At 66.5% G+C, this 54615-nt stretch carries 54 protein-coding genes (2 of these 54 only partly in view); 23 read left to right on the top strand and 31 right to left on the bottom strand.

What is annotated here, in order from left to right; genetic code table 11:
• Positions 1-1133 carry the 5' portion of a molybdopterin-containing oxidoreductase family protein gene (locus AE618_RS04365; protein WP_054207825.1) on the bottom strand. It extends 955 nt beyond the left edge of the window, so the window shows 1133 of its 2088 coding nt (coding positions 1-1133); its start codon is at positions 1131-1133; its stop codon lies beyond the left edge, outside the window.
• A 184-nt stretch (positions 1134-1317) separates the two neighbouring features.
• On the opposite strand from AE618_RS04365, the gene AE618_RS04360 reads away from it, so the two are divergent.
• Positions 1318-2142: a MipA/OmpV family protein gene (locus tag AE618_RS04360; RefSeq protein ID WP_054207824.1), complete on the top strand. Its 825-nt coding sequence runs from the start codon at positions 1318-1320 to the stop codon at positions 2140-2142.
• 228 nt (positions 2143-2370) lie between these two features.
• Here AE618_RS04360 and ndk read toward each other — a convergent pair whose 3' ends face one another.
• Together ndk and AE618_RS04350 are read right to left on the bottom strand one after the other, a co-directional pair.
• Positions 2371-2793, bottom strand: a complete 423-nt coding sequence (ndk, locus tag AE618_RS04355; RefSeq protein WP_054207823.1) for a nucleoside-diphosphate kinase — start codon at positions 2791-2793, stop codon at positions 2371-2373.
• 106 nt (positions 2794-2899) lie between these two features.
• Positions 2900-3169: an SEL1-like repeat protein gene (locus AE618_RS04350; RefSeq protein ID WP_082364985.1), complete on the bottom strand. Its 270-nt coding sequence runs from the start codon at positions 3167-3169 to the stop codon at positions 2900-2902.
• A 453-nt stretch (positions 3170-3622) separates the two neighbouring features.
• Between AE618_RS04350 and AE618_RS04345 the strand changes: the two genes are divergently transcribed.
• The gene (locus AE618_RS04345) at positions 3623-3985 is read left to right on the top strand and encodes a DUF2147 domain-containing protein (protein ID WP_054208003.1); all 363 of its coding nucleotides are present in this window, start codon (positions 3623-3625) and stop codon (positions 3983-3985) included.
• Between the two features lie 139 nt (positions 3986-4124).
• Here the strand turns inward: AE618_RS04345 and AE618_RS04340 are convergent, their stop codons facing one another.
• Positions 4125-4832, bottom strand: a complete 708-nt coding sequence (locus AE618_RS04340) for a glutathione S-transferase N-terminal domain-containing protein (RefSeq protein WP_054207821.1) — start codon at positions 4830-4832, stop codon at positions 4125-4127.
• 313 nt (positions 4833-5145) lie between these two features.
• On the opposite strand from AE618_RS04340, the gene AE618_RS27800 reads away from it, so the two are divergent.
• The gene (locus tag AE618_RS27800; protein ID WP_156330091.1) at positions 5146-5322 is read left to right on the top strand and encodes a hypothetical protein; all 177 of its coding nucleotides are present in this window, start codon (positions 5146-5148) and stop codon (positions 5320-5322) included.
• Here the strand turns inward: AE618_RS27800 and AE618_RS04335 are convergent, their stop codons facing one another.
• The 3 genes from AE618_RS04335 to gatB all read right to left on the bottom strand — a co-directional run bounded on the left by AE618_RS04335 (position 5323) and on the right by gatB (position 8147).
• A complete protein-coding gene (locus AE618_RS04335) occupies positions 5323-5811 on the bottom strand; it encodes a GNAT family N-acetyltransferase (protein ID WP_054207820.1) in 489 nt (162 codons plus the stop codon). It abuts the gene before it with no gap.
• 210 nt (positions 5812-6021) lie between these two features.
• The gene (locus tag AE618_RS04330) at positions 6022-6528 is read right to left on the bottom strand and encodes a GNAT family N-acetyltransferase (RefSeq protein ID WP_054207819.1); all 507 of its coding nucleotides are present in this window, start codon (positions 6526-6528) and stop codon (positions 6022-6024) included.
• A 137-nt stretch (positions 6529-6665) separates the two neighbouring features.
• Positions 6666-8147: an Asp-tRNA(Asn)/Glu-tRNA(Gln) amidotransferase subunit GatB gene (gatB, locus tag AE618_RS04325; protein WP_054208002.1), complete on the bottom strand. Its 1482-nt coding sequence runs from the start codon at positions 8145-8147 to the stop codon at positions 6666-6668.
• Between the two features lie 229 nt (positions 8148-8376).
• Here gatB and AE618_RS04320 point away from each other — a divergent pair, with 229 nt between their 5' ends.
• The 3 genes from AE618_RS04320 to AE618_RS04310 all read left to right on the top strand — a co-directional run bounded on the left by AE618_RS04320 (position 8377) and on the right by AE618_RS04310 (position 13578).
• Positions 8377-9549 carry an efflux RND transporter periplasmic adaptor subunit gene (locus tag AE618_RS04320; RefSeq protein WP_054207818.1) on the top strand — a complete coding sequence of 391 codons (1173 nt, stop codon included), beginning with the start codon at positions 8377-8379 and terminating at the stop codon, positions 9547-9549.
• A gap of 72 nt (positions 9550-9621) precedes the next feature.
• A complete protein-coding gene (locus AE618_RS04315) occupies positions 9622-12819 on the top strand; it encodes an efflux RND transporter permease subunit (protein ID WP_054207817.1) in 3198 nt (1065 codons plus the stop codon).
• A gap of 42 nt (positions 12820-12861) precedes the next feature.
• The gene (locus AE618_RS04310; RefSeq protein WP_197280671.1) at positions 12862-13578 is read left to right on the top strand and encodes a glycine-rich domain-containing protein; all 717 of its coding nucleotides are present in this window, start codon (positions 12862-12864) and stop codon (positions 13576-13578) included.
• A gap of 154 nt (positions 13579-13732) precedes the next feature.
• Here AE618_RS04310 and gatA read toward each other — a convergent pair whose 3' ends face one another.
• From gatA to AE618_RS04280, 6 genes are all read right to left on the bottom strand, one after another.
• Entirely contained in the window at positions 13733-15244 is a 1512-nt protein-coding gene (gatA, locus tag AE618_RS04305) for an Asp-tRNA(Asn)/Glu-tRNA(Gln) amidotransferase subunit GatA (RefSeq protein WP_054207815.1), read from the bottom strand.
• A gap of 141 nt (positions 15245-15385) precedes the next feature.
• Positions 15386-15673 carry an Asp-tRNA(Asn)/Glu-tRNA(Gln) amidotransferase subunit GatC gene (gatC, locus tag AE618_RS04300; protein WP_054207814.1) on the bottom strand — a complete coding sequence of 96 codons (288 nt, stop codon included), beginning with the start codon at positions 15671-15673 and terminating at the stop codon, positions 15386-15388.
• Between the two features lie 176 nt (positions 15674-15849).
• A complete protein-coding gene (locus AE618_RS04295) occupies positions 15850-16602 on the bottom strand; it encodes an SDR family oxidoreductase (RefSeq protein ID WP_054207813.1) in 753 nt (250 codons plus the stop codon).
• A gap of 228 nt (positions 16603-16830) precedes the next feature.
• The gene (gene rpsI / locus AE618_RS04290) at positions 16831-17310 is read right to left on the bottom strand and encodes a 30S ribosomal protein S9 (RefSeq protein ID WP_054207812.1); all 480 of its coding nucleotides are present in this window, start codon (positions 17308-17310) and stop codon (positions 16831-16833) included.
• 2 nt (positions 17311-17312) lie between these two features.
• A complete protein-coding gene (rplM, locus tag AE618_RS04285) occupies positions 17313-17774 on the bottom strand; it encodes a 50S ribosomal protein L13 (RefSeq protein WP_054207811.1) in 462 nt (153 codons plus the stop codon).
• Positions 17775-17963: 189 nt separating this feature from the next.
• Positions 17964-18392, bottom strand: coding sequence for a PaaI family thioesterase (locus AE618_RS04280; protein WP_054207810.1), 429 nt, complete (start codon positions 18390-18392; stop codon positions 17964-17966).
• A gap of 120 nt (positions 18393-18512) precedes the next feature.
• On the opposite strand from AE618_RS04280, the gene AE618_RS04275 reads away from it, so the two are divergent.
• Positions 18513-19325: an enoyl-CoA hydratase gene (locus tag AE618_RS04275; protein ID WP_054207809.1), complete on the top strand. Its 813-nt coding sequence runs from the start codon at positions 18513-18515 to the stop codon at positions 19323-19325.
• Positions 19326-19510: 185 nt separating this feature from the next.
• Positions 19511-20041 (top strand): CoA-binding protein, encoded by a 531-nt coding sequence (locus AE618_RS04270; RefSeq protein ID WP_054208001.1) that lies wholly within the window; start codon positions 19511-19513, stop codon positions 20039-20041.
• 6 nt (positions 20042-20047) lie between these two features.
• Here the strand turns inward: AE618_RS04270 and AE618_RS04265 are convergent, their stop codons facing one another.
• Both AE618_RS04265 and AE618_RS04260 read right to left on the bottom strand, forming a co-directional pair.
• Positions 20048-20350, bottom strand: coding sequence for a hypothetical protein (locus AE618_RS04265; RefSeq protein ID WP_054207808.1), 303 nt, complete (start codon positions 20348-20350; stop codon positions 20048-20050).
• A 19-nt stretch (positions 20351-20369) separates the two neighbouring features.
• Positions 20370-23546, bottom strand: coding sequence for a type ISP restriction/modification enzyme (locus AE618_RS04260; protein WP_054207807.1), 3177 nt, complete (start codon positions 23544-23546; stop codon positions 20370-20372).
• Between the two features lie 130 nt (positions 23547-23676).
• Here AE618_RS04260 and AE618_RS04255 point away from each other — a divergent pair, with 130 nt between their 5' ends.
• Complete coding sequence (locus tag AE618_RS04255) at positions 23677-24954, top strand: O-acetylhomoserine aminocarboxypropyltransferase (protein WP_054207806.1); 1278 nt, start codon at positions 23677-23679, stop codon at positions 24952-24954.
• A gap of 89 nt (positions 24955-25043) precedes the next feature.
• Here AE618_RS04255 and AE618_RS04250 read toward each other — a convergent pair whose 3' ends face one another.
• Positions 25044-25742: a metal-dependent hydrolase gene (locus AE618_RS04250; protein ID WP_054207805.1), complete on the bottom strand. Its 699-nt coding sequence runs from the start codon at positions 25740-25742 to the stop codon at positions 25044-25046.
• A gap of 21 nt (positions 25743-25763) precedes the next feature.
• Positions 25764-26048: a GIY-YIG nuclease family protein gene (locus AE618_RS04245; protein WP_054207804.1), complete on the bottom strand. Its 285-nt coding sequence runs from the start codon at positions 26046-26048 to the stop codon at positions 25764-25766.
• Positions 26049-26278: 230 nt separating this feature from the next.
• Between AE618_RS04245 and ade the strand changes: the two genes are divergently transcribed.
• The 3 genes from ade to AE618_RS04230 are packed head-to-tail and all read left to right on the top strand — an operon-like array spanning position 26279 to position 28615.
• Positions 26279-27979 carry an adenine deaminase gene (ade, locus tag AE618_RS04240; protein ID WP_054207803.1) on the top strand — a complete coding sequence of 567 codons (1701 nt, stop codon included), beginning with the start codon at positions 26279-26281 and terminating at the stop codon, positions 27977-27979.
• 56 nt (positions 27980-28035) lie between these two features.
• Positions 28036-28314 carry a ribbon-helix-helix domain-containing protein gene (locus AE618_RS04235; protein ID WP_054207802.1) on the top strand — a complete coding sequence of 93 codons (279 nt, stop codon included), beginning with the start codon at positions 28036-28038 and terminating at the stop codon, positions 28312-28314.
• Entirely contained in the window at positions 28298-28615 is a 318-nt protein-coding gene (locus AE618_RS04230; protein WP_054207801.1) for a type II toxin-antitoxin system RelE/ParE family toxin, read from the top strand. Before AE618_RS04235 ends, AE618_RS04230 begins: the two co-directional genes overlap by 17 nt.
• A 5-nt stretch (positions 28616-28620) precedes the next feature.
• Here AE618_RS04230 and AE618_RS04225 read toward each other — a convergent pair whose 3' ends face one another.
• The 5 genes from AE618_RS04225 to AE618_RS04205 form a co-directional block, all read right to left on the bottom strand.
• Positions 28621-29601, bottom strand: a complete 981-nt coding sequence (locus tag AE618_RS04225) for an Ldh family oxidoreductase (RefSeq protein ID WP_054207800.1) — start codon at positions 29599-29601, stop codon at positions 28621-28623.
• Positions 29598-30527 (bottom strand): hydroxyacid dehydrogenase, encoded by a 930-nt coding sequence (locus tag AE618_RS04220; protein ID WP_054207799.1) that lies wholly within the window; start codon positions 30525-30527, stop codon positions 29598-29600. Before AE618_RS04220 ends, AE618_RS04225 begins: the two co-directional genes overlap by 4 nt.
• Positions 30528-30553: 26 nt before the next feature.
• Positions 30554-31618: a YeiH family protein gene (locus AE618_RS04215; protein WP_248310742.1), complete on the bottom strand. Its 1065-nt coding sequence runs from the start codon at positions 31616-31618 to the stop codon at positions 30554-30556.
• A gap of 86 nt (positions 31619-31704) precedes the next feature.
• A complete protein-coding gene (locus AE618_RS04210; RefSeq protein ID WP_054207999.1) occupies positions 31705-32895 on the bottom strand; it encodes a UxaA family hydrolase in 1191 nt (396 codons plus the stop codon).
• A gap of 175 nt (positions 32896-33070) precedes the next feature.
• On the bottom strand, positions 33071-33358 hold the full coding sequence (locus AE618_RS04205) for a UxaA family hydrolase (protein ID WP_054207798.1): 288 nt from the start codon (positions 33356-33358) through the stop codon (positions 33071-33073).
• 105 nt (positions 33359-33463) lie between these two features.
• On the opposite strand from AE618_RS04205, the gene AE618_RS04200 reads away from it, so the two are divergent.
• The 3 genes from AE618_RS04200 (at position 33464) to ruvX (ending at position 35848) form a co-directional block, all read left to right on the top strand.
• Positions 33464-34228 carry a GntR family transcriptional regulator gene (locus tag AE618_RS04200; RefSeq protein ID WP_054207797.1) on the top strand — a complete coding sequence of 255 codons (765 nt, stop codon included), beginning with the start codon at positions 33464-33466 and terminating at the stop codon, positions 34226-34228.
• A 76-nt stretch (positions 34229-34304) separates the two neighbouring features.
• On the top strand, positions 34305-35297 hold the full coding sequence (locus tag AE618_RS04195; RefSeq protein ID WP_248310741.1) for a tripartite tricarboxylate transporter substrate-binding protein: 993 nt from the start codon (positions 34305-34307) through the stop codon (positions 35295-35297).
• A 59-nt stretch (positions 35298-35356) separates the two neighbouring features.
• On the top strand, positions 35357-35848 hold the full coding sequence (gene ruvX, locus AE618_RS04190; RefSeq protein ID WP_054207997.1) for a Holliday junction resolvase RuvX: 492 nt from the start codon (positions 35357-35359) through the stop codon (positions 35846-35848).
• 139 nt (positions 35849-35987) lie between these two features.
• Here the strand turns inward: ruvX and AE618_RS04185 are convergent, their stop codons facing one another.
• On the bottom strand, positions 35988-36377 hold the full coding sequence (locus tag AE618_RS04185) for a hypothetical protein (protein ID WP_054207796.1): 390 nt from the start codon (positions 36375-36377) through the stop codon (positions 35988-35990).
• A 315-nt stretch (positions 36378-36692) separates the two neighbouring features.
• Here AE618_RS04185 and AE618_RS04180 point away from each other — a divergent pair, with 315 nt between their 5' ends.
• Both AE618_RS04180 and AE618_RS27795 read left to right on the top strand, forming a co-directional pair.
• Positions 36693-37607: an AEC family transporter gene (locus AE618_RS04180; protein WP_054207795.1), complete on the top strand. Its 915-nt coding sequence runs from the start codon at positions 36693-36695 to the stop codon at positions 37605-37607.
• A 297-nt stretch (positions 37608-37904) separates the two neighbouring features.
• A complete protein-coding gene (locus AE618_RS27795) occupies positions 37905-38072 on the top strand; it encodes a hypothetical protein (RefSeq protein ID WP_156330090.1) in 168 nt (55 codons plus the stop codon).
• Positions 38073-38140: 68 nt separating this feature from the next.
• Here AE618_RS27795 and dprA read toward each other — a convergent pair whose 3' ends face one another.
• Together dprA and plsY are read right to left on the bottom strand one after the other, a co-directional pair.
• Positions 38141-39352: a DNA-processing protein DprA gene (dprA, locus tag AE618_RS04175; RefSeq protein ID WP_054207996.1), complete on the bottom strand. Its 1212-nt coding sequence runs from the start codon at positions 39350-39352 to the stop codon at positions 38141-38143.
• A 15-nt stretch (positions 39353-39367) separates the two neighbouring features.
• Entirely contained in the window at positions 39368-39991 is a 624-nt protein-coding gene (gene plsY / locus AE618_RS04170; RefSeq protein ID WP_054207794.1) for a glycerol-3-phosphate 1-O-acyltransferase PlsY, read from the bottom strand.
• A 231-nt stretch (positions 39992-40222) separates the two neighbouring features.
• On the opposite strand from plsY, the gene AE618_RS04165 reads away from it, so the two are divergent.
• Positions 40223-40651, top strand: coding sequence for a translation initiation factor 2 (locus AE618_RS04165; RefSeq protein WP_248310740.1), 429 nt, complete (start codon positions 40223-40225; stop codon positions 40649-40651).
• Positions 40652-40700: 49 nt separating this feature from the next.
• On the opposite strand, the gene pyrC is transcribed toward AE618_RS04165, so the two are convergent.
• Together pyrC and AE618_RS04155 are read right to left on the bottom strand one after the other, a co-directional pair.
• Positions 40701-42005: a dihydroorotase gene (gene pyrC, locus AE618_RS04160; RefSeq protein ID WP_054207792.1), complete on the bottom strand. Its 1305-nt coding sequence runs from the start codon at positions 42003-42005 to the stop codon at positions 40701-40703.
• A 25-nt stretch (positions 42006-42030) separates the two neighbouring features.
• Positions 42031-42975: an aspartate carbamoyltransferase catalytic subunit gene (locus AE618_RS04155; protein ID WP_054207791.1), complete on the bottom strand. Its 945-nt coding sequence runs from the start codon at positions 42973-42975 to the stop codon at positions 42031-42033.
• A gap of 142 nt (positions 42976-43117) precedes the next feature.
• On the opposite strand from AE618_RS04155, the gene AE618_RS04150 reads away from it, so the two are divergent.
• Together AE618_RS04150 and topA are read left to right on the top strand one after the other, a co-directional pair.
• On the top strand, positions 43118-44248 hold the full coding sequence (locus AE618_RS04150) for a serine hydrolase domain-containing protein (protein ID WP_248310739.1): 1131 nt from the start codon (positions 43118-43120) through the stop codon (positions 44246-44248).
• 250 nt (positions 44249-44498) lie between these two features.
• On the top strand, positions 44499-47183 hold the full coding sequence (gene topA, locus AE618_RS04145; RefSeq protein ID WP_054207790.1) for a type I DNA topoisomerase: 2685 nt from the start codon (positions 44499-44501) through the stop codon (positions 47181-47183).
• A 54-nt stretch (positions 47184-47237) separates the two neighbouring features.
• Here topA and AE618_RS04140 read toward each other — a convergent pair whose 3' ends face one another.
• The 4 genes from AE618_RS04140 to AE618_RS04125 all read right to left on the bottom strand — a co-directional run bounded on the left by AE618_RS04140 (position 47238) and on the right by AE618_RS04125 (position 52457).
• Complete coding sequence (locus tag AE618_RS04140; protein WP_054207789.1) at positions 47238-48389, bottom strand: DUF2778 domain-containing protein; 1152 nt, start codon at positions 48387-48389, stop codon at positions 47238-47240.
• A gap of 213 nt (positions 48390-48602) precedes the next feature.
• A complete protein-coding gene (locus tag AE618_RS04135) occupies positions 48603-49550 on the bottom strand; it encodes a ring-cleaving dioxygenase (protein WP_054207788.1) in 948 nt (315 codons plus the stop codon).
• A gap of 135 nt (positions 49551-49685) precedes the next feature.
• Complete coding sequence (locus AE618_RS04130) at positions 49686-50024, bottom strand: hypothetical protein (protein WP_054207787.1); 339 nt, start codon at positions 50022-50024, stop codon at positions 49686-49688.
• Between the two features lie 108 nt (positions 50025-50132).
• Positions 50133-52457: a bifunctional salicylyl-CoA 5-hydroxylase/oxidoreductase gene (locus tag AE618_RS04125; RefSeq protein WP_054207786.1), complete on the bottom strand. Its 2325-nt coding sequence runs from the start codon at positions 52455-52457 to the stop codon at positions 50133-50135.
• A gap of 231 nt (positions 52458-52688) precedes the next feature.
• On the opposite strand from AE618_RS04125, the gene AE618_RS04120 reads away from it, so the two are divergent.
• The 3 genes in view from AE618_RS04120 to AE618_RS04110 are tightly spaced (at most 1 nt apart) and all read left to right on the top strand, a layout consistent with a single transcriptional unit that may run on beyond the window.
• Positions 52689-53444 carry an SDR family NAD(P)-dependent oxidoreductase gene (locus AE618_RS04120; protein ID WP_054207785.1) on the top strand — a complete coding sequence of 252 codons (756 nt, stop codon included), beginning with the start codon at positions 52689-52691 and terminating at the stop codon, positions 53442-53444.
• 1 nt (position 53445) lies between these two features.
• Complete coding sequence (locus AE618_RS04115; RefSeq protein ID WP_054207784.1) at positions 53446-54006, top strand: MarR family winged helix-turn-helix transcriptional regulator; 561 nt, start codon at positions 53446-53448, stop codon at positions 54004-54006.
• Positions 54006-54615, top strand: the 5' portion of a protein-coding gene (locus AE618_RS04110; RefSeq protein ID WP_054207783.1) for an enoyl-CoA hydratase family protein. Its footprint extends 227 nt past the window's final position; the window shows 610 of its 837 coding nt (coding positions 1-610); it begins with the start codon at positions 54006-54008; its stop codon lies off the right edge, out of view. The genes AE618_RS04115 and AE618_RS04110 overlap by 1 nt, the downstream gene beginning before the upstream one ends.

Here is a 54615-nt window from a genome sequence, read left to right as displayed (position 1 = left end):
CGCAGGGCCTGCGCATCGCCGGTCAGGACACGGCCGATCTGCGACTGGTCGAGTTCGCGCACCTTGGGATCGCGCAGGTCGAGACCCTCGATCAGGCCCTTGCGCCATTTGTAGATGCCGCTGTTGCTGTGGAAGGCGCCGCCGCCCTCATGTTGCCAGGCTCCCGTCACGGTTGGCACGGAGAGCGCCGCATGCATCGAGACCGCGCCATTGCGCTGGCGGGCGAAGCCGTAGCCGAGCCGGAAGAAGCTCTTCTTGCGCGTGCCGACGAGCGCAGCGAATTCCTCGATCTGCGCGACCGAAAGCCCAGTGATGGCGGCCGCCCATTCGGGGTTACGGCTCTGCAGATGCGCCTCGAGCTCGTCGGGCGCATCGGTATGGGCTGCGAGATAGGCGCGGTCGGCATGGCCGTCACGGAAGAGGACATGCATGACGGCGCAGGCGAGCGCCGCATCGGTGCCCGGCCGCAGCACCAGCGCGAGATCCGCCTGGGCCAGCGTCGCATTGTGGTAGATATCGATGGCGACGATCTTGGCGCCGCGCGTCTTCCGGGCCTTGATGGCGTGGTGCATCACGTTGACCTGGGTGTGCACGGCGTTGGTGCCCCAGATCACCACGCAGTCGGACTTCGCCATCTCGCGCGGATCGGGTCCGGCGAGGCGGCCGGTCCCGGCGATGAAGCCGGTCCAGGCCATGGTCGTGCAGATCGTCGAATACTGGTCGGAATAGCGCTTGGCATGGCGCAGGCGGTTGATGCCGTCACGCATGACCAGCCCCATCGTGCCCGCATAGTAATAGGGCCAGACGGCATCCGCGCCATGCTGCGCCTCGATCGCCAGGAAACGCTTGGCGATCTCGTCGAGCGCCTCGTCCCAGGAGATGCGTTCGAACTGGCCCGAGCCCCTGGGCCCGGCGCGGCGCATCGGATGGAGCAGCCGATCGGGATGATGGATGCGCTCGGCGTAGCGGGCGACCTTCGCGCAGATCACGCCATCGGTGTAGCTCTGGCGCTTGCTGCCGCGCACGCGGCCGATCGAGCGCCCGTCGATGACCTCGACCTCCAGCGAACAGGCGGAGGGGCAGTCATGCGGGCACACCGAGGGGTGATGGGTGATGCGTGGCAATTCCGTCATAGCCCCTTCGTAACGCATGGCGAAAAAAAGGAAACCGGCCTGGACGGTGGCCTCTCACACCCGCCCCGTGCATCCTCGCCGCATATCGCCGCGCGAGGCGCGGCATCAACCCGGGGTTAATCCTAATGCTTCATTCTGCCGGTCTCTGGTCATGAGTGGCGCCGTCGCGCCGGAGTTGAGTACCATGCGTAGCGTTGCGTTCCTGGCGGGCCTCGTCGCCTGCGTCCTGATGTCCTCGCCCGAGCGGGCGCAGGCCCAGTCCCCCGACTACACCACCCTCACCTCACCCCAGTCGGCCCAGAACTGGACGCTGACGCTGGGTGCCGGCCTGCACCGCCAGCCCGATTATCTCGGCTCCAACGACTACATCTTCCGGCCGAAGCCGATCATCTCGTTGAGCCGCGGACTGAAGAGCACATGGTGGTCGGCGGAGGACGACGCGATCTCGATCGGCTTCTTCTCCGGCACGGCCTGGCGCGTCGGCTTCTCCGGCAATCTGCTGTGGGAACGCAAATCCAGCACCAACCGCGCCCTGATCGGCGTACCGGACGTCAAGTTCGGAGCGGAGGCCGGCGCCTTCGCCGAATTCTACCCCGCGTCCTGGCTGCGTGCCCGCGTCGATCTGCGCCGCGGCATCGTCGCCCATGACGGCCTGGTGGCCGAGTTGAAGCTCGACGCCTTCGCCCGCATCAACGACACCTGGAAGCTCGGCATCGGGCCGCGCGTGGTCGTCACCAGCTCTGACTATGTGCGGACCTATTTCGGCTCGCTTCCCGGAGCGGCCGGCACCGGCGGGCTGCTGCAGCGCTTCAACAGCGGCGTCCTGTCCTACGGCGCCATCGCGCAGGCGACCTACAACTGGACCGAACGGTTCCAGACGACAGCTTATGTCGAGTACAAGCATCTGGTCGGCGACGCGGCGAAGTCGCCGATCGTGAGGACCTTCGGCCAACGGGATTCGATCACCGTCGGCGTCTCCGCGAGCTACGCCTTCGATCTGGGCTTCTGAGACCTAGAGCCGCCGCTACGGATCGACGAAAGCCGCGCCGTCATTCCGGACAAGCCGCGAAAGCGGCGCCGATCGGGAATCCATGCCTGAACCGGTCCGGCATGGATTTGCGGGTCTCCGCTGCGCTGCGCCCGGAATGACAGCGCAGTGGCAATGAACCGACATAGAAAAGGGGGCAGGTCGATCACGACCCGCCCCCTTTTCATTCAACTAAACAAGAGCCGTCGATCAGCCGACGATCTCGTTGCCGGAGAAGAACTGCGCGATCTCGACGGCGGCGGCCTCGGGCGCGTCCGAACCGTGGGCGGTGTTCTCGCCGACCGATTCAGCGAAGAGCTTGCGGATGGTGCCCTCGGCCGCGTTGGCCGGGTTGGTGGCGCCCATCACGTCGCGGTACTTGGCGATCGCGTCCTCGCCCTCGAGCACCTGCACGACCACGGGGCCGGAGGTCATGAATTCGACGAGCTCGCCGAAGAAGGGGCGCGCGGAGTGGACCGCATAGAAGGTCTCGGCCTGAGCCTTGGTCAGGTGGATGCGCTTCTGGGCGACGATGCGCAGGCCAGCCTTCTCGATGACCGCGTTGACCGCGCCGGTGAGATTGCGCCGCGTCGCATCGGGCTTGAGAATGGAAAAGGTACGCTGAACAGCCATCGATGAATCCTCGGGGAAATCTTGGGGGAATGCGGCGCGCTTATAGCTGCGCCCTCCCCGCCCCACAAGGCTCGTCGATGGGAGCTTTGCGCTCCGGCAGGGCGTTTCAGTGGCGGGTGAGGAAGGTCCTGGCCTCGCGCAGCGCCTGTGCGACCTGATCGCGGGTCATCTCCAGCGCCAGTTCCTGGCGGTGTGCGGCGGCCCGGCCGCAGCCGCGGGCCTGGGCGACGTTGAACCATTTCTGCGCCGTGACCAGATCGACCGGGATGCCGCGGCCAGCGGCATACATCAGGCCGAGCTCGTAATAGGCCTCGGCGGATGCCTCGCTGGGGACCACCAGCGCGGCGGGGATCGCGTTCATTTCCATGCGTGCCATGACAACCACCCTCGTTTTATCTTTGTCGTTGCATCCGGGAGTTCGGTTCACGCTTCAGATCAAATGACCCTCGACGACCTTGCTCCCGTCGCCGGCCACCCGTCCAAGGCCCCGGCTTCGTGAGGATGAGATTTGGCCTTCAGCCTTAAAGGCAGCGCTAAAATTCGCGATGAATCGAAGCTCAACGAGAGATGAGCGAGCGGTTAAATCAACGCCTGATTCATGCTTGAATCCCGAAAAGCCCAACCTTTTCAACGGCTCTTAGGGAGAATTCGGGGAAGCGCGTTGACGGAGGATTCACTCTCTCTCGCGGAGGCGCACCTTTTGGCTGCCGCTGCGGCAGCTTGGAAGCCGTTAGCTTCTGGGATATAGTTCATATCTGAACCATGCAGCATAGCGTGGTCTGACAGGGAGGATATCATGCTGAGCGGATCGGGCGCCTGTCGCGCGTCCATGGCCGGAATCGGCCTCTTCATCGGGCTTTCAGCGGGTGGCAACGCACTCGCGCAGGACGTCACAGGAACCTGGCTGCGCGACACCGGCGCCTCGCGCGTGCGCTTCGCCAAATGCGGCGAGGCGATGTGCGGCACCCTGGCCTGGCTGAAGGACACCACCGGGCCGGCCAAGGTCGGCCAGCGCATCTTCTACGACATGAAGCCGTCCGGAGACGGCAAATGGAGCGGCAGCGCCTTCAACCCGGAAGACGGCAAGACCTATTCCGGCACGATGACGCTGGCGGGCGACGCGCTGACGACGTCCGGCTGCGTGCTGGGCGGGCTGATCTGCCGCTCGGTGAAGTGGACGCGGGCGAACTGAAGTGAAGGGCGTCATTCTCGGGCGGAGCGCAGCGCAGACCCGAGAATCTCATTCCGGATGAGGCACCGGCGACGTCTGGTCCCGAGATGCTCGGGTCAAGCCCGAGCATGACGGTGCGAGTGATCGTTACCGCGTCGCTTCAGCGCGCCTTCTGCCCGAACAGGACCGCCTTCTCCTCCGGCGTCGAGATGCCGGCGGGGTTGCGCAGGGCTTCGCCGACCTTGATGCCGCGCTGCACGGCGGGGCGGGCCATCATGGTGTCGAGCCAGCGCGCGACATGAGGGAACTGCTTGAGGTCCTGGCCCTGCTTCTCCCAGCCCCGCGCCCAGCCGATGCAGGCGATGTCGGCAATGGAATAGTCGCCGCAGATATAGTCCCTGCCGTCGAGGCGCTTGTTGAGCACGCCGTAGAGCCTGTTGGTCTCGTTGGTGTAGCGATCGATGGCGTAGGGGATTTTCTCGGGCGCGTAGAGGCGGAAGTGATGGGTCTGGCCGAGCATCGGCCCCAGGCCGCCCATCTGCCAGAACAGCCATTCGTCGACGGCGACGCGGGCGCGCTCGTCGGCCGGATAGAACAGGCCGGTCTTGCGGCCGAGATATTGCAGGATCGCGCCGGATTCGAAGACCGAGATCGGCTCGCCGTCCGGCCCTTCGGGATCGACGATCGCCGGCATGCGGTTGTTGGGCGAGATCGCCAGGAAATCCGGCTTGAACTGGTCGCCCTTGCCGATGTTCACCGGCACGACGTTGTAGGGCAGCCCGCACTCCTCCAGCATGATGCTGATCTTCTGCCCGTTCGGGGTCGGCCAGTAATACAGGTCGATCGGCTTGGTCTGGCTGATGGGCATGGACGTCTTCCTGCGGCGAACAGCGCCAGCCTATGTCGCCTCCGACGATAACGGAAGGCACGCCCCGCCCTCCTCGCCGCCGTCGGCCGCCCGCTTGACTTCGATGCAATCCTTGGTTGTATTTACTAACTTCTGCAATTTAAGATTTTATGGACGACGGGGGGTATGTGATGGCGGAGCGTTCTGCGGATTTGATGGTGTCCAACATCCTCGCCGACGACGATACGAGGGCGGCGTTGCAGGCGGCGCCGGAGGCGACCTTGAAGCGCGCGGGGTCGAGGCAAAGCGCCAGTTGCCACGAGATGGCGATGTCATGGTCTATCGGATGGTGGTGGGGTTCCTGGGCTCGACGGTGCTGATGGTCGCGCTGGGCACGATCGCACTGACCTGGCATGGCGTTGGAAACATGCCGGATGTGTTGACCGCGCTGGGTTCGGCCGCCGTGGGAGCTCTCGCCGGACTGCTCGCACCGACACCCAATGGCGGCTGATCACAGCTCCATCTTGAAGCCCTCATGGCTCTGCGCGAAGCCAAAATTGCGATAGAAGCGGTGCGCGTCGACGCGGTCCTTGTTCGAGGTCAGCTCGACCAGTCCGACGCCGTGCTGCCGGGCGAAATCGACCGCATGGCGCATCATCACGGCGCCGATGCCCTGCCCTCGCCGCTCGGGCGCGACATGGACGCTCTCGATCTTGGCGCGTTTGCGTCCACGGGCGACGAGGCCGGGGATCAGCGTGATCTGGAAGGTGCCGACGACCGTGCCGGCCTGCTCCGCCACGAAGAGCGTGTTGTCGGGGCTCACCAGGACGGCGGCGAAGGCCTCCTCATAGGCGGGATCTGCGGCCTCCGCCGCGATCTCCGCGTCCGTCATCGTCTGCTTCGCGGCGCCCTGCATGATGAGGGCAGCGATGCCGGCGACATCCTCGCGGCGCGCTTGGCGGATGGTGACATCTGTCGGCTCGGGCTTCGCTGTGTCCATCAGACGTCTCACAGTACAATCGCTTGAAGGGAAGCTCATTCCCTCCCCCCGCTTGCGGTGGGGAGGGTTAGGGTGGGGGGCCGGAAAGCCAAAGCTATTGCCTTGCGCCGTTTCACCGAGCGGCACTGCCCCCCACCCCGGCCCTCCCCACCGCAAGCGGGGGGAGGGAGAAAGCGGTGTCACTCGATCAGCTCTTACGGCGACGCACACTCACTCGGCAAAGAGCCGCTTGGCCATCAGCAGGGTGTTGGGTGTGTCGTCGCGGCCGTCGAAGCGGGCCTGGCGCTGCAGGAAGAAGCCCATCCGCTCGTAGAAGGCGATCGCCGGCTCGTTCTGGCTCTCGACCTCGAGGCGCGCCACCGGCGCCTGCGGAAAGCAGGCCAGCGTCACCTGCAGCAGTGTGCGGCCGACGCCGACGCCCTGATAGGTCGGAATGACATAGAGCCTCGTCAGCAGCGCGGCATGATCGCGCTCGATGCGGGCGGATGCGGTCGCGATGATCTCGTCCCCGACCAGGGCGACGAGGAAGGCGCCGTTCTCGCGGCCGAGCTGGGACGAGAGGTTTTCCAGCGAGTGCCAGGCATTGGTGATCTCGGCGACGCGCTGCCAGCCATAGATGCCGTCATAGGTCGCATGCCAGGTCTCGACCAGAAGCGCCCGCACCGCCGGCAGATCGGCGGCCTCGGCATCGCGGACGATGAGACCGTCGGGCGTCATTCCGATCGTCCAGTTCGCGCAGGAAACAACGCCGTCATCCCGGGCTTGACCCGGGATCCATGCCGGAGCGCTTCCGAGGACGGTTCAGGCATGGATCCCGGATCTCCGCTTCGCTGCGTCCGGGATGACGAGGGGGATCACTCGATACCCAACTTTGCTTTCAGGATTTCGTTCAGCGCCTGCGGGTTGGCCTTGCCGCCCGACGCCTTCATCGCCTGGCCGACGAACCAGCCGAGCATGGTGGGCTTGGCCTTGACCTGCTCGACTTTGTCGGGATTGGCGGCGATCAGCTCGTCGACCGCCTTCTCGATGGCGCCGGTGTCGGTGACCTGCTTCATGCCGCGGGTCTCGACGATCACGCGGGGATCGCCGCCTTCCGACCAGAGGATCTCGAAGAGGTCCTTGGCGATGCGGCCGGAGATCACGCCTTCGCCGATCAGATCAACGAGCCCGCCGAGCTGGGCGGCAGAAACCGGCGAGGTCGAGACGTCCTGGCCTTCCTTGTTGAGGCGGCCGAACAGCTCGTTGATGACCCAGTTGGCGGCGGCCTTGCCGTCGCGCCCCTTTGCAACCGCCTCGAAATAGTCCGCCTGCTCGCGCTCGGCGACGAGCACCGAGGCGTCATAGGGCGAGAGGCCATAGTCCGCGATGAAGCGGGCCTTCTTGGCGTCCGGCAGCTCCGGCAGATGCGCCTTCAGCTCGGCGACGAAGGCATCGTCGAATTCGAGCGGCAGCAGATCAGGGTCGGGGAAGTAGCGATAGTCATGCGCCTCTTCCTTGGAGCGCATCGAACGCGTCTCGCCCTTGACCGGATCGTAGAGGCGCGTCTCCTGGTCGATGGTGCCGCCATCCTCGATGATGCCGATCTGGCGGCGAGCCTCGACATCGACGGCCTGGCCGATGAAGCGGATCGAATTGACGTTCTTGATCTCGCAGCGCGTGCCGAGTTCGTCACCGGGCTTGCGGACGGAGACGTTGACGTCGGCGCGCAGATTGCCCTTCTCCATGTCGCCGTCGCAGGTGCCGAGATAGCGCAGGATGGTGCGCAGCTTGGTGACATAGGCGCGCGCCTCGTCGGCCGAGCGCAGATCCGGCCTGGAGACGATCTCCATCAGCGCCACGCCCGAGCGGTTGAGATCGACGAAACTCATCGTCGGATGCTGGTCATGGATCGACTTGCCGGCATCCTGCTCGAGATGCAGCCGCTCGATGCCGATGGTGATCTGCTCGGTCGGCGAGAGATCGACGACGATCTCGCCCTCGCCGATGATCGGGCTCTTGAACTGGCTGATCTGGTAACCCTGCGGCAGATCGGGGTAAAAGTAGTTCTTGCGGTCGAAGACCGAGCGCTTGTTGACCTGCGCATTCAGCCCGAGACCGGTGCGGACGGCCTGGCGCACGCATTCGGCATTGATGACGGGCAGCATGCCGGGCATGGCGGCGTCGACGAGGCTGACATGCGCGTTGGGCTCGGCGCCGAAGCTGGTCGAGGCGCCGGAAAACAGCTTGGCGTTGGAAGTGACCTGTGCATGGATCTCCATGCCCACCACAACCTCCCAATCGCCGGTCGCGCCCTTGATCAGCTTCTTGGGGTCGGCGGGGCGGACATGCGCGTTCATCATCGGTCTTCCGGCTCGAAGGGGTCGCCTCCCGGTTACGATTTCGGCGGGCGTGCGGCAAGCTTCTGTTGCGCTCCCGACACCTCTTGGCGGGATTGTGTCATATTATGGCCCATTCCACTCCCGTGACGGGTGATGGAACTTGACAATCGTCAGTCGTCACCTCTTGTAGCGGCACAGGCCGGAAACCCGTCAGGGTTGCGCCGGCCCAGCCATCCGGAGTTTTAACATGTCAAACCGTCGCTCGGGTCTGATGCTTGTCGCCTTGTCGGCCGCGACGCTGACGACCTCCGCCGCCATGCTTTCGCCCCGCGACGCGCGCGCCCAGGGCGCCCCGCCGGCGCCGCCTGTCCAGATTTCAGCGCCGCTGGCCCAGCGCGTGACCAATTGGGACGAGTTCACCGGCCGTTTCGAGGCGAGCGAACAGGTCGATGTCCGCGCGCGCGTCTCCGGCTTCCTCGACTCGCTGCACTTCAAGGATGGCGATCTCGTCAAGAAGGGCGATCTGCTCTTCACCATCGATCCCCGCCCCTACCGGCTCTCGGTCGATGCCGCCCGGGCCGAGGTCGCACGCGCCAAGGCGCAGGTCGAGCTCGCCCAGAACGAGGTCGAGCGCGCCGAGGGCCTGACGCAGAACCGCACCATCACGGCGCGCGACGTCGATCAGCGCCGGGCCAATCTGAACAGCGCGATCGGCAGCCAGCAGGGCGCCGAGGCCAATCTGAAGACAGCCGAGCTCAATCTCGAATGGACCGAGGTGCGGGCGCCGCTGGCAGGCCGTCTCTCCAACCGCCGCGTCGATCCGGGCAATCTCATCGCCGGCGGCCAGTCGGGCGCAACGCTGCTGACGACGATCGTCGCGGTCGACCCGATCTACTTCACCTTCGACGCCTCCGAGGCCGATTACCTGCGCTATCAGCGCCAGGCCACCAATCTGCGCTCCAGCGCCTCACGCCAGGACGGCACGCCGGCCGAGGTCCGCCTCGCCGACGAGGCGGAGTGGAAGCGCCGCGGCAAGATCGACTTCGTCGACAACGCGCTGAATGCCCGCTCGGGCACCATTCGCGGCCGCGTCGTCTTCGCCAATGCCGACCAGTTCCTGACGCCGGGCACTTTCGGCCGGCTGCGCGTCTATGCCGGCGAGGCCGATGCGCTGCTGGTGCCCGACAGCGTCGTCGTCTCGGACCAGGCGAGCAAGATCGTCCTCACCGTCGGGCCCGAAAACAAGATCGTGCCGAAGCCGGTCGTCCTGGGGCAGATCACGGGGGGTCTGCGCGTCATCCGCAGCGGCCTGACGCCCCAGGACAAGGTCGTGATCGGCGGCTTCGCCAATCCGATGGTTCGCCCCGGCGCGACGGTCACGCCGCAGCCGGGCCAGATCAAGCCGCCCGCAACGAACTGACGGCCGCCTTCGAGATCGCGTTTCGGACGGCCCACGGCCGTCCTCCCTGACGTCAGGCCAGGACACCATTTCATGTTCCGCTTCGCTCATTTCTTCATCGACCGTCCGATCTTCGCGACCGTGCTCTCGGTCCTGCTGACGATCGCCGGCGCCATCGCCCAGCGCGGCCTGCCGATCGCCGAATATCCGGAGATCGCGCCGCCGACCGTCTCGATCACCGCGACCTATCCGGGCGCCTCGGCCGAAGTCGTCGCGGCGACCGTCGCGACGCCGATCGAGCAAGAGGTCAACGGCGTCGACGACATGCTCTACATCCAGTCACAGTCGACCGGCGACGGGCGCGTGACGATCAACGTCGTGTTCAAGGCCGGCGTCGACATCGACCAGGCCCAGGTGCTGGTGCAAAACCGCGTCTCGGCGGCGGAGCCGCGCCTGCCCCAGGAGGTGCGCAGCTTCGGGCTCCAGACCCGCAAGGCGTCGCCCGATCTGATGATGGTCATCAACATGATCTCGCCGGACGGCTCGCGCGACGCCCAATATGTCTCGAACTACGCGACCCTCTATGTGAAGGACGTGCTGACCCGCGTCGAAGGCGTCGGCAATGTGCAGGTCTTCGGCGCGCGCGACTTCTCGATGCGCGTCTGGCTCGATCCCGCCAAGATCTCGTCGCGCAACCTGACGGCCGGCGATGTGGTCGCCGCGCTGCGCGCCGCGAACATCCAGGTCGCGGCGGGCGCGATCAACCAGCCGCCTGCGAAGTCGGACGGCGCTTTCCAGCTCTCGGTCAATACGCTGGGCCGCCTGACCGACATCGCCGAGTTCGAGAACATCGTCGTGCGCTCCGACGCCAATGGCGGCACGATCCGCATCCGCGACATCGCGCGCGTCGAACTCGGCTCGCAGGACTACACCACCAACGCCTACCTCGATAACAAGAACGCGGTCGCCATCGGCATCTTCCAGCGGCCGGGCTCGAACGCGCTCGCCACCGCCGAGACGCTGATCAAGACCATGGACGGCATGGCGCGCGAATTCCCCACCGGGGTCGAGCACCGCATCATCTACAACCCGACCGAGTTCATCGGAGAATCGGTCAGCGCCGTGGTCCACACGCTGATCGAGGCGATCGCGCTCGTCGTCGTCGTGGTGATCCTGTTCCTGCAGACCTGGCGCGCGGCGATCATTCCGATCATCGCGATCCCCGTCTCGCTCGTCGGCACCTTCCTGGTGATGAGCGCGGTCGGCATCTCCTTCAACACGATCTCGCTGCTGGCGCTGGTGCTCGCCATCGGCATCGTCGTCGACGACGCGATCGTCGTCGTCGAAAACGTCGAGCGCTATCTCGCGCAGGGCATGTCGGCGAAGGATGCCGCGCACAAGACCATGGACGAGGTCGGTGGCGCCTTGCTCGCGATCGCGCTCGTGCTCTGTGCCGTGTTCATCCCCACCGCCTTCATCAGCGGGCTGCAGGGCACGTTCTACCAGCAGTTCGCCGTCACCATCGCAGCCTCGACGGCGATCTCCTGCTTCGTCTCGCTGACGCTCTCGCCCGCGCTGGCGGCGTTGCTGCTCAAGCCGCACGGCCATGACGACGGCCAGAAGAAGGGCTTCTTCCACACACTGGGCGCGCCGGTGCGCGGCTTCTTCCATTACTTCAACAAGGGGTTCGACTGGCTCTCGCGCAGCTATGGCTCGGCCACGTCGCGCCTGATCCGCTTCTCGGTGATCCTGCTGATCGCCTATGCCGGGCTGATCGCGCTGACCGCGCAGCGACTCACGGCGACGCCGACCGGACTGGTTCCGCAGCTCGACCGCGGCTACTTCATCGTCGCCTTCCAGCTGCCGCCGGGCTCGTCGCTGACGCGCACCGACGCGGTGATCCGCAAGGCGACCGATGTGGTGCTGTCGCGCCCCGGCGTCGTCCATGCGGTCGCCTTCGCGGGCCTCGACGGCGCCACCTTCACCATCGCGCCGAACACGGGCGTGATCTTCGTGACGCTCGCCCCCTTCGTCGACCGCACGAAGCAGAAGTTGACCTCGGACGGCATCCTCGCCGATCTGCGCCAGCAGATGTTCGCCATCAGCGAGGCCTTCGCGCTGGTGATCCCGCCTCCGGCGGTGCCGGGCATCGGCACGGGCGGCGGTCTCAAGGGCTATGTCCAGGATCGGTCCGGCCGCGGACTCGCCGCGCTCGAGGGCGCGACCTGGGTGGTTGCCGGCTCGGCGGCGCAGGTGCCCGGCATCCAGCAGCCCTTCACCCTGTTCTCGACCAAGACCCCGCAGGTCTTCGCCGATATCGACCGCACCAAGGCCGAGATGCTGGGCGTGCCGATCACGCGCGTCTTCGAGACGCTCTCGGTCTATATGGGCTCGGCCTATATCAACGACTTCAACCTGCTCGGGCGGACCTACCGCGTGACGGCGCAGGCCGACAATCCGTTCCGCCTCGACCTGCGCGACGTCGCCAATCTCAAGACCCGCAATGCCGATGGCGAGATGGTGCCGATCGGCTCGGTCGCCTCCTTCTCGGATACGACCGGCGCCTATCGCGTGCCGCGCTACAACCTCTATCCGGCGGCCGAGGTGCAGCTGTCGATGGCGCGTGGCTTCTCGACCGGACAGGGCATCGCCGCGATCGAGAAGATCGCCGCCGAGCGTCTTCCCTCGGGCTTCGGCTTCGAGTGGACCGAGATCGCGCTGCAGGAGAAGCTCGCCGGCAACACCGCGATCATCGCCTTCGGGCTGGCCGTCGTCTTCGTGTTCCTGCTTCTGGCGGCGCTCTATGAGAGCTGGATGCTGCCGCTGGCGGTCATCCTGATCGTACCGATGTGTATTCTCGCCGCGATGTTCGGGGTGAACTATGCCGGGCTCGACCGCAACATCCTGGTCGATATCGGCCTCGTCGTGCTGGTCGGCCTCGCCGCGAAAAACGCGATCCTGATCGTCGAGTTCGCCAAGCAGGCCGAGGAGGAAGGCATGCACCGGCGCGATGCCGCCATCGCCGCCGCCCGCACGCGCTTGCGGCCGATCCTGATGACCTCGCTCGCCTTCATCCTGGGCGTGCTGCCGCTGACGATCTCGACGGGAGCGGGTGCGGAAATGCGCCAGGCGATGGGCATCGCGGTGTTCTCCGGCATGGTCGGCGTGACCTTCTTCGGCCTGATCTTCACCCCGGTCTTCTATGTGGTGGTGCGCTGGCTGGCCGATCTCGGCAAGACAAAGACGCCGGCTTCGCCGCCGCATGGGGATGCATCCGCCGCCCACTCGTGATTGGATCGCCCCCGTCTCGGATTCGACCAGGCGGGGGCGGCAATGACGACATGGATGATCGGGCTCGTCGCGTTGCCCCTTGCGACGCTGGCGATCGCGGCCGTTCTGTTCGTGCCGACCTATCGCCGGCTGAAGCGGGCCGAGTTCATCCGGACCTATGAATGGCCGCCGGGGCTGCTCGACAAGCTGGCGGGCCACCATCGCGGCTTTACGCGCAAGGAGAGCGCGCTGGTCGCTCAGGGGCTGCGGCAGTTCTTCCTGGCCTATCTCAACAGCGGGCGGGCCTATGTCGCGATGCCCTCGCAGGTCGCCGACGACCTCTGGCACGCCTTCATCCTCTACACCCGTGCCTACCAGGAGTTCTGCCAGAAGGCCTTCGGCGGCTTCCTGCACCACACGCCGGCCGTCGCGCTGAAGGAGGGCCGCAAGAAGGACAATACCGGCCTGCGCCGCGTCTGGCTGCAGTGCTGCAAGCTGGACGGCATCAACCCGGTCAAGCCGACGCGGCTGCCCCTGCTGTTTGCGCTCGACACCAAGCTGAACATCCCCGGCGGCTATCGCTACGAGCCCGACTGCGCGCAGCTGCGCCGCAACGGCGATGCCGGCTCCCAATGCGGCGGCGACTTCTCGAGCTCGTCCTATGACGGCGGCACGGACGGAATGAGCGATGGCGGCCGGTCCGACGGCAGCAGTTCGGATGGCGGCTCGGGGGATGGCGGCGGCGATGGTGGCGGCTGCGGCGGAGGCGGCGGGGATTAACCGTCTTCCTTCTCCCCTCGGGGGAGAAGGTGGCAGCGCGCAGCGCTGACGGATGAGGGCAGAGCCTCAAGCTGAAAAGAAAAAGGGCCGCTCGCGCGACCCTTTCCTCATCCGTCTGCTCCGCAGACACCTTCTCCCCCAAGGGGAGAAGGGTTCACCACCAGCGCTCGCTGACGGGGAAGCGACCCGCCGCATCCTCGATGACCTGCCCGAGCGAGAACAGCGTCTCCTCGTCGAAGGGGCGGCCGATGAGCTGGAGGCCAAGCGGCAGGCCCTGGCGGTCGAGGCCGGCGGGAACGGCGAGGCCCGGCAGGCCGGCCATGTTCACCGTCACCGTGAAGATGTCGTTGAGATACATCTCGACCGGGTCCGACGAGCCCTTCTCGCCGATGCCGAAGGCGGCCGAGGGCGTTGCCGGCGTCAGCACCGCGTCGATGCCGGCGGCATAGGCCTCGTCGAAATCGCGCTTGATCAGGGTGCGGACCTTCTGGGCGCGGACGTAATAGGCGTCGTAATAGCCGGCCGAGAGCACATAGGTGCCGATCATGATGCGGCGCTTGACCTCGGTGCCGAAGCCGGCGGCGCGGGTGTTCTCATACATCTCGGCGATGTCGCGGCCCTGCTCGCGCAGGCCGTAGCGGACGCCGTCATAGCGGGCGAGGTTGGACGAGGCCTCGGCCGGAGCGACGATGTAATAGGCCGGCAGAGCGTATTTCGTATGCGGCAGCGAGATCTCGACGATCTCGGCGCCGGCCGCCTTCAGCCAGTCGATGCCCTGCTGCCAGAGCGCCTCGATCTCGGCATTCAGGCCTTCGAGCCGGTACTCCCGGGGTATGCCGATCTTCATGCCCTTGACGGAGCGGCCCACCGCCTTCTCGTAATCGGGCACAGCCCTGTCGACCGAGGTCGTATCCTTGGGGTCGTGGCCGGCCATGGAGCGCAGCATCACCGCGCAGTCGCGCACCGTCTTGCCGATCGGCCCGGCCTGATCGAGCGAGGAGGCGAAGGCGACGATGCCCCAGCGCGAACAGCGGCCATAGGTCGGCTTGATGCCGACCGTGCCGGTGAAGGCGGCGGGCTGGCGAATCGAGCCGCCGGTGTCGGTGGCGGTGGCAGCGAGGCAGAGATCGGCCGCGACGGCGGAGGCCGAGCCGCCCGACGAGCCGCCGGGCACGAGATGGGCGCCCTCGACGGCACCGGTGGAGCCTGCACCGACATTGGAGCCCTTGCGGCGCCAGGGATTGACGACACTGCCGAAAGCCGAGGTCTCGTTCGACGAGCCCATGGCGAATTCGTCATTGTTGAGCTTGCCGAGCATGACGGCGCCGTCGCGCCAGAGCTGGCCCGACACGGTCGACTCGTAGGGCGGGATGAAATTGCCGAGGATCTTCGAGCAGGCGGTGGTGCGCACACCCTTGGTGGCGAAGAGATCCTTGATGCCGAGCGGAAGGCCCTCGAGTGGACCGGCTTCGCCCTTTGCCAGCTTCGCGTCGGAAGCGGCCGCCTGGGTCAACGCGTGCTCGGGGGTCTCCAGCACATAGGCGTTCAGCGCGCGCGCCTTTTCGACCGCGGCGATATGGGCCGTGGTCAGCTCCGTGGCGGAGAAGGTCTTGGCCTTGAGCCCATCGCGGGCCTCGGTCAGGGTCAGGCGGGTCAGATCGGTCACGGGCAATATCCAGATGAAGTCTGTCGGCAAAACGTCATTGCGAGGAGCGCAGCGACGAAGCAATCCAGGGGCCGCCGCGCTCGACGCCTCCTGGATTGCTTCGCTTCGCTCGCAATGACGGGAGGCACGCGGCAGCGCCGCTCACTCGATGACTTTGGGCACCATGAAATAATTTTCGTCGGAGGCGGGCGCATTCGCGACGATCAGGTCGGCGATCTCGCCATCGGTCACGATGTCCTCGCGCTGCGTCATCGCCATCGGCGTCACCGAGGTCATCGGCTCGACGCCGGAGACGTCGACCTCGTTCAACTGCTCCACGAAACCGAGGATGGCGTTGAGTTCGCCTTGCAGCCTCGGCAGATCGGCCTCCGGCACGGCGATGCGCGCCAGATGCGCGACGCGTTTGACGGTGGCGAGATCGACCGACATGGTGGGCTCCTGAATGGAAGGCGGCGCAGAGCGCCGGATGGTGTCAGGGCTATAAGCGGGCGAGCACCGGCCCGCAAGACGATGGCGGCCCGGCGGCCTCGCGGCCATCGGCTGACTCAACCGACGCGCGTCGTCCGTCTCTCCGTTTCAAACACAATCGGGGAGACTGCAGGCCATCATCGCCCGCCGCCGACGCGCAGGATCGAGCCAACGACATAAGAGGCCGCATCCGAGAGCGCGAACAGCACGACCTCGGCGATTTCCTCCGGCTGCGCGGCGCGCTTCAACGGGATCGACGGCGCGATGCGGGCGACGCGGCCGGGCTCGCCCGACGAGATCGCATGGATGTCGGTCTCGGTCATGCCCGGCGCGACGGCGTTGACCCGAATGCCGGAGGAGGCCAGCTCCCGGGCGAGGCCGAGCGTGAAGGAATCGATGGCGCCTTTCGAGGCCGCATACCAGACGAACTCGTCGGGCGCGCCGAGCCCGGCCGCGATCGAGGAGATATTGACGATCACCCTCTCCTTCGCGGCGCTGTTGGCGAGCAGCGCACGGGCCGCCTCGCGTGCCACGAGGATCGCGCCGGTGACGTTGACGTCGATGCAGGTGCGGATCACCTGCGGATCGGCATCGGCCAGCTTGCTCGCCGGCCCGGTGATGCCGGCATTGTTGACGACATGGGTCAGAGGGCCGAGCGCGGCCTGAGCTTGCGCGAAGACGCGGACGATGTCGGCATCACCAGCCATGTCGCCCTGGATCGCGACCGCCCTGGCGCCTGCGGCCTCGCAGGCCGCGACGACCTTCGCCGCCGCATCGGCATTGGCCTGAAAATTGACCGCGACGTCATAGCCGCGCTGCGCCGCCATGATGCAGGTGGCGGCACCGATGCCCCGGCTGCCGCCGGTGACGAGGAGGACGGGTCGGGACATGGGTCGGCTCCTTGAAGGTCGCTTTGACACTCAAGCCCTCATCCTGAGGAGCGGGCCGAAGGCACGCGTCTCGAAGGATGCTCCCGGAGGCTCTTGAACCATCTGGAACATCCTTCGAGACGACCGCTTCGCGGTCTCCTCAGGATGAGGGCTGAGGAAGAGCAGTGAATACGAAAAGGGCGGCTCTTGCGAGCCGCCCTTTCCACATATCGGACGTTCTGAAAACGATCAGCGCTTCGAGAACTGGAAGCTGCGGCGGGCCTTGGCCTTGCCGAACTTCTTGCGCTCGACGACGCGCGAGTCGCGGGTCAGGAAGCCGCCCTTCTTGAGCGGGCCGCGAAGCTCGGGCTCGTAGAAGGTCAGGGCCTTGGAGATGCCGTGACGGACGGCACCGGCCTGGCCGGAGAGACCGCCGCCCTTGACCGTGACGACGACGTCGTACTGGGTCATGCGCTCGACGAGCTGCAGCGGCTGCTGCAGGACCATGCGGAGCACGGGACGGGCGAAGTAGACCTCCTGATCACGGGTGTTGACCGTGATCTTGCCGGTGCCGGGCTTGATCCAGACGCGGGCGATGGCGTTCTTGCGCTTGCCGGTGGCATAGGCGCGGCCCTGGGCGTCGACCTTCTTGACGTGGACGGGAGCATCCGGCTGCGCGGTCTTGGCGGCGCCGCCGAGATCAGCGAGAGACTGGAGAACTTCAGCCATGGTCAGACCCTCGCATTCTTGCTGTTGAGCGCGGCGACGTCGAGCGCCTCCGGCGACTGGGCGGCGTGGGGATGCTCAGCGCCCTTGTAGACACGCAGGTTGCCGAGGATCTGGCGGAACAGCGGGCCGCGCGGGAGCATGCGCTCGACAGCCTTCTCGACGATCCGCTCCGGGAAGCGACCCTCGAGAATGAACTTGGCGGAGCGCTCCTTGATGCCGCCGGCATAGCCGGTGTGGTGATAGTAGACCTTCTGGTCGCGCTTGCGGCCAGTCAGGACGACCTTGTCGGCATTGATGACGATGATGTTGTCGCCGCAGTCGACATGGGGGGTGTAGGCAGCCTTGTGCTTGCCACGCAGACGCAACGCCACAACTGCGGCGAGACGGCCGACGACGAGCCCGGAGGCGTCGATCACAACCCATTTCTTTTCGACATCGGCGGGCTTGAGCGAGATGGTCTTCATCGCGGGCACCCCTTCGGTGGCTGGAGAAAAATGACAAGCCGCCGGAGACCGGCGGCGATGTGAGGCGGGGGATAGGGGCGGCGCGGCTGGATGTCAAGCATGTCCGCAGGGGCGATATCGCGAAAAACGCATTGTTTTCAGCGAAATGGACAAAACGGTATTTGGATACCGTATCGCGCCTCTGCCCCGTCAGCGTTCCGCGGGAATCGAATAGGTTCCCGTCGCATGGGCGACCATCGCGCTCTCGCCCTGCGAGTACAGCGCGACCTCGCCGACCGCGAGCCGCTTGCCGAGCTTGAGCAGCTTCGCCTCCCCGATCAGCGCGGTCGGGCCCGGCTTGCGCAGGAAATTGAAGTTGAGGCTCGTCGTAACGGCGAGCGCGACCGGGCCGATCTGGCCGAGGATCGCGGCATAGAGTGCGAGGTCGGCGAGCGCCATCATCGTCGGGCCGGAGATCGTGCCGCCCGGCCGCAGATGCTTCTCGTGATAGTCGCAGCGCATCCGGGCCGTCATCGGCCCGACCTCCTCGACGAAATAGGTGCGCCCACCGAGATGGAGCTGCGGGAACACCTCGTCGAGATAGGCTTCGAGCGCGGATGCGGTCATGGCGATGGTCATGTCTGGCAGATGCTCATGTCTTGGCCGGCGCGGGCCGAGGTGGGGCCATGCCCCTTGCAGCATGAGCCGGCGCATCCGACAATACGGCAAAACGCAAAGGGAAACGCTGAAGGTGACGTCATGAATGCCCATCACAGGCACGATGCCGCTCCTGCGCTGCGGCGCGAGGATGCCGACAGCGTCGCGACGCTGACACTCGACCGGCCGCAATCGCGCAACCCGCTGAGCGAGGCGATGCTGGCTGCCCTCAGCGACGCCTTCACCGCGATCGCCACTGACCGCACGATCAAGGCGGTCGTGCTGGCGGCGGAAGGGCCGGTCTTCTCCGCAGGCCACGACCTCAAGGAAATGAGCGCGCACCGCGCCGATTCCGACCGGGGCCGCGCCTACTTCACCGAGATCCTCGGGCGCTGTTCCAAGGTGATGCAGCAGATCAGCGCCCTGCCCCAGCCGGTGATCGCGGCGGTGGAGGGCACGGCGACGGCGGCCGGATGCCAGCTCGTCGCAAGCTGCGATCTCGCGGTCGCGGGCTCGAATGCGAAATTCTGCACGCCCGGCGTCCATATCGGCCTGTTCTGCTCGACGCCGATGGTGGCGCTGACGCGCAATCTCTCGGCCAAACACGCCATGGAGATGCTGCTGCTGGGCGAGATGGTTCCGGCGGAAGAAGCCGCACGGATGGGGCTGATCAACCGGGTGGTGACGGCCGGTGACGCGCTGGCGGAGGCGCGGCGGTTGGCGGCCGTCATTGCCTCGAAATCGCCGGCGACGATCCGCATCGGCAAGCGCGCCTTCTACGAGCAGCGCGAGATGGGGCTGGCCGCAGCCTATGATCACGCCTCGGCCGTGATGGTGGACAACATGTTGGCGCGCGATGCGGAAGAAGGCATTGGGGCGTTTGTCGAGAAGCGCGCGCCGGTGTGGGAGGGGTAGGGCCGCCCACAACCCGCTCGTCATCCCGGGCGACCGACGGGAGACCCGGGATCCATGCCCGAACGCTGATCGGTAAGGCTCAGGCATGGATCCCGGATCTCCGCTTCGCTACGTCCGGGATGACGCCGCGTTTCCATCCGCTCTATAGCCATCTCCCTTCCCATCTCTCCGCAAAGTTCAACCCGATGACCCACGACGCCTACCCCGACAGCCAGATCCGCGACATCCTCAAGAGCGTGAAGCGCATCGCGCTGGTCGGCGCCTCCGCCAACGAGGCCCGGCCATCCTGGATCGTCACGAAATACCTGATCGATCGCGGCTATGACGTCGTGCCCGTCAACCCGGGCCTTGCCGGCCAGACGCTGCTGGGCCGGACGGTCTACGGCACGCTCAAGGACGTCCCCGGCGCGATCGACATGGTCGAGATCTTCCGCAACTCGGACGCTGCGGGGCCGATCACCGATGAGGCGCTGACGCTCGATCCGCTGCCGAAGGTCATCTGGATGCAACTGTCCGTGCGCAATGACGAGGCGGCGGCGAAGGCCGAGGCGAAGGGCGTCACCGTTGTGATGAACCGCTGCCCCAAGATCGAATACGGCCGGTTTTCGGGCGAGATCGGCTGGCAGGGCATCAATTCGCGGCTGCTGTCCTCGAAGAAGCCGACCCTCGCCGGCAAGGGCTTCCAGAAGCTGACGATCCACCGGCCGGGAACGTGAGCGAGCTTAAGCCGCGCGGCTCAACCGCTCCATCTCGCGCGCGAAATCAAAACGAAGCTGATCGGCCTCGTCGGCCGGCAACCAGTTCGCCATGTTGGGAAACACCGTCTGCCACATGCGCGCGTCGCGCTCCGACCACGGCATGGCCTCGGCAGCGCGCGCGCGCGCCAGGAGGGCATGCAGCCGCGAGCGGACGTCCTGCGGATCGGGCAGAACGTCGCGCCGCGGCGCGGCCATCCGCCCTTCTTCCTCGCCAAACAGGCTGCCCTGCATCGGCCTATGGCCGAAGAGATCGGCTGCGTCGCTCATCCGGGGCCTTCACCACACATCACAATCCCAGCGCCTCCCGACTCAACGGGTTGGCGATGGCGTCGGCGAGAACCGTATCGGCCCCTGCGAAGAGTTCAATCAGCTCGGCAATCCGCCCACAGATATCGCGCAGCTCGCGAACGAGAGCGAGATCGGCAGGCAGTCCCTGACGCCCGTCGATCCAGCGCGGCAAGACGCGGTAGCCGCTGACGGAAAACTCCCAGACCTCCCAGGGGATGCCGCTGATGCGGCCGGAACCATCGGCGCAAAGCGTGATGGCGCCATCGACATAGGCGACGGGGGCGACGGGGCCACGCGGCTCACTATCGACGCGCGTAAAGCCCGGCGGCCGTGCAGCCGGCGCACGCACGAATGTCTCTAGCGCTCGTATCTCAGCACCGATCCGGCCCGCCTCGTCGAATGTCGCGCGTGCCGCCGGGAAAGGAACATGGGGAAAGACATCCTCCAGATCCTCGGCGAAGCGCAACGTGTAGGAGGTGGCCGAGAGCAGGCCGAGAATGGCGTCGAACGTCGCCTCGGGCGTCACCGCTGCGCCATAGGCTGCGGCAAGGCCCGCCAAGAGAGCCGGCGACAGATTGGTCCCGGCGCTTTCGGGGCGGCGGTCGTGCAGCGGAAAGGCATAGCCGCCATAGCTGCCGCGAAACGCGTGATAGTCGGGCAGCAGCCCATGACACCAGACGGCAGGACCTGAGCCTACGCCGCCCGGCAGAGCATAAAGTGCGAGATTCTGCTGCCCCCACACGGCTTGAAGTTCAGGTCTTGGGCGGTCAATGAATGCGAAGTCGTTATAGAGCCACCGAACATCGAATGGCCTGTAAGCTGATCGTATTGCATGGCGATCTTCAAAATCGCGCGCCCTCGCGCTGGCCAAGGTGCGCGCGGCTGTGGGATGAAAGAGGTTCGCAGCTTGCTCATCAGGAATGCGCCGGAGCGTATCGATCCGCTCCCGCAAGAGTTGGCGCGACGTTGCATAGGCGAAAGAGTCGCGTTTGGTTTGGACGCCGCTGCGCTGGAAGCCAAAGAGCTCAGACAGTGAGACCCACTCGCCGTTCATGAACGGCTCTGGGCGAAAGTCATCAAGTTCCGGCCGCTCAACCGATACGTCGTTCGCCAGCCGTCCGACCGCCGCCGCATTTTCCAGCCATTCGAGCTTTGCGCGCCGGGAAAACCGCCCTTCCGCCCAGGAGTCGAGGTAACGGACCTCCGCCAAGGCCCCCTCTGCCTTGCTGCCGTCGGCGATCGCGATGGTGATCGCCGTTCCGACCTGGATGTTGAACACGCCCTGGTCGTCTTCGACGCCGGCGCGCTCACCGCGCCGCACATCTCCGCGAAGGTCGATGATCTCGATGCGGTCGAAGCGCCGGCGCATCATCTGGCGCAGACCCGCATAAGGCCAGCCGGTCAGGAATTTGCGGTTGGTGATGAAGGCGACGACGCCGCGCTGCGGCGCATCGTCGGAATCGAACAGCTTCCAGAGGGCCCAGCGCCAGAAGGCGACCGAGAATTCCGGAAAGGTGTTGAGTTGGCCTCCCTGGCCGGCGTCCCTGACCGGGCGCTTGAGGTCATCCCAGAGTCCGTCCATCCAGTCGCCGACGAGGGTCCGGTTTTCTCCCTCCTCGAGCCGTCGGTAGGGCGGATTGCCGATGATCGCCATGATCGGCTGGGCCGCCTTGATGCGGTTCGCCTCGCGCCGCTCCTCGGCGATGCCTTCGCCGACGAAACCAAGATGACCGGCCGCAGCATCCGCGCCCGGCCGCGACAGCGTATCGGCGAGGTAGACGCCCAGCCGCGGGAGTTGCAGCGCCGGCCGGGGCGCTTCGCCCGGCCCGGCTGGACGCTGCAAGGCATGATGCAGACGATAATGCGCCACAGCATAGGGTCCGACCAGAAGCTCGAAACCGAAGAGCCGCCCGGCGAGATTGCGCAGCTCAAGGGCCGCCATGCCAGGCCCGTCGCTGGCCGCGGCCTGCGACCAGACCCGCTCGGCCAGTCCGAGCAGAAAGGTGCCAGTGCCGGTGGCCGGATCGAGGATGGTGACCGCCTCGTCGCGGAGCCCACGCGGCGCCAGCCGCTCCTTCAACGCGCAGTCCAGCGCGCCGCACATGAAGCGCACGACCTCGATCGGTGTGTAATAGACGCCGAAGCGTTCGCGCGCGTCGGGATCGAAGGTTTCGAGGAAATTCTCGTAAAAATACAGGATCGGGTCGCGTCCATCGGCGCCGACTGCGAGGATGTCGGGCGTGAAGCTGTTGATGGTGTCACGCATCGCGTCGAACCCAACGCCGATCTCCGCCACCACCTCGTCGAAGCTCAGCAGGCGCAGCGCGGTCTGCATCAGCGGATGCTCGCCGGGCATATGACGCCAGGCATCGGCCCCGACCGGCTCGTTACGCGCTTCCCTGACAAGCAGGAGACCGAACGCCAGAGTCTGCGCAAATGCCGCCGAGAACAGCACGTCGAAATCGGCCTCGGGGTATCCGCCAGCTTCCGGGTGGGCGTAGAGCTCGTCGCGAAAGACCCGCCGCACATCGAGCAGCGCGTGCTGGTCCACACCCAGCCGCCTGAGTTCGCTCAGGCGATCCTGCACGATGCCGCGCACCAGCCGCGCCGAATGCGCCAGCAACTTCGCCAGATGCGGCGCGTCCCGAGCCGTCGGTTCCTGGCCGGCAGAGAGGCACAGCCGCTCGACCAGACGGATCAGTGGCGCGCTGTCATGCTGCGCGATCAGCCGGTCCGCCCGGGCGTCGTCACGGTCGGGACGCAGCGCGGCCTCAGGTACGACGCTCGCCAGCGCGACCTCCTCGCCGCGGGCGAACAGCCTGATCTCGTGAAAATTACAGCTCGCCCATGAGGCGAGCTCTTGGGCCAAGACGAACTGGCGCCTGTCATTGTCGCGCCAGCGCGTCGGATCGGCAGGCTTGGAGAGTGATTTCAGCTCGACGAAAGCCCGCGCCGGGCTTCCCGCCCGCATGAGCGCGATATCGGGCCGCCCAAATCCGGGATTGTTGAATTCCGGGACGACGGTCAGCCCCTGGCCGGCGAGCGGCCCAGCGGTCAGAGCTTGCAACAGCGTCTGGAATGCGGGAGCCAGCCCGGTCTCAGGCACATCCGCATTGGCGCGACGCAGATCTCGGATGCGGCGCGCATAAGCCTGAAGCAGATTGATGGTCGTCATCCAACGTTGCTAACTCAACCCTGCGGCCACGTCACGGTGCGTCAGGGCGGCAATGGGTTTGACGCCCCCTGGTTCGTTCTTTAAAACGAACGCAACGTCTCGCATTTCAGAAGATCGCAGGGAGTAGGCCATGACCGACCGGGCACCCGGGTTCCATACGCTCGCCATCCATGCCGGCGCCGCGCCCGATGCGGCCACCGGCGCGCGCGCCACGCCGATCTACCAGACCACGTCCTTCGTCTTCGACGATGTCGACCATGCCGCCTCGCTGTTCGGGCTGCAGGCCTTCGGCAACATCTACACCCGCATCGGCAACCCGACGAATGCCGTGCTGGAGGAGCGCGTCGCGGCGCTGGAGGGCGGCACGGCGGCCCTCGCCGTGGCGTCCGGCCATGCGGCCGAATTCCTGTGCTTCCACGCGCTGATGCAGCCAGGCGACGAGTTCGTCGCGGCGCGCAAGCTCTATGGCGGCTCGATCAACCAGTTCAACCATTCCTACAAGAATTTCGGTTGGAACGTGATCTGGGCCGATTCCGACGATCTGGAGTCCTTCGCTGCGGCGGTGACGCCGAAGACCAAGGCGATCTTCATCGAATCCATCGCCAATCCCGGTGGCGTCGTCGTCGACATCGCCGGCATCTCGGCGATCGCCAAAAAGCACAACATCCCGCTGATCGTCGACAACACCATGGCGACGCCCTACCTGATCCGGCCCTTCGAACACGGCGCCGACATCGTCGTGCATTCGCTGACGAAGTTCCTCGGCGGCCACGGCAATTCGATCGGCGGCATCATCGTCGATGGCGGCTCGTTCAACTGGGTCGGCGACGATCGCTACCCGATGCTCTCCAAGCCGCGGCCGGAATATAACGGCATGGTGCTGGGCGAGACCTTCGGCAATTTCGCCTTCGCCATCGCGACCCGCGTGCTCGGCCTGCGCGACATGGGGCCGGCGCTCTCCCCCTTCAACGCCTTCATGATCCTGACCGGCATCGAGACGCTGCCGCTGCGCATGCAGCGCCATTGCGAGAGCGCGCTCGCGGTCGCGACGCATCTCTCGAAGCATCCGGCGGTGGAATGGGTCAGCTATCCCGGCCTGACCGGCGACAAGTATCATGATCTCGCCAAGCGCTATTCGCCCAAGGGCGCCGGCGCGGTCTTCACCTTCGGGCTCAAGGGCGGCTACGAGGCCGGCGTCAAGCTGGTCACCGAGCTGAAGCTGTTCTCGCATCTGGCCAATATCGGCGACACGCGCTCGCTGGTGATCCACCCGGCCTCGACCACGCATCGCCAGCTCAGCGACGAGCAGAAGACGGCGTCCGGCGCCGGCCCGCAAGTCATCCGCCTGTCGATCGGGCTGGAGGATGTGCAGGACCTGACCGACGATCTCGATCAGGCGCTGGCCTGAGCGGAGCCCTGATTCTCGGGCGAGGCCCCCGGGTCCGATCTGCGATCGGCCCGGGGATAGACCGCGCGCCCGGGTCTCTCACGCGGCGATCATAGTTCGACCGTCTCGCCCTTTCCCGGAATCAGCGCCTTCACGTCAGACCCGCTCAGTCCCGCGGCGAACGCATCGGCGTTCTGGTCGATCATCGGAAACGAGCCGTAATGGCAGGGGATCGCCGTCTGCGGCTTGACGAAGCGGGTCATGGCGAGCGCCGCGACCTTGCCGCCCATGGTGAAGCGGTCGCCGATCGGGCAGATGCAGATCTCGACGCCGTGGATCTCGCTGATCAGCGCCATGTCGGCGAAGATGTCGGTGTCGCCCATGTGCCAGAGCGTCTTCTCGCCCTTGGCCTTGATGATCGCGCCATTGGGATTGCCGAGCGGAAAACCGACGCCGGCCTCGACCAGACCGGCCGAATGATCCGCCCGGACCAGGCTCACCGAGAAGGCCCCGCAATCGACCGTGCCGCCCGTGTTCATCGGCTCGAACCGCTTCAGCTCCTTCGAGGCGAGATACATGCACAGGTCATAATTCGTGATCACCGTGGCGTCATTGGCCTCGGCGATCGCGAGCGCATCGCCGATATGGTCGCCATGGCCATGGGTAACGACGATATGACTGACGCCCTTCGTGACAGCCGCGGCATCGCCCTCAAAGGCCGGATTGCCCGTGAAGAACGGGTCGATCAGCAGGGAGGCCCCGGCGAGATCGATGCGGAATGCGGAATGGCCGAACCAGGTGAGTTTCATCGAGGGCTCCAGAATAATCGCTCAGTCGAGATGCGTCGTCGGATATAGATCATTCCAGTCCAGGTTGGCGCGCTCGATCAGCGCAATCTTCCAGGATCGGCGCCAGTGCTTGATCCGCTTTTCCTGGGCGATGGCTTCGTCAGGCGTATCGAAATGCTCGGCATAAACAAGGCGCAGAGCGCCATGGCGGGCGGCGAATTCCGAGCCCCGGCCGTCACGATGCTCCGATACGCGACGCGAGAGTGAGTTGGTGACGCCGACATACAGCGTGCCGCCTTTCTTGCTCGCAAGCAGATAGACCCACATCCCCGTCCCTTAGCGCGCCGTCGTCCCGGGCGAAGCGTAGCGCAGACCCGGGACCCATTCCGGAACGATGCCAGATGAACGCCTTGGCACTCAAGCGTTGCCGTTCCGGAATGGATCCCGGGTCGGCGCGGCTTCGCCGCTTGCCCGGGATGACGCGCGCGCGAACGGATCGACAATCCCAATTGCCCCATGCAGGTTGGCAGCGACGCCACCCGATTGGACACGACCACATGACCGATGCCGCCACACTCGCCCGCCGGATCGCCCAGGGACATGGCGACGAGCCCGCCGATCTCGTCATCAGAGGCGCGAGGCTGTTCGACCTCGTCACCGGCGCCCTCGTCGAGAGCGACATCGCCGTTTGCGGCGACACCATCGTCGGCACGTATGGCCGCTATGAGGGCAAGGTCGAATTCGACGCCGCCGGGCTGATCGCCGTGCCGGGGTTCATCGACACGCATCTCCATGTCGAATCCTCGCTGGTGACGCCGCTGGAGTTCGAGCGCTGCGTCCTGCCGCATGGCGTCACGACCGCGATCTGCGATCCCCATGAGATCGCCAATGTGCTCGGCGTCGAGGGCATCGCCTACTTCCTGGAATGCGCGCAGGCGATGCGGATGGACCTGCGCGTCAACCTGTCGAGCTGCGTTCCGGCGACGCATCTCGAGACGGCCGGGGCGCGGCTGGATGCCGGCGACCTCACGCCGATGATGGACCATCCCAAGGTGATCGGGCTGGCCGAGTTCATGAACTTCCCCGGCGTGATCCATCGCGATCCCGCATGCCTCGCCAAGCTCGAAGCCTTTTCCGAGCGTCATATCGACGGGCACGCGCCGCTGGTCCGAGGGATGGACCTCAACGCCTATCTCGCCGCCGGCATCCGCACCGACCACGAGACGACGACGGCGGACGAGGCCCGCGAGAAGCTCGCCAAGGGCATGGCGATCCTGATCCGCGAGGGTTCCGTCTCGAAGGATCTGCACGCGCTGATCCCGCTGATCTCGCGCGACGCCTCGCCGTTTCTGGCCTTCTGCACCGACGACCGCAACCCGCTCGATATCGCCGAGGAAGGCCATCTCGACTACATGATCCGCTCCGCCATCGCCCATGGCGCGGATGTGCTGGCGACCTATCGCATCGCGACGCTTTCCGCAGCGCGCAATTTCGGCCTGTTCGATCGCGGCTTCATCGGGCCGGGCAAGCGCGCCGACATCGTGCTGGTCGAGGATCTCGCGGCCTGCTCGGTGCAACAGGTCTTTGCGGGCGGCAGGCTGGTCGAACCAGCGCTGTTTGCAGACCGCACCCCAATCAAGCCGGTCGGGCTCGGCAGCGTGACGTGCCGCGCACTGACGCCCGCCGACTTCAAGGCAGTGGCGCGAGGTGGCGAGACGCCGGTGATCGGCGTCGTGCCGGGGCGGATCATCACCGAGCGGCTGAGCATGTCCCTGCCCTCGCGCGATGGCGAGGCCCTGCCCGATCTCGATCAGGACGCCGTCAAGGTCACGGTGATCGAGCGTCACGGCAAGTCGGGGGGCATCGCGACCGGATTCGTCCATGGCTTCGGGATGAAGCATGGGGCGATCGCCTCCTCGGTTGGGCATGACAGCCACAATCTCTGCGTCGTCGGCGTCGACGAGGCCTCGATGGCCGCCGCCGCCAACCGGCTGATCGAGATCGGTGGTGGGTTCGCGGTCGCCGATCGCGGGGTGGTGACGGCGGAACTGGCGCTGCCGGTGGCGGGGCTGATGAGCGACCAGCCTTTCGAGACGGTGCGGCATGGGCTGGAGGATCTACGCGCTGCCGCCAAGGCGCTCGGCGTCGTGCTGGCCGAGCCCTTCCTGCAGGTCGCTTTCCTGACGCTGCCGGTGATCCCGCATCTGAAGATCACCGACAAGGGGTTGGTCGATGTCGACAAGTTCGACTTCGTCTGACTGTCCCGGCTGCGAGACCCGTGTTACATTTTGAGCCTCGCCTATGGAGGTTCGCGATGGATGATCCGAACACGACACTGACGGTGACGCTCGGCGATCTCGCCGAAAAGGTCGAGGAGCGCGTCCGCTCCGGCGAATATGACTCGCCTAGCGAGGTCGTGCGTGCCGGGCTGGAAGCACTGGCACGCGAGGAACGTGCTTTCGACGCCGAATTGAAGGCGAAGGTCGAGGAGGCTATGGCTGACCCGCGGCCGTCAATCCCCGCTGAACAGGTTTTCGAGGAACTGGAGAAGCATCACAGGCAGCGCATGGCTCGCGATGCCGCCAGGCTTTGAGATCACGCTGAGGCCTGCCGCGCGCGAGGATCTCCGCGAAATCTATGACTGGATTGCGGAGAGAGGCAGCGCACATACTGCGATTGGCTACATCCGGCGCATCCAACGGAGCTACCGGTCGCTCGCCTTCTTTCCGGAGCGCGGCACGCGACGTGATGATCTCTACCCTGGCTTGCGAACGTTCGAAGTTGAGCGCCGAGTGACGATCGCGTTTCGGATCGATGCGCAGCAAATCGTGATCATGCGTATCCTCTATGGTGGCCGCGATCTGAAGGGAGCCTTCGATCAAGGCACCTTCTGACACGCTCAGAGTGCCAATAGCTCCTCACCCACCTCGATCCCTTCCGCCCTCGCCTTCGCCCGCAACGCCAGCCGCCTGACGCCCGGCAACCTGGTTCCCTCCTGCGCCTCGATGGCGTGAGTGAGGACGCGCATACGCTCGTCGAACCAGTTGCCGCCCATGGCGTGCGGGTCGATGGCGAGGATGAGCTGGCCCGTGTCGGGCGGCCCGCCCACGGCATCGATGAAGGACGAGGCTTGGAAGCCGAAATGCGCGCCGACCAGCGCCGCCGCAAGGATCTCGACCATCATCGCCAGCGTCGCGCCCTTGGCGTCGCCGAGCGGGACCATGGTGCCGGCGAGCGCGGCGGCCGCATCGGTCGTCGGCTTGCCGTGGACGTCGAGCGCCCAGCCCTCGGGAATCGCTTCGCCCTTCTGCCTGGCCGCGACGATCGGGCCGCGCGCGACCTTCGACAGCGCCATGTCGATGACGACAGGCTCGCGGCCGGCGAGCGGGGCGGCAAAGGCGATCGGGTTCGTGCCGAAGACAGGCTTCGAGCCGCCCCAGGGGGCGATGGCGCCAGGGGTGTTGGCGAAGAGCATGGCGACGAGGCCTTGCTGCGCCAGCCGCTCGACATGCAAGCCGGCGGCGCCGCAATGGCTCGACCGGCGGATCGGGCAGGCGACCACGCCCTGCGCGCGGGTCATATCCGGCAGTTCGATCACGGCAAGGTCGATGGCGGGATAGGCGAAGCCGTGGCAGGCGTCGATCGCCAGAACGCCGGGCTTCGGGCGGCTTTCGATCGGAACCGCCTGACCGTCGATCTTGCCGGATCTGAGCATGGCGAGATAGGTCGGCACCCGCGACAGGCCGTGGCCCTTCAAGCCGTCCGCTTCCGCCATCACCAAAGCCCAGGCGACGGAGGCCGCGTTGGCGGGCGAGGCGCCCGCTTCGGCGAAGATCTCGGTCAGGCGACCTTCAGCCTGCTCGATGGACAGCCGTGTCATGCCCTGCCCTCCAGCGCCGCCATGACGCGCTCGGCGACCAAGCCGGAGACGCGGCCGTTGGACTCGACCGTGTTGCCGGCGATGTGGGGCGTCAGGATCAGATTGGGGACGTCGGCGAACAGCTTGCCGGCCTCGCGCAAGGGCTCCTGCGCGAAGACGTCGATCGCCGCGCCACCGAGCTTGCCTGATGTCAGGGCCGCGACCAGCGCCTCCTCGTTCATGATGCCGCCGCGCGCCGCGTTGATCAGGATCGCGTCGGGCTTCATTTTGGCGAAGGCGTCCTTGCCGATCAGGCCCTTGGTCTCCGGCGTCAGCGGCAGATGGATGCTGATGACATCGGAGGTCGAGAGCACGGTGTCGAGGTCGAGCCGTTCCGTCCCGGCCCAGGCCTTGTCGGCGGCAGGGACGTAAGGATCGTAAGCGACGGTGGTCATGCCCAGCATGCGGCCATGGGCGGCGGCATCGCGGGCGATGGCACCGAAGCCGATGAGGCCGAGCCGCTTGCCGGCGATCTCACGGCCGATCAGCTTCGTCTTGGGAAATTCCCCCGCCACCATCGCGGCATTGGCGAAATAGGCGCCGCGCAGCAGCACCATGGCGCTGCCGATGACGTATTCGACGACCGAGAGGCTGTTGGCTCCCGTCGCAGGGAAGACCTTGATGCCGCGCGCAGTGCAGACATCCATGTCGATGTTGTCGAGGCCGACCCCGAGACGGCCGACCACCTTCAGCGTCTTCGCGGCGGCGAGCACATCCCCCCTCACCTGCGTCTGATTGCGCACGATCAGGGCCGGGACATCAGCGACGAGCCTGGCCAGTTCATCGGTCTTGCCGAAGAGCTCGGGGTCGTGATGGACCTTGTAGCGGGCGCTCAGCGCAGCAACGGCCGCCTCGTCCATGAACTCGGTGATGACGATGTCGGTCATGGCTTGCGCCTTCCAGATTTTGACGGTCAGCCCAGAACGATCAGGCCGCCCGCGACGATGACGAGAATGACGAGGCTCGTGCCCGTGACAAGGACCATATGGCGCCAGCCGAGCCGGGCCATGGCGCCAAGCGAGGTGCCGAGCCCGAGCGCGGCGATGGCGATGAGAAGGCCCCATGTCGAGATTGACAGCAGCAGCGCACGGACCGGCGGATAGATGTCGGCCAGGGCCGGCTGCATGGCGAGCACGCTGTTCACAAGGCACAGCACCAGGAACATGATCGCGAAGACGGGGACCGGCACCTTGGCCTTCTCTGCGACATGGCCGGCGCGCTTCGCATCGTCGTGGACGAGCCACCAGCCGACGATCAGCACGGCCGGCAGCAGCAGGAAGACGCGGAACAGCTTGACGATGATCGCGGCATTCGCCGCCTCGACTGAGACCGACTGGCCGGCGCCGACGACCTGCGCCACGTCATGGATGGTGGCGCCGAGCATGATGCCGGTCTGGGCGGGCGTGAAGCCGAGCCAGACGCAGATCAGCGGATAGGCCAGCATCGCCAGCGTCGAGAGCGCGTTCATGGCGATGACGGTGAAGGCGACGTCGGCGGCCTTGCTCCTGTAGTCGGGCACCACCGTGGCTGTCGCGAGTGCTGCGGAGGCGCCGCAGACGGCGGTCGCGACGCCGCCGAGCGCGCCCATGCCGGTCTCGCGGCCGAGCCAGCGCGCCAGCAGGAAGCCCGAGAGGATCGTGGCCGCCATTGCAACGATGACGAGCAGCGCCGTGGTCGCTCCGAGCGCGATGATGTCACCGAGCGCGACGCGCAGGCCAAGCAGCGCGATTGCCCAGCGCAGCATCTTCTTGACGCAGAAGGTCATGCCCGCCTGGAAGCGGGGCGCGTTGGCGACGGGATGCAGCAGCATGCCGATGATCAGGGCGATGACCACGGCAGGAATGCCGAAACGCCCGCCGGCGGCGGATTTTACCAGCGGTTCCGCGATGTAGGCCGCGACCGCGACCGCTGCCGACAGCGCGATCCCGTCGAGGAGCGGACGCCAGGCACTGAGGCGGGTGGTCGTCGCGATGGACAAGGCTTGCAGGCTCCCGAGGTTCTGGCCGGGGCGGATTTGAAAAGGCCGGAGCGGCAAACGCCGCCGCCCCGGCTGTTAGCAGCGGCTCAGGCCGAGCGGTAGAGCTTGGTCATCGAGAATTCGCGGTGCCCCAATGCTTCCGCCGCAGTCAGCCGGCCATTGGCGGTGCGCACGATGTTCTCGATCAGCGCGTCGCCGGCCTGCGGGATCGTCATGTCGCGGCGCAGGATGCCGGAAACGTCGACGTCGATATGCTCCGGCATGGTCCGCATCGTCTTGGGGTTGCCGGTGATCTTGATCACGGGGACGATCGGGTTGCCGATGACGTTGCCCTGCCCGGTCGGGAAGGTGTGCACGACATAGCCGCCCGCCGCCATCAGGGTGACGCATTCGGCAGCAGCCGAGGAGGTGTCCATGTAGTAGAGGCCCGGGCCCTTGGTCGGTGCCTGTGCCGGCTCGAGGATGTCGATGTATTTGCACTCGCGGCCGATCTTCTCGAGATTGCCGAGCGCCTTTTCCTCGATCGTGGTCAGGCCGCCGGCGATGTTGCCCTTGGTCGGCTGCGAATCCGAGAGGTCGTCGGTCTTGTGGGCCTCGATGACGTCGTCCTGATAGGCCTTCCACATCTTGTACCAGCGCTCGCCGACCTCGGGCGTCGCCGCGCGGGCCTTGCAGAGATGCTCGGCGCCGGTGATCTCGGAGGTCTCGCCGAAGACGCCGTAGACGCCGCGCGGGATCCACTTGTCGTACATGTTGCCGACCGTCGGGCAGGAGGACAGGCCCGTGGTGGTGTCGGATTCGCCGCATTTCGTGGAGACCCAGAGCTCCTCGATGCCGCAGGTCTCGCGCTGCAGCTCGGTCGCCCACTGCACGAACTCCTTGGCGACATAGGAGGCCTTGGCGATGGTGGCGATGTCGCCATGGCCCTCGATCCCGAAGCCGACGACAGGCTTGCCGGTCTTGGCGATGCCGTCGACGACGCGCTTGGTCCAGCCATCCTCGATGCCGATGACCACGACGGCGGCGACGTTGGGGTTCGAGCCCGTGCCGATCAGGGTACGGAAATGGATCTCCAGGTCCTCGCCGAACTGCAGGCGGCCATAGGCATGGGGGATCGCGAGCGTGCCCTTGACGTTGTTGGCGACGGCCTCGCAGGCGGCGTTGGAGAGATCGTCGAGCGGCAGCAGCAGGACATGGTTGCGCACACCGACGCGGCCGTTCTCACGACGCCAGCCCATGAAGGAGTCGAGGCTGGGGCCGGTCGGGCGCTTGACCATGGGCGCCTTGAACGCCGGGGCCTCGATCTGCCGGCCCTTGAAATCCTCGAGCGTCCCTTTGACGAGATCGAAATTCGCGACGATGGACATGGGTGTTTCCTCTTGTGCCTGGCGGGCTCGACCTTGCCGGGAGCCCGTTCTGGTTGAGATCAGTTGGGAATCGACAGAGCCGCGCTCACCAGCGCTTGGTCTTGGCGTTGTGGACGTGCAGGTGCTCGCCCTGCTTCACATCGGCCTTGGCCTGGCCGATGTCCTGGCCGTATTTCCAGATCGTCTCGCCCTTGGCGATGTCCTTGAGCGCGACCTTGTGGCCGATCGGGATGTCCATCTTCGCGGTCAGGTGGAAATCGGAATTGTCGTGCGTGACCACGCACAGCATGTCGGTGCCGGCCTTCAAACCCTCGACGACGACGACGCCGACGGTGTCCTTCTTCTCGTGAACCAGGAGGTGGGGCTTGCTCATCGGTGTCTCCTCACAGCGCTTCTTGTCACAGCGTTCTTGCCGTTCTGGGCAGGCCGCCCTGATTCAGGACTCGACCAGCTCTCGGACAAGTCTTATATAAGACACATGACTGAGCACAAGGTCGAAATTGCGATGCGGCCGGATGGGCCCGCCGGCGCCGAAATTCTTGGGTTTCGGCCGCTCTACCAGCAGGTCAAGGCGAATTTCGTGCGCCGACTCGTCGATGGCAGCTGGGCGCCCGGCATGGCACTGCCGAGCGAAAGCCAGCTGGCCAGCGAGATCGGCGTCAGCCAGGGCACGGTCAGGAAAGCGCTGGACGAACTCGCCGCGGAAAACCTGCTGGTGCGCCGCCAGGGGCGCGGCACCTTCGTCGCGGAGCATGACGAGCAGCGCATCCTGTTCCGGTTCTTCAAGCTGATGTCCGATGACGGCATCGCGCGCTTTCCCGACAGCAAGGTTCTCGACGGCACCTGCGGCCCCGCCGACGCAGCAGAGCGCACGGCGCTGAACCTGCAGGCGCAGGAGGCGGTCATCCGCATCCGCCGCATCCGTTCGCTCGGCGGCAAGCCGCTGGTCCTCGAGACCGTCAGCCTGCCTGCCCATGTCTTTCCGGGGCTGGAAAACGGCCCGGTTCCGAACAATCTCTACAGCCTGTTCGCCACGCGCTACGGCATCACCATCGCCAACGCCCGCGAGCGGCTGAAAGCCGTTGCGCTCACGCCCGATCAGGCCGAGCATTTGCGTGTCGCGGCGGGAACGCCCGCGCTCGAGATCGACCGCATCGCGCTATCGCTCGACGGGTCCGCCGTCGAGCGACGTCTCAGCCTGTGTCTGACCGAGGAGGCTCACTACCAGTCAGATTTGCGCTGATACGTTCGAGGTCTGAGAACTTACCCACCAAAGCCGACACAGAGCGGCCGTTCACCACGACCCAAGGAGGATACGCATGAGCATGACCAAAAGGGCAGCCCTTGCCGGGTTGCTGACACTAGGCCTGTCCGCATCGAACCTGACGGCGCCAGCGCAGGCGCAGGCCTTTCCGACCAAGCCGATCACGGTGATCGTGTCGTTCGCCGCGGGCGGGCCGAGCGACGTGATCGCCCGCCTGCTGGGCGAGCAGATGAGCAAGACGCTCGGCCAGCCAGTCGTGGTCGAGAACGTCGCCGGGGCCGGCGGAACGGCCGGCGCCAAGCGCCTCGCCGCAGCCGACCCCGATGGGCATACGATCCTGATCCATCATCTCGCGCTGGCGGCCGCCCCCGCGCTTTACGCCAATCTCGGCTACGACACCAAGACGGCCTTCGCGCCGATCGGGCTGGTCAATACGGGTCCGATGGTCATCGCCGGCAAGCTCGGCTTGCCGGCGCAGGATGCGAAATCCTTCTTCCCCTATATCAAGGAGAACGCCGACAAGCTGACGGTCGCCCATGCCGGCGTCGGCTCGAACTCGCATCTCTGTGCCGTGCTGATGTCGCAGCAGCTCGGGGCCAAGTTCAACCAGGTCGCCTATCGCGGCACCGGCCCGGCGATGAACGACCTCGTCGGCGGGCAGATCGACATCCTCTGCGACCAGTCGACCTCGGCGATTCCGCAAATCCAGGGCAAGAGCATCCGCGCCTATGCGGTGACCTCGGCGCAGCGGCTCGACGTGCTGCCCGACACGCTAACCATGGCGGAAGCCGGCGCCAAGCTCGACATGACGATCTGGCATGGCCTCTACGCGCCGAAGGGCACGCCTGTGCCCGTGCTCGACAAGCTGAACGCGGCACTGCGGGTCGCGCTCAAGGATCCGGCCGTGGTCGAGAAGTTCAAGGCCTTCGGCACCAGCACCTTCCCGGAGGCCGAATGGACCCGCGAAGCGCATGCCAAGGCATTTGCCGCCGAAGTGGACAAATGGGCCGCATCGCTGGCAGCAGCCGGCGTCAAGCCGCAGGGCTGATTTCCCCCTCGAACCATGCGCCGCTCGCCTCGCGCGACGGCGCATGCTACCGCCGGGCCATGTCCAGCAATGTCGTTGACCTCGAAGCCTTCGTCGCCCTGCCCGATCACGCAAGGCTGCTCGGGCTCGACCTCGGCACCAAGACGATCGGCCTGGCCCTCTCCGATCTCGAGCGGCAGATCGCCACGCCGCTCGAGACGATCAAGCGCGTCAAGTTCAGCCTCGATGCGGTCGCGCTGCTGAAGGTGGCGGATAAATACGCGGTCGCGGGCCTCGTGATCGGGCTGCCGCTCAACATGGACGGAACCGAAGGCCCGCGCGTGCAGTCGACCCGCGCCTTCGTGCGCAATCTCGTTCCCCTCACCAGCCTGCCGATCGTCTTCTGGGACGAACGCATGTCGACGCTGGCGGTGACGCGGACGTTGCTCGACGCCGACGCGTCGCGGGCCAAGCGCGCCGCCGTCGTCGACAAGATGGCCGCCGCCTACATTCTGCAGGGCGCGCTCGACCGCTTGATGCGGATGGAGCCAGACGAGCCGTCGCTGGGTTGACCCGAAAGCGCCGGAGGGTTCAGCCTGCAGCGTCACGCTCGCAAAGAGCAGCGTGAGCGGATTACTACAGAAAACCCGCGCATCTTTTGGACGCGCGGGTCGGAGCTATCGGCTTTTTGATGGTGCCAGGACCGCGCGATCAGCGGTGATCGCGGAAGTCGTAGGTCGGCCGGTAATAGCCGCGACGGTAAGGCGGCGCCGCATAGACCGGCGCAGGCGCGTAGACCGGCTCGTAAGCGTCGTAGCCATCGTCGTAATAATACGGAGCGGCATAGGCGCGACGGCTCGACGCAATCGCCGCCGCGCCAAGAATGCCCAAGCCCACGCCAGCCGCGATCGCCGCGCCGCGATTGCCGCCACGGTGATAGCCGCCACGATAGCCGCGATACTGGGTGTATTCAGCCGGCGCCTTGTCGAGGCGCGCGGAATCGAATGCGCGCGGCGCAGCAAGAGCCGGAGCCACGAACCCGGCGGAAACGACGCTTACCGAGGCCAGTGCGGCAATGGCGATTGTCCTGAAAGACGTCATGATCGGTCTCCTTCTATCGGCTTGTCGCCGACCTGCCGGGAGTTTCGTCCCGAGCCATTGAATGGCGCGTGAACCAATCGCGGCTGGATTGCGGCAGGCGCAATGCCGCCCCAGCCTTCCGCCATTGCTCAACGCCGACCGCCGTGGAAGGAGTGGCTTTCCGGCCTCTCAAACCAACCATGGCCGTCTCGTGAAGGATCAACGGCCGCAAACGTCCGTTGTTCCATTCGGCGCCCTGCGGGGGCGATCGGCCGCGTTCCCTTCAACTCCCCTGCCTCCTCGTCCGTTTGTGTCCTCCTTGCCTGCGCAGAAGCCATGCTCACCAGCCTGATCGCCGTCTTCCTCGTCATCGCGACGGGCTGGGTCCTCAAGGCACGTGGCTTTGTTTCGCCGGCGCACTGGCTCGGTGTCGAGCGCCTGACCTATCTGGTGCTGTTCCCAGCGGTGGTGATCCATACGCTCGCCGTGGCCGACCTCGGCCGTCTGCCGGTACTGGCGATGGGCCTGAGCCTGGTGCTGGCGATCCTGATCGTCGCCGGGATGCTGCTGGCCTTCCGGCCGCTTCTGCTGCGCGCCGGCATCGACGGCCCGGCCTTCACCTCGATCTTCCAGGGCTCGATCCGCTGGAACAGCTTCATTGCGCTGGCTCTCGCAGCAGGGCTGCAAGGACGCGACGGCACCACCTTGATGGCGATCGCGGTCGCGGCGATGATTCCGCTGCTGAACGTGCTCTGCGTGCTGGTGCTCGCACGCTACGCCAATGGCCGGCCCATGACCGCAGCGGCGACAGCGCGTTCAATCGTATTGAATCCCTTCATCTGGTCGTCAGCGGTCGGCCTCCTGCTCAATCAGCTGCAGTGGATGCTGCCGACGGCGGTCACCACCTATCTCGACGTGATGGGGCGCGCCGCGCTCGGCGTCGGCCTGCTCGCGGTGGGCGCGGGGCTCGATCTGCGCAGCCTGACGCGGCCGCGGCTTGCCCACTTCATCGCGATCGGCGTCAAGCTCGTCGTGATGCCGCTTCTGGCCTGGACAATCGCCCGCCATCTCGGCCTGTCTGGACCGGCGCTGACCATGACCGTCGTCGCTGCATCGGTGCCCACCGCGACAGCGGCCTATTTCCTCGCCCGCGATCTGGGCGGCGATGCACCGCTGATGGCCGAGATCACGACCTTGCAGACCCTGCTGGCGCTGGCGACGCTGCCTGTCGCGGTCCTGTTCCTCATCTGACTGCCGCAAAGCCAAAGCCGCCTCGCCGAGATAAAGGCCCTTGAGATCGCGAACCGACGCACGCTATGATTGTATTGCCTCGACTCGGTCACGCTCGCGTTGATCGGGCCGTGATCGTTCACATCTGCCCATCATTTGCAGGGGAGCCGGTCGGCGATGCCGTCAAATGGACGAAACCCGCTTGTGTCGCCGGACGCAGAGGGATCACAGAGCGGCGATGCCCCCCCTCCGGCGGGCGCTGGCAAAAGGCCACATAATGCTGCGCGAATCAGCCCTATGAGAGCGACCCAGCGTGATGTGGCCGCCTATGTCGAACATCTTGCAGCAGATTTGCGGCTGATGTCGCAATCCGTTGATCTCGACAGCCTGGCCTATTTTCTCGAGATGGCACGGCTCGAAGCCTCGATTCAGGTCGAGCGTCTCGGGCGGTCCATCGGCAGAGGCGACCTTCCGCAAGACGTCTAGCGGGCGTCCAAGCGGCTTGGCTGGCCGCCGATGCCGTAACCACAGGTTGTGCCCGTGGAGCGAGCCCGTCAGCGCGCGACGCGGGTCAAGGTGCCGCCGAGATGCTGCTGGATGAGGCCGTCGAGTTCGAGATCCAGCACTGTCCTGCTGATCTCGCGGGCAGGCCGGCCGCTCGCGCGGACGAGGTCATCGACCGAGATCGGCGCGCTGCCGAGAAGTTGCAGGACAATCCGGCGCATGTCGACAGAGTCGTCCGCAGGTGAGCCGGGGACGGCAGCGAAGACGCGGTCCGGCTCGGGGACTGCCGCCGCGGGGGCCGGCTCTATGCCCGGCAGGTCGAGTTCGTCCCAGAGCGCCTGGGTCGTGCTCTCGCCGATGCCGTCCCGCAGAGCAGGCGGCGGTGGCAGAAAGCCGAGATCGCTGTCGAGCAGCGGCGTCAGCGCCTCGATGATGTGCGCCGCGTCCGAGCAGAGCGTCGCCCCCTCGCGGATCAGGTGGTTGCCGCCTTCGGCACGCGGATCGAGCGGCGAGCCAGGCACGGCGAAGACGAGCCTGCCCTGCTCGTTGGCGAAACGCGCGGTGATCAGCGAGCCGGATTTGCGCGCCGCCTCGACCACGACCGTGCCGAGCGACAGGCCCGAGACCAGCCGATTGCGACGCGGAAAATCCCGGCCGCGCGGCGCAAGGCCGAGCTGCATCTCGCTGATCGCGGCGCCCTGCTCCAGCAGGCGCTGCAGCAGCGGCAGGTTCTGCGGCGGATAGACCTGGTCGAGCCCGCCGGCCAGCACCGCGACGGTGCCGGTCGTGGTGCTGGCCTCGTGGGCGGAGGTGTCGATGCCGCGTGCCAGGCCGGATACGACGATGAAGCCGGCCTCGCCGAGATCGCGCGCCAGCCTTGCGGTGAACTTCAGGCCCGCTGCCGAGGCGTTGCGCGAGCCGACCAGGGCCACGCAGGGCCGCAGCAGAACCTGGGCCTGGCCGAGCACGGCGATGAGCGGCGGCGCGGTGTCGATCGCCTGTAGCGGGCGGGGATAGTGCGCTTCCCCCAACGCGATCAGGCAGCCGCCAAGCCGGCGCAGCGCCTCCATCTCACGCTCGGCCTCGGCCATGGTGGCGATGCGCAGCGTGCGTCCGGCCTGCCTCGCCAGGTCGGGAAGCGCGTCGAGCGCGGCGGCCGCCCCGCCGAAGCGGTTCATCAGCGAGCGGAAGGTGCGAGGGCCGACGCTCTCGCTGCGGATCAGGCGGAGCCAATCGAGGCGCTGGCGATCGGTGAGGACGATGCCAGCCATGCCGCGTCAGCCCTTCCCGCCGATCTTGCCCTCACCGCCCGAGAGCAGTCGGGCGATGTTCTCGCGATGCATGATCCAGAGAAGGGCCGCCAGCAGGGCCATGAGCAGGGCCGCCTGTCGGTGGCCCATGGCGAACCACATGATGAGCGGCGTCGCGACGCTCGCCGTCAGAGCCGCCAGAGAGGAGTATTTCGAGAGCTTGGCGACCGAGAGCCAGATCGCCGCAAAGGCGAGCGCGGCCGGCCAGGCGAGACCGATCAACACGCCGAGATAGGTGGCGACGCCCTTGCCGCCCCTGAAGCCGATCCAGACCGGGAAGAGATGGCCGAGGAAGGCGCCAAGCCCGGCGACGAGCGCAGCCTTGGGACCGCCCAGAACGTAGAATCCGACCAGGACGGCGACCGTGCCCTTGAGCATGTCACCGAGCAGCGTCAGCGCGGCGAGCTTCTTGTTGCCGGTGCGCAGGACATTGGTCGCGCCGATATTGCCCGAGCCGATGCTGCGCGGATCCGTGCCGCCGCTCAGCTTCGTCAGGACGATGCCGAAGGGGATCGAGCCCAGCAGGTAGCCGACAGCGAGCGCCAGGCCGAAGGCAGGCCAGGACAGGCCCCAGTTCAACGTCTCCTGCATGCCGGTTCCTTGCCCTGCTTCGCCTCGCCATAGTTAGAGCACGAAACCGGACGTGGAAACGGCGTTTTCGCGCCGGCATGTGATGCGGATTGTCTTTCAAGGCCAAGACCCTGATCGCGGCGCCTTGGGATAACCTCCACGAGCGCCGTTCGGATGCTCGACTTGCCAACTCACGTATGCCACCAGCGCTTGAGGGGACTGACCTAGGGGCTTGAAACAATGCGAATTTTGATGACGATCGCTGTCGCGCTCAGCGTCAGCGCGTGCGGGACGGTGACGCGGGGGTCCAACGAGGACGTTACCTTCAACTCGGAGCCGCCCGGCGCAAAGGTTCTGACCTCCACGGGGCTCGTCTGCAACGCGACGCCTTGCACATTCCCCATCAGCCGCAAGCAGGAATTTATCGCCACCTTCGAGCTGCCAGGCCATCACTCGCAGCAGGTCGCGGTGAAGACCGAGGTCAGCGGCGGCGGTGCCGCAGGCATGGCCGGAAATATTCTGGTGGGCGGTGTCGTCGGTATCGTCGTCGATGCCAGCACGGGCGCAACCCTGGATCATTCGCCCAACCCGGTCTTCGTGACCATGTCGCCCGTCCAATCACCTAAGCGCGCAGCCAAGCCGCGCCGCTCGCGCAACAAGGCCTCCGCCTCTCAGGTCTGATGGTTCGAAAGCAGTTTGCACCGGCTGGGCGCGGCGCGCGATTGCCAGCTCAGCCGGTGCGCATCTCATAAACCGCACGGCCACCGACGAAGGTGGTCTGCACGATGCCCTCCAGCCGCGCCTCGTCGAAGGGCGAGTTCTTGGCCCGCGACTTCAGCTTGCGCTTGTCGACGACGTAGGGAGCGTCGAGGTCGAGCAGCATGAGGTCGGCCGGTGCGCCGGGGGCGAGCCGGCCGCAGCCGAGCCCGAGGAGTTTGGCGGGCCGCGTCGAGAGCGCCGCCAGCAGGTCAGGCAAGGCGATCTGGCCGGCCTGGACCATGCGCAGCGAGGCGGACAGCAGGGTTTCGATGCCCAGCGCGCCATCGGCGGCCTCGGCGAAGGGCTGGCGCTTGGTCTCGACGTCCTGCGGGTCGTGGTCGGAGACGACGACGTCGATCACCCCCTCCGCCAGCGCCGCGACCAGCGCCAGCCGCTCCTGCTCGTCGCGCAGCGGCGGCGAGACCTTGCAGAAGGTGCGGTAGTCGCCAACGTCGTTCTCGTTCAGCGTCAGATTGTTGATCGAGGCGCCGCAGGTGACGCGTAGACCCTCGGCCTTCGCCCGGCGCACGAGCTCGACCGAGTCGGAACACGAGATCATGGCGGCGTGGTAGCGCCCGCCTGTCGCCCGGGCGAGACGGATGTCGCGCTCCAGCATCACCGTCTCGGCCTCGCGCGGAATGCCGGGCAGGCCTTTGCGGCTGGCGAACTCGCCTTCGTTCATGACGCCGGAGCCGCGCAGGTCGGGATCCTCGACATGATTCATGATCAGGGCGTCGAAGTCGCGGGCATAGATCAGGGCGCGACGCATGATCTGCGGGTTGCGCAGGGCCTTCGCGCCATCCCCGAAGGCGACCGCGCCGGCCTCCAGCAGCAGGCCGAATTCGGTGATCTCCTTGCCGTGCAGGCCCTTTGTCAGGGCGGCGCAGGGCAGCACGTTGACGATCGCCTTGTCGCGGGCGCGGCGCTTGATGAAGTCGATGATCGCGGGATCGTCGATCGGCGGATCGGTGTCGGGCCGGCAGACGATGGTGGTGACGCCGCCGGCAGCCGCCGCCTGCGAGCCGGAGCCCAGCGTCTCGCGGAACTCGGCCCCGGGCTCGCCGAGAAAGGCACGCAGATCGACAAGGCCAGGCGCCACGACGAGCCCGCTCGCGTCGATGCGGCGGACACCCTCTCCCGTCGCAGGAGCAGCCTCGCCCCAGCCAACCGAGGCGATGGTGCCGCCGCGCAGCAGCAATGAGCCCCGCTCGTCGCGGCCCGTGGCCGGGTCGACGAGACGCGCATTGACGATCGCGATGTCCTGAAGCTCGGCCATGCCCGGTTCCGTTCGCGCTCTCGGCTCAGACATTGGGGAGGTGCTGCGCCAGCGCGTCGAGCACCGCCATGCGGACCGCGACGCCCATCTCGACCTGCTCGCGGATCAGCGACTGGGCGCCATCGGCAACCTCCGAGGAGATTTCGACGCCGCGATTCATCGGGCCGGGATGCATCACAAGCGCGTCGGCCTGCGCGCGCTCAAGCTTGTCGCGGTCGAGCCCATAATAGCGGAAGTATTCCTTCGAGGACGGTACGAAGGCGCCATGCATGCGCTCGAGCTGGAGGCGCAGCATCATCACGATGTCGGCGCCGTCCAGCCCCTTGTTCATGTCGGTGAAGATCTCGACGCCCATGCGCTCGATGCCGGCCGGCAGCAGGGTCGAGGGCGCGATCAGGCGCACCTTCGCTCCGAGAGCGTTCAGCAGGATGATGTTGGAGCGGGCCACGCGCGAATGCAGGATGTCGCCGCAGATCGCCACCGTCAGCCCGGCGATGCGGCCCTTGTTGCGGCGGATCGTCAGGGCGTCCAGCAGCGCCTGCGTCGGGTGCTCATGGGCGCCGTCGCCGGCATTCACCACCGAGCAGCCGACCTTGCGCGCGAGCAGGTTCACCGCTCCGGCCGCATGGTGACGCACCACAATGATGTCCGGCCGCATCGCGTTCAGCGTCGCCGCGGTGTCGATCAGCGTCTCGCCCTTCTTCACCGAGGAGGAGGCGACCGACATGTTCATGACGTCGGCGCCGAGCCGCTTGCCGGCGAGCTCGAAGGAGGCCTGCGTCCGCGTCGAGGGCTCGAAAAACAGGTTGATCTGGGTGCGGCCGCGCAAGGTGGCCGTCTTTTTCTCGACCTGCCGGGAGAGCGCGACATAGGCGTCGGCCCTGTCCAGCAGCGCCTCGATGTCCAAATGGGAGAGCCCCTCGATGCCGAGGAGATGCCGGTGCGGATAGAGCGGAGCTGGCGATGTCATTTGAAGAGGGGTGTTTAGGCGCGAGTCGGGCGCGGCGCAAGCGTTCGGATTCCGTTGTCACCATGCGGCTCGCCGGATGGCGGCGCGCGTGAAACGGCGCTACGCCTGCAGTCGTTCACGCAACGCTGCCGAGGAGCACGCCTTGTCCACCGACGCCTTTGTCCCGGCCACACATGGAGCGACCTGGAACACGATCGCCCCAGTCGAAGCCGGCTTCGATCCGGCCCGGCTTGCCGCTGCCGTGGCCTTCGCGGAGGCGCATGACAGCCCCTGGCCGCGCAGCCTGTTCTACCCCGATGGCAGCTATGTCGGGAATCGGGAATGGAACGAGAGCGGGCCGTGGACCGAGATCGTCGGGTCTGTGCGCGAACGCGGCGGGCCAGCAGGGCTCGTGCTCAAGGCCGGCAGGATCGTCGCCGAATGGGGCGATACCAACCGCGCCGACATGACCTTCTCGATCGCCAAGAGCTATCTTTGCGTGCTGGCTGGCCTTGCGGTGCAGGATGGTCTGATCGCCGATCTCGACGAGCCGGTGGCCAAGAGCGTGGCCGGTCCGTTTTTCGAAGGCGATCACAACGCGCAGATCACCTGGCGGCACCTGCTGCAGCAATCCAGCGAATGGCGGGGCGAGATCTTCGGGAAATCCGACCAGGTCGATCACAACCGGCAGATCGGCCCCGGTGCCGACAACAGCCGCAAGGGCCAGCGCCGCGAGATGCACAAGCCCGGCAGCTTCTACGAATACAACGATGTGCGGGTGAACCTGCTCGGCTATTGCCTGCTGCAGCGCTTCCGCCGCCCTTTGCCGGAAGTGCTGCGCGAGCGGATCATGGCCCCGATCGGCGCCTCCACCGATTGGGACTGGCAGGGCTACGAGACTTCCTTCGTCGAGATCGACGGGCAGCGCATCCAGTCGGTGCCGGGCGGCGGGCATTGGGGCGGCGGGCTGTTCATCGGGGCGCGCGACCATGCCCGCTTCGGGCTGCTGATGGCGCGTGGCGGAGACTGGGGCGGACGCTCCCTGATCGCGCTCGACTGGATCGCGCAGATGGTCTCGCCGTCGCCGACACTGGCGAACTACGGCTATCTCTGGTGGCTCAACCGCGGGCCTTCGCCCAAGCCGGGCGTGCCCGAGAGCGCCTTCTGGGCGCTGGGCGCCGGCACCAACGTGATCCTGGTCGATCCGAAGACCGATCTCGTCGCCGTGCTGCGCTGGATCGACGGCGCGTCCTTCGACGGCTTCCTGACGAAGCTGTATGAGGCGCTGGGCTGAGCGGCGGCTGGGATCGCGCCGGCCGTGTGACCCTTGTGCCGAGGCCGCCGACGCGCCATGTCAGGGCGCTCTGCGGGGACTGTGACCAAAAGGCCGCCCCAGGCCGCCGACATGCAATCGGCGTTTGACACGGCCTATTCCCTGAACCACTTTCGCGCGCAATTCCGAACCGCCGGGTCTTTCGCCGGTCGCGAGATCGCCTCAGGGTGCATTTCGCGCTCCGAGGAGGCTATTAGCGAGACACCGCACCATGAAGCTCCTCGTCGTCGAGTCGCCGGCCAAGGCCAAGACGATCAACAAGTATCTCGGATCCGACTACGAGGTGATCGCCTCGTTCGGGCATATCCGCGACCTGCCGGCCAAGGACGGCTCGGTCGATCCCGAGCATGACTTCGCGATGAAATGGGAGATCGAGGGGCGCGGCGCCAAGCAGGTCGCCGAGATCGTCAAGGCGCTGAAGGGTGCCGAGAAGCTGATCCTCGCAACCGACCCCGACCGCGAGGGCGAGGCGATCTCCTGGCATGTGCTGGAGGCGCTCAACAACAAGAAGGCGCTGAAGGGCATCCCGGTCGAGCGCGTCACCTTCAACGCCGTCACCAAAGACGCGGTGCAGACCGCGCTCGCCAATCCGCGCCAGGTCGACCAGGCGCTGGTCGATGCCTATCTGGCACGCCGGGCGCTGGACTATCTCGTCGGCTTCACCCTCTCTCCGGTGCTCTGGCGCAAGCTGCCCGGCGCCCGCTCGGCCGGCCGCGTGCAATCGGTGGCGCTGCGCATCGTCTGCGACCGCGAGCGCGAGATCGAGGCCTTCCGGGCGCGCGAATACTGGTCTCTGGTGGCGACGCTGGCGACGGCCGCAGGCGGCGTCTTCGATGCGCGCCTCGTCGGCGCCGACGGCAAGAAGATCACACGACTCGACATCGGCAGCGGCGACGAGGCCAGGGCCTTCAAGGAGGCGCTCGATACGGCGGCCTTCAGCGTCGCCAGCGTCGAGGCCAAGCCGGTCAAGCGCCACCCCCAGCCGCCCTTCCAGACCTCGACGCTGCAGCAGGAGGCCTCCCGCAAGCTCGGGCTGGCGCCTGCGCGAACCATGCAGCTGGCGCAGCGGCTCTATGAGGGCGTCGATATCGGCGGCGAGACCGTCGGCCTGATCACCTATATGCGGACCGACGGCGTCGACATGGACCCCTCGGCGATCAGCGCCGCGCGCAGCGTCATCGGCAAGGAATTCGGCGACGCCTATGTGCCGGGTGTACCGCGCAAATACACCGTCAAGGCCAAGAACGCGCAGGAGGCCCATGAGGCGATCCGGCCGACCGATCTCGGCCGTCTGCCGGCGACCGTCATGCGCCATCTCGAACCCGAGCAGGCCAAGCTCTACGAGCTGATCTGGAAGCGCACCATCGCCAGCCAGATGGAATCGGCCTCGCTGGAGCGCACCACGGTCGACATCGCCGCCAAGGTCGCCGGCCGCGATCTCGAGCTGCGCGCCACCGGCCAGGTCACGCTCTTCGACGGCTTCCTGACGCTGTACCAGGAGAGCCGCGACGACGAGGAGGACGAGGACTCCAAGAAGCTGCCGGCGATGAAGGATGGCGAGCCGCTCGAAAAGCGTGCCATCGCCGCCGACCAGCACTTCACCGAGCCGCCGCCGCGCTATTCGGAAGCGAGCCTCGTCAAGCGCATGGAAGAGCTCGGCATCGGCCGGCCTTCGACCTATGCCGCGACGCTCTCGACGCTGCGCGACCGCGAATATGTCCGCATCGAGAAGAAGCGCCTCGTACCCGAGGACAAGGGCATGCTGGTGACGGCGTTCCTGGAGAGCTTCTTCAAGCGCTATGTCGAGTTCGACTTCACGGCGAACCTCGAAGAGAAGCTCGACCGCGTCTCGAACGCCGAGATCGACTGGAAGGTGCTGCTGCGCGAATTCTGGGAGGAGTTCACCAAGTCGATCGGCGACACCAAGGATCTGCGCGTCACCGAGGTTCTGGAGGCGCTCAACGGCGTGCTCGGCGCCCATGTCTTCCCGGCCCGTGAGGATGGCAGCGATCCGCGCTCCTGCCAGGTCTGCGGCACCGGCCAGCTCTCGCTGAAGCTCGGCAAGTTCGGCGCTTTCGTCGGCTGCTCGAATTATCCGGAATGCCGCTACACGCGCCCCCTCACCGTCCAGGCTGCCGATGGCGAGGCCACGACTGAGGGCGGGACCGGCGCGCCGGGCGTTCGCGTGCTCGGCAAGGATCCGGTGACGGAGGCCGAGGTCACGGTTCGCGACGGGCGCTTCGGCCCCTATATCCAGCTCGGCGAGGGCGAGAAGCCCAAGCGCTCCAGCCTGCCCAAGGGCATGAGCCCGGGCAGCGTCGATCTGGAAACGGCGCTTGCCTTGCTGTCGCTGCCCAAGGAGGTCGCGAGGCACCCCGAAAGCGGCGAGCCGATCCTCGCCGGCATCGGCCGCTACGGGCCTTATGTCCAGCACGGCAAGACCTACGCCAATATCGACAAGGACGACGACATCCTGCAGATCGGCGGCAACCGCGCCATCGACCTGATCGTCGCCAAGGAGAGCGGCGGTCCGGGCGCTCGCTTCGGACGCGGCGCGGCCGTGCCGGGCCGTGATCTCGGAGAGCATCCCGGTGGGGGCAAGCTCGTGGTGCGCGCCGGCAAATACGGGCCTTACGTCAACTGGGGCAAGGTCAACGCGACCCTGCCCAAGGCGATGACGCAGGAGGCGATCACGCTCGAACAGGCGGTCGAGCTGGTCAATGCCAAGGCGGAGTCGAGCGGCGTGAAGGGGCCGGGCAAGGCGAAAGCCGCCAAGGCGCCGGCGAAGAAGCCTGCCGCAGCAAAGGCCAAGGCTGCTGCGAAACCCAAGGCAGCTGTCGCGAAACCCAAGACGGCCGCGGCAAAGCCCAAGGCGAAGACCGCCGCGAAAGGCTGAACGGCGCGCTGGATCGCGGAGCCTCGGGCGCGTCCTGCGACGCGCCCGTCAGCGTCAGCGCGACGCGATCATCGAAGACGGAGCGTCCCGCATGCTGGCGACGACGACGAGGCGCTTCACCTCGCCGCGCAGATAGGCTTGCAGGAAGCGCTCATAGTCCTTGAAGGACACGCAGCCGTTCGAGTCGCCGCCGGGGCCGAGAAGATAAGGATGGGTCAGCAGGCCGGCGCGTCCATAGATCGCGCTGCTGCCGCCGACCGGGTTCAGTCGCAACGCGCGGTGGCCGTGGAACAGCGCCTCTCGCTCGGTGAGCGTATAGGTATGCGGCGGTGTCACGCCCTTCATCCGGACATGGGCGAAGCGCGGATCGTCCATCTTGTCGCCGAGGCCCGAATGCGCCTCCAGCTTCTCGCCATTGGGCATGTGCACGACCTTGGCGCTGATGTCGTAGATCGCGGTGGCCTGCCCCGTCGTCACAGGCGGTCCGAAGGACGGGCTGAGCCTGCGACCGCGCGAGCGGTCGACGGCGTCGTCCTCGGGCGCGGCATAGGCCATCGCCGGGCCGTTCGGCTGGCGCACGCCGCCGAAGAGCTTTTCGAAGAACGAGCGGTTGTCCTCGGCAGCCGGCGCGGGAGCCGCGGCCACCTTCTCGCGGCGCGTCGGCTGGCGCAAGGCGATGGCCGGCGGCTCGGCCGTCCCGGGGAGTTTCAGTTCGGCCGGTCGCGGGGCCGGCAGCGGCGCATCCTTGACGATTTTGGAGACCGCCTGCGGCGAAGACGCTAGAGGATCGACAAGCACGCTCGCGAGAGGCGTCGCAGCCGTCGGCTGCGTCGGCTGGACGGACGCCGTCTGGACCGGCGGCGCAGGCAGGACGGGCACAGCCGTCACCGGCTCCGGTGAGGCGTTGCGCTGGAGGCCGGCCTGCATCGGCCGATCGCCACCGAAGGAGCCCGGCGTCGTGCCCAGCAGGAATCCCGGATTCAGCAGATTTCGGTAGGCCGTTGATGAGGGAGCGAGGGACCCGGTCGTCAGGACGTCGCGCTGCGGCGTCGCATGGAGGGGGATCTGCGCGTCCGGCCCCGGATCGAGCGCGACATAGCCGACGCCGCAGGCCACCACGATGGCGGCGATCTGGAGACAGACATTATGGCCGACCCGGTAGCGGGTATGCGCATGCGCGCGCCGCCTCAAACCCTGTCCCGACATTTCGCTACGCTCTCGACCCGACGCAACACACGCCCGCCATCGAACGCGACAGCGGAAAACCGGCAAACCTGCCGAATTTCAGTAGAGGGCTGCGTGGTTAAAAGCGGGTGAACGATTTGCATCCAAAGCAGACGAAAGGAAGCGGCGGGCCGGTCTCTCGGTCCGCCGCTCCTGGTCATGCCTGCCGCTGAGCGGAACTGTGCCGCCGATCCGTCAGAGTGGCTTCAATCCAGCCTCGATCTGGGTGCGCTTGCCTTCCAGGAACGGCGGCAGCGAGAGCTTTTCGCCCATGATCTCGGCGGGCTCGTCGGTGGCGAAGCCCGGCCCGTCGGTCGCGATCTCGATCAGGATTCCGTTGGGCTCGCGCAGATAAAGCGAGCGGAAATAGAAGCGATCGACCGGCCCGCTATTGGGATAGCCGGCGGCGCGCAGACGCTCCGCCCAGGCGTCGTAGTCGGCGAAGGTCGGTGTCCGCAAGGCGAGGTGATGCACGCCGCCTGCGCCTTCGCGAGCCTGCGGCAGATCGGGCTCGACGGCGACATGGAGTTCTGCATCAGCCCCACCCTCCCCGATCCTGAAGACATGGATCTCGCCGGTGGCATGGGCGGCATCGCGATAGCTCCCGATCTTCTCCAGCCCCAGCAACTGCGTCAGCACGACCTCCGTCCGCTCCAGCTTCGGCACCGAGATGGTGACGGGGCCGAGACCGCGGATCTGATGCTCGGCGGGAACGGAGCTCTTCTCCCAGACGATGAAGGGAATGTCCCCACCATCGGCGATCAACGTCAGACGCTGGCCTTCGGGATCCTCGAAATCGATCGCCGACCGGCCGTTGATCGCACGGATCGGCGTCACCGCGATGCCGGCCTCGGCCAGGCGAATCCGCCACCACTCCAGGGAGGCCTCGTTTGCCACGCGCAGCGAGGTCCGGCTGATCGCATGGGTTCCGCGGCGCGCCGGTGATGCCGGCCAGTCGAAGAAGGTCAGGTCGCTGCCGGGCGAGCCCGCGCCATCGGCATAGAACAGGTGATAGGCCGAGGTATCGTCCTGGTTCACGGTCTTCTTGACCAGACGCATGCCGAGCGTCTCGGCATAGAAGCGCCGGTTGCCCGGCGCGTCGGCCGAGATCGCAGTGACGTGGTGGATGCCGGTGAGCTTCATGGCTTGCCCCTTGAGGATCAATGCCGAGCGCTGAACGGCTCGGCTGTTGGGGCAAAGATAGGCTCGCGAAACCGCAATGGAATGGCGGCGCCAGCAATCGGCTCGTTGCAATCCTGCAATCGACGCCGAATGCGCTTATGGCTTCGAGGTGGGCGGCGTGGCCGAGGTCGCCGGCAAATCCGCCTTGTCGCCGGAATTGGTCGGCGTGGTGCAATCCTGCGGCTTGTTCTTGCAGTCATAGACCATCGTGGGCGCCGCCGACTCGTGGGAGACGCCCGCGTTCGGCAGGATCATGTTCTGGCCCTTGTCGATCTGCGCCGGGTCCGTGATTTTGGGCCCCAGGCCACCGCTGGCCTGCGCCTCCGCCGGCTTGGCAGGCGGCGTCGTGGTTGGCGACGGCGTCTGCGCGGAAGCCGCAAATGCCAGCGACGACAGGGCGACGGCGAGCGCAAGGCCCGGCAATGAACGAAGCATGGGATTCCCCTTCTGCGGCCCGCCAAGGCAGCGGGCATTTGCTAGGGAACCCGTCTCCGCAGCCGATGTTCCGACGGCTGCCGCTGCGTAATCGCCCGACAGGCCGGTCTAAGGCGCCACGGCGTGGCGGCCGGGCTTCGCCTTCAGCTTCAGCTCCTCGATATCCTGGCGCTCGCGCGGCGTGTTGCGCATGAGCTGGTCCTTGCCCGGAGCGTATTGCGCCGGCTGCATCGCATCGACGCCGTACCAGGCCGCCGCGCGCAGCACGAAGGACGGGTCGGCGAGATGGGGCCGGCCCAGCGCGACGAGATCGGCACGGCCAGAGGCGACGATCGTGTTGGCCTGATCGGCTGTCGTGATGTTGCCGACGCACATGGTCGCGACCCGCGCCTCGTTGCGGATCTGGTCCGAGAAGGGCGTCTGGAACATCCGGCCGTAGAGCGGGCGCGATTCCCGCACCGTCTGGCCGGTGGAGACGTCGACGAGGTCGCAGCCCTCGGCCGCGAAGGCCTCGGCGATCGCGACGGAGTCCTCGGGCGACAGGCCTCCTTGCGCCCAGTCGGTCGCGGAGATGCGCACCGACATCGGCTTTTCGCGCGGCCAGACCTCGCGCAGCGCCCGGAAGATCTCGAGCGGATAGCGCAGGCGGTTCTCGACCGAGCCGCCATAGGCATCGCTGCGCAGGTTGGTCAGCGGCGAGAGGAAGCTCGCCAAAAGATAGCCATGGGCGCAGTGGAGTTCGAGCATGTCGAAACCGGCGCGGGCGCCGCGCTCGGCTGCGGCGACGAACTGCGCCTTGACCCGATCCATGTCGGCGCGGTCCATCTCGCGCGGCACCTGGCTTTCCGGATAGTAGGGCAAGGGAGACGCGGAGACGATCGGCCAGGCGCCGTCCGTGAGCGGCCTGTCCATGCCCTCCCACATCAGCCTCGTCGCGCCCTTGCGCCCGGCATGGCCGAGCTGGAGGCAGATCTTCGCCGCCGAGTTGGCGTGAACGAAACCGACGATCCGGGTCCAGGCGGCTTCCTGCGCATCGGTCCAGAGGCCCGCGCAGCCCGGCGTGATGCGGGCGTCTTCCGCGACGCAGGTCATTTCGGTGACAATCAGGCCGGGGCCACCGATGGCGCGCGAGCCGTAATGCATCAGGTGCCAGTCGCCCGGCAGGCCTTCATCGGCGGAGTACTGGCACATCGGCGCGAGAACCATGCGGTTCTCGATCTGCATCTCGCGAAGCTTGAGCGGCTGGAAGGCCGGCGGCACGGGCGTCCCGTCCTTGCGGCGGCGGGCAAGCTCGCCGAGCTCACCGGCGACCATCTCGTCGACCTTCGCGACCATCTCCGGCGCGCGCAGCGCCAGATTGTCATAGGTGATGGCCTTGGAGCGCGTCATCAGGCCGAAGGCGAAGCGCAGGGGCTTGAAATCCCAGAAGCGCTTGAGCTGCTCGAACCAGACCAGCGAGACATCGGCCGCATGCTGGGTCTTCTCGACCTCCTCGCGCCGCGTGCGCTCGAACAGCGCCAGCGCCTCGGTCACATGCAGGCCGGCCTTGTGGAAGGCCTTGTGCAGGCCGATCGCATCCTCCATTGCGAGCTTGGTGCCGGAGCCGATCGAGTAATGCGCGGTCGCCTTGGCATCACCCAACAGGACGACGTTCTCGACGACCCAGTTGCGGCAGCGGATCATCGGGAAGTTGCGCCAGAGCGAGCGGTTGGTAATCAGCCGGTGGCCCTGAAGCTCGTCGGCGAAGACGCCTTCGAGGAAGGCTGCCGACGCGGTTTCGTCCATGGCGCCGAGACCGGCTCTGGCGAAGGTCTCGGGGTCGGTTTCCAGCACCCAGGTCGAGCGCCCGGCCTCGTACTGATAGCAATGCGCGATGAAGACGCCGTACTGCGTCTGCTTGAAGAAGAAGGTGAAGGCGTCGAAAGGCCGCGTCGAGCCCATCCAGGTGAAGTGATTGGGGCGCAGATCCACTTCCGGCTGGAAACGGTCGCGCCAGCCCTCGCGGATGCGGCTGTTGATGCCGTCCGAGCCGACGACGAGATCGTAGTCCGCTTTGAGCGTCTCGATGTCGGCCGCCTCCTCGCCGAAGCGCAGGGAGACGCCGAGTTCGCGAGCGCGATCCTGGACCAGCATCAGCAGCGAGCGGCGCGAGCAGCCGCAGAAGCCGTTGCCCGAGACGCGGTGGACGCTGTCCTTGAAGTGGATTTCGATATCGTCCCAGTATGCGAAATTGTCGCGGATCGCGGCGTAGCTGGCCTCGTCGGCCGCCTTGAAGATGTCGAGCGTCTGATCGGAGAAGACGACGCCGAAGCCGAAGGTGTCGTCGGGCTGGTTGCGCTCGAACACCGTGATGTCGAGATCGGGCCAGTCCCGCTTCATCAGGAGCGCGAAGTAGAGCCCCGCAGGCCCGCCGCCGACCACCGCGATACGCATCTGAAGTCCCTCTCCCGAACCGAGTGCAAAATTATTTTAGGCCTAAAATAATTTTTGCTCAAGCGACTGCCTTTTCGCCTTGACCGAGATCAAACGACGCAGGCTTCGCGCCGTCGATAGGCGCTCTATGCATCGTTTTGGTATACTGCCAGCGCCTCGGACCCGCTCTTCACAGCCGCTTGCAAAATGCTTTAGACCTAAAATATATTGGCGCATCGGGAGGCGGATCGGATGCTCCTTTCAGGGCGGCACGCGGTGGTGACGGGTGGGGGACGCGGGATCGGCCGCGCCATTGCCGCGACGCTGGGGCGCCATGGCGCGCATGTCTCGATCATCGGGCGGGACGAGGCTGCGCTGGCCGAAACCTGCAAGGCCGGCGACGCCGACGGTTATGCGGTCTGCGATGTCTCCGACGAGACCGCCATGGCTGCTGCCATCGCGAAGCTGGCGGAGGCTTCGCCGATCGCCGTCGCCATCGCCAATGCCGGTGCCGTCGAGACCGGCCCCTTCCTGCGCAGCTCGGCCGAGCGGTTCCGCCGACTGAACGAAATCAACCTGATCGGCACGGTCAACCTGTTCCATGCCGCCCTGCCCGGCATGATCGAGCGCGGTAATGGCCGGCTGATCGCCATCGCCTCGACCGCCGGGCATCGCGGCTACGCTTACGTCTCGGCTTATGTCGCGGCCAAGCATGCGGTTGTCGGGCTGGTGAAGTCGCTGGCGCTGGAAACGGCGCGCTCGGGCATCACCGTCAACGCCATCTGCCCGGGCTATGCCGACACCGACATGGTCGCTGGTGGCATCGAGACCATCGTCGCCAAGACCGGCGCGACGCGCGAACAGGCGCTGGCCGAGATGGTCCGGGCCAATCCGCAGGGCCGCCTCATCGCACCCGACGAGATTGCCGCCGCCGTGCTCTATCTGTGCGGGGCGGGCAGCGCGTCGGTCACCGGCCAGTCGCTGATGATCAATGGCGGGGAGTTCTGAGATGGAACCGACCTCCTCCGGCCTCGTCCTCGACCGCGAGACCAAGGCCAGCGAACGTCCCGGCGACCACAAGGACGAACTGCGGCTCTGGCTGCGGATGCTGACCTGCTCGACCCTGATCGAGACCGAGATCCGCAACCGCCTGCGCGAGGAGTTCAAGACGACGCTGCCGCGCTTCGACCTGATGGCGCAGCTCGACAAGTCGAGTGCCGGCATGACCGTCGGCGAGGTCTCGCAGCGGCTGATGGTCTCGAACGGCAATGTCACGGCGGTCGTCGCCGGGCTGCTCGCCGACGGGCTCGTCGACAAGCGGGCCGCGACGCAGGACCGGCGCGTGCAGGTGCTGACGCTGACGGCGCAGGGCCGCAAGGCTTTCAAGGCGATGGCCGAGCGGCATGAGGGCTGGATCGCCGAGCTCTTCGCCGGGCTCGATCAGCCGGAAATCGGGCAGCTCTTCCGCCTGCTCGGGAACACCAAGACCTCTCTGCATCGCGCCATCTCCGCGCGCAGCGCCCAAGCGAACGATGCCGGCATGAGCGACGCCGGCAAGGGAAACGCCTGATGACCAGCCTCGCCAACGCCACGATCCTACCGCTGGCGGAATTCCAGCCGTCGCATTTCGCGCTGTCCGCCGTCGGCAAGGTCGCGACGGTGACGCTGAACCGGCCTGAGAAAAAGAATCCGCTGACCTTCGCAAGCTACCGCGAGCTCACCGATTTCTTCCTCGCCGCGCAGAAGGACGAGCAGGTCAAGGCGATCGTGGTGACGGGCGCCGGCGGCAACTTCTCCTCCGGTGGCGACGTCTTCGAGATCATCGGACCGCTGGTCGCGATGGAGACCAAGGAGCTGCTGAAATTCACCCGGATGACCGGCGATCTGGTCAAGGCGATCCGGGCCTGCCCGCAGCCGGTGATCGCGGCCATCGACGGGATCTGCGCCGGTGCGGGCGCCATCATCGCGATGGCGTCGGATCTGCGGTTCGGCACGGCCGAGAGCAAGATCGCCTTCCTGTTCAACCGCGTGGGCCTGGCCGGCTGCGACATGGGCGCCTGCGCGATGCTGCCGCGCATCGTCGGCCAGGGCCGCGCGGCCGAACTGCTCTACACCGGCCGCGTGTTGCGCGGCGACGAGGCCGAGCGCTGGGGCTTCCTCAACCGTCTCCTGTCCAGGG

Source organism: Allobosea vaviloviae (assembly GCF_001298265.1).
GTDB lineage: Bacteria > Pseudomonadota > Alphaproteobacteria > Rhizobiales > Beijerinckiaceae > Allobosea > Allobosea vaviloviae_B.
This window is presented reverse-complemented; position numbering and strand designations above follow the sequence as displayed.

Excerpts from the sequence above, each read along its gene's own strand:
- AE618_RS04250 (WP_054207805.1), bottom strand. The coding sequence starts at position 25,742 with ATGAAACTCACCTGGTTCGGCCATTCCGCATTCCGCATCGATCTCGCC.
- AE618_RS04180 (WP_054207795.1), top strand. The coding sequence starts at position 36,693 with ATGCTCACCAGCCTGATCGCCGTCTTCCTCGTCATCGCGACGGGCTGG.
- AE618_RS04165 (WP_248310740.1), top strand. The coding sequence starts at position 40,223 with ATGACGATCGCTGTCGCGCTCAGCGTCAGCGCGTGCGGGACGGTGACG.
- AE618_RS04225 (WP_054207800.1), bottom strand. The coding sequence starts at position 29,601 with ATGACACGGCTGTCCATCGAGCAGGCTGAAGGTCGCCTGACCGAGATC.
- ndk (WP_054207823.1), bottom strand. The coding sequence starts at position 2,793 with ATGGCTGTTCAGCGTACCTTTTCCATTCTCAAGCCCGATGCGACGCGG.
- AE618_RS04350 (WP_082364985.1), bottom strand. The coding sequence starts at position 3,169 with ATGGCACGCATGGAAATGAACGCGATCCCCGCCGCGCTGGTGGTCCCC.
- gatB (WP_054208002.1), bottom strand. The coding sequence starts at position 8,147 with ATGAACGCGCATGTCCGCCCCGCCGACCCCAAGAAGCTGATCAAGGGC.
- ade (WP_054207803.1), top strand. The coding sequence starts at position 26,279 with ATGACCGATGCCGCCACACTCGCCCGCCGGATCGCCCAGGGACATGGC.
- AE618_RS04335 (WP_054207820.1), bottom strand. The coding sequence starts at position 5,811 with ATGGACACAGCGAAGCCCGAGCCGACAGATGTCACCATCCGCCAAGCG.
- AE618_RS04345 (WP_054208003.1), top strand. The coding sequence starts at position 3,623 with ATGGCCGGAATCGGCCTCTTCATCGGGCTTTCAGCGGGTGGCAACGCA.
- AE618_RS04195 (WP_248310741.1), top strand. The coding sequence starts at position 34,305 with ATGAGCATGACCAAAAGGGCAGCCCTTGCCGGGTTGCTGACACTAGGC.
- AE618_RS04310 (WP_197280671.1), top strand. The coding sequence starts at position 12,862 with ATGACGACATGGATGATCGGGCTCGTCGCGTTGCCCCTTGCGACGCTG.
- AE618_RS04260 (WP_054207807.1), bottom strand. The coding sequence starts at position 23,546 with ATGACGACCATCAATCTGCTTCAGGCTTATGCGCGCCGCATCCGAGAT.
- AE618_RS04155 (WP_054207791.1), bottom strand. The coding sequence starts at position 42,975 with ATGACATCGCCAGCTCCGCTCTATCCGCACCGGCATCTCCTCGGCATC.
- rplM (WP_054207811.1), bottom strand. The coding sequence starts at position 17,774 with ATGAAGACCATCTCGCTCAAGCCCGCCGATGTCGAAAAGAAATGGGTT.
- AE618_RS04140 (WP_054207789.1), bottom strand. The coding sequence starts at position 48,389 with ATGTCGGGACAGGGTTTGAGGCGGCGCGCGCATGCGCATACCCGCTAC.
- gatC (WP_054207814.1), bottom strand. The coding sequence starts at position 15,673 with ATGTCGGTCGATCTCGCCACCGTCAAACGCGTCGCGCATCTGGCGCGC.
- AE618_RS04275 (WP_054207809.1), top strand. The coding sequence starts at position 18,513 with ATGAATGCCCATCACAGGCACGATGCCGCTCCTGCGCTGCGGCGCGAG.
- AE618_RS04270 (WP_054208001.1), top strand. The coding sequence starts at position 19,511 with ATGACCCACGACGCCTACCCCGACAGCCAGATCCGCGACATCCTCAAG.
- AE618_RS04120 (WP_054207785.1), top strand. The coding sequence starts at position 52,689 with ATGCTCCTTTCAGGGCGGCACGCGGTGGTGACGGGTGGGGGACGCGGG.
- AE618_RS04320 (WP_054207818.1), top strand. The coding sequence starts at position 8,377 with ATGTCAAACCGTCGCTCGGGTCTGATGCTTGTCGCCTTGTCGGCCGCG.
- AE618_RS04330 (WP_054207819.1), bottom strand. The coding sequence starts at position 6,528 with ATGACGCCCGACGGTCTCATCGTCCGCGATGCCGAGGCCGCCGATCTG.
- AE618_RS04115 (WP_054207784.1), top strand. The coding sequence starts at position 53,446 with ATGGAACCGACCTCCTCCGGCCTCGTCCTCGACCGCGAGACCAAGGCC.
- AE618_RS27800 (WP_156330091.1), top strand. The coding sequence starts at position 5,146 with ATGGTCTATCGGATGGTGGTGGGGTTCCTGGGCTCGACGGTGCTGATG.
- AE618_RS04255 (WP_054207806.1), top strand. The coding sequence starts at position 23,677 with ATGACCGACCGGGCACCCGGGTTCCATACGCTCGCCATCCATGCCGGC.
- AE618_RS04220 (WP_054207799.1), bottom strand. The coding sequence starts at position 30,527 with ATGACCGACATCGTCATCACCGAGTTCATGGACGAGGCGGCCGTTGCT.
- AE618_RS04200 (WP_054207797.1), top strand. The coding sequence starts at position 33,464 with ATGACTGAGCACAAGGTCGAAATTGCGATGCGGCCGGATGGGCCCGCC.
- AE618_RS04125 (WP_054207786.1), bottom strand. The coding sequence starts at position 52,457 with ATGCGTATCGCGGTGGTCGGCGGCGGGCCTGCGGGGCTCTACTTCGCG.
- AE618_RS04205 (WP_054207798.1), bottom strand. The coding sequence starts at position 33,358 with ATGAGCAAGCCCCACCTCCTGGTTCACGAGAAGAAGGACACCGTCGGC.
- topA (WP_054207790.1), top strand. The coding sequence starts at position 44,499 with ATGAAGCTCCTCGTCGTCGAGTCGCCGGCCAAGGCCAAGACGATCAAC.
- AE618_RS04340 (WP_054207821.1), bottom strand. The coding sequence starts at position 4,832 with ATGCCCATCAGCCAGACCAAGCCGATCGACCTGTATTACTGGCCGACC.
- plsY (WP_054207794.1), bottom strand. The coding sequence starts at position 39,991 with ATGCAGGAGACGTTGAACTGGGGCCTGTCCTGGCCTGCCTTCGGCCTG.
- rpsI (WP_054207812.1), bottom strand. The coding sequence starts at position 17,310 with ATGGCTGAAGTTCTCCAGTCTCTCGCTGATCTCGGCGGCGCCGCCAAG.
- pyrC (WP_054207792.1), bottom strand. The coding sequence starts at position 42,005 with ATGGCCGAGCTTCAGGACATCGCGATCGTCAATGCGCGTCTCGTCGAC.
- AE618_RS04235 (WP_054207802.1), top strand. The coding sequence starts at position 28,036 with ATGGATGATCCGAACACGACACTGACGGTGACGCTCGGCGATCTCGCC.
- AE618_RS04295 (WP_054207813.1), bottom strand. The coding sequence starts at position 16,602 with ATGTCCCGACCCGTCCTCCTCGTCACCGGCGGCAGCCGGGGCATCGGT.
- AE618_RS04360 (WP_054207824.1), top strand. The coding sequence starts at position 1,318 with ATGCGTAGCGTTGCGTTCCTGGCGGGCCTCGTCGCCTGCGTCCTGATG.
- AE618_RS04210 (WP_054207999.1), bottom strand. The coding sequence starts at position 32,895 with ATGGTCAAGCGCCCGACCGGCCCCAGCCTCGACTCCTTCATGGGCTGG.
- AE618_RS04315 (WP_054207817.1), top strand. The coding sequence starts at position 9,622 with ATGTTCCGCTTCGCTCATTTCTTCATCGACCGTCCGATCTTCGCGACC.
- AE618_RS04135 (WP_054207788.1), bottom strand. The coding sequence starts at position 49,550 with ATGAAGCTCACCGGCATCCACCACGTCACTGCGATCTCGGCCGACGCG.
- AE618_RS04130 (WP_054207787.1), bottom strand. The coding sequence starts at position 50,024 with ATGCTTCGTTCATTGCCGGGCCTTGCGCTCGCCGTCGCCCTGTCGTCG.
- AE618_RS04230 (WP_054207801.1), top strand. The coding sequence starts at position 28,298 with ATGCCGCCAGGCTTTGAGATCACGCTGAGGCCTGCCGCGCGCGAGGAT.
- AE618_RS04245 (WP_054207804.1), bottom strand. The coding sequence starts at position 26,048 with ATGTGGGTCTATCTGCTTGCGAGCAAGAAAGGCGGCACGCTGTATGTC.
- ruvX (WP_054207997.1), top strand. The coding sequence starts at position 35,357 with ATGTCCAGCAATGTCGTTGACCTCGAAGCCTTCGTCGCCCTGCCCGAT.
- AE618_RS04280 (WP_054207810.1), bottom strand. The coding sequence starts at position 18,392 with ATGACCATCGCCATGACCGCATCCGCGCTCGAAGCCTATCTCGACGAG.
- AE618_RS04265 (WP_054207808.1), bottom strand. The coding sequence starts at position 20,350 with ATGAGCGACGCAGCCGATCTCTTCGGCCATAGGCCGATGCAGGGCAGC.
- AE618_RS04185 (WP_054207796.1), bottom strand. The coding sequence starts at position 36,377 with ATGACGTCTTTCAGGACAATCGCCATTGCCGCACTGGCCTCGGTAAGC.